General features: G+C 73.1%; 46 protein-coding genes, 1 rRNA gene and 2 pseudogenes (1 of these 49 running past the window's edge). 36 read left to right on the top strand and 13 right to left on the bottom strand.

Annotated features, from left to right (window positions below; translation table 11 throughout):
- Positions 1–6 precede the first annotated feature (6 nt).
- The 8 genes and pseudogenes from rrf to recN all read left to right on the top strand — a co-directional run bounded on the left by rrf (position 7) and on the right by recN (position 8623).
- Positions 7–123: ribosomal RNA gene (gene rrf, locus HAV39_RS34230) — 5S ribosomal RNA — on the top strand.
- A gap of 90 nt (positions 124–213) precedes the next feature.
- Complete coding sequence (locus tag HAV39_RS43740) at positions 214–3003, top strand: heme biosynthesis protein HemY (protein WP_191843315.1); 2790 nt, start codon at positions 214–216, stop codon at positions 3001–3003.
- Positions 3000–3800: pseudogene (locus tag HAV39_RS34220) on the top strand (HAD-IIA family hydrolase); the annotation flags it as partial. The gene HAV39_RS43740 and the pseudogene HAV39_RS34220, both read left to right, overlap by 4 nt.
- A gap of 82 nt (positions 3801–3882) precedes the next feature.
- On the top strand, positions 3883–4770 hold the full coding sequence (locus HAV39_RS34215; protein ID WP_191843313.1) for a phasin family protein: 888 nt from the start codon (positions 3883–3885) through the stop codon (positions 4768–4770).
- On the top strand, positions 4767–4991 hold the full coding sequence (locus HAV39_RS34210; protein ID WP_120320145.1) for a hypothetical protein: 225 nt from the start codon (positions 4767–4769) through the stop codon (positions 4989–4991). Before HAV39_RS34215 ends, HAV39_RS34210 begins: the two co-directional genes overlap by 4 nt.
- A 5-nt stretch (positions 4992–4996) precedes the next feature.
- A complete protein-coding gene (locus HAV39_RS34205) occupies positions 4997–5818 on the top strand; it encodes a TlyA family RNA methyltransferase (RefSeq protein ID WP_191843312.1) in 822 nt (273 codons plus the stop codon).
- A gap of 4 nt (positions 5819–5822) precedes the next feature.
- Positions 5823–6728, top strand: a complete 906-nt coding sequence (locus tag HAV39_RS34200; protein ID WP_191843311.1) for an NAD kinase — start codon at positions 5823–5825, stop codon at positions 6726–6728.
- 149 nt (positions 6729–6877) lie between these two features.
- Positions 6878–8623, top strand: a complete 1746-nt coding sequence (gene recN, locus HAV39_RS34195) for a DNA repair protein RecN (RefSeq protein ID WP_191843310.1) — start codon at positions 6878–6880, stop codon at positions 8621–8623.
- Between the two features lie 134 nt (positions 8624–8757).
- Here the strand turns inward: recN and HAV39_RS34190 are convergent, their stop codons facing one another.
- On the bottom strand, positions 8758–9081 hold the full coding sequence (locus HAV39_RS34190; protein WP_191843309.1) for a DMT family transporter: 324 nt from the start codon (positions 9079–9081) through the stop codon (positions 8758–8760).
- 161 nt (positions 9082–9242) lie between these two features.
- On the opposite strand from HAV39_RS34190, the gene steA reads away from it, so the two are divergent.
- The 14 genes and pseudogenes from steA (at position 9243) to HAV39_RS34120 (ending at position 26618) form a co-directional block, all read left to right on the top strand.
- The gene (steA, locus tag HAV39_RS34185; protein ID WP_120320149.1) at positions 9243–10421 is read left to right on the top strand and encodes a putative cytokinetic ring protein SteA; all 1179 of its coding nucleotides are present in this window, start codon (positions 9243–9245) and stop codon (positions 10419–10421) included.
- 27 nt (positions 10422–10448) lie between these two features.
- Positions 10449–11378 (top strand): copper transporter, encoded by a 930-nt coding sequence (locus HAV39_RS34180; RefSeq protein ID WP_191843308.1) that lies wholly within the window; start codon positions 10449–10451, stop codon positions 11376–11378.
- A 6-nt stretch (positions 11379–11384) separates the two neighbouring features.
- A pseudogene (locus tag HAV39_RS34175) lies at positions 11385–12212 on the top strand (hypothetical protein); the annotation flags it as partial.
- Positions 12213–12583: 371 nt separating this feature from the next.
- Positions 12584–14224, top strand: a complete 1641-nt coding sequence (murJ, locus tag HAV39_RS34170; protein ID WP_191843307.1) for a murein biosynthesis integral membrane protein MurJ — start codon at positions 12584–12586, stop codon at positions 14222–14224.
- 35 nt (positions 14225–14259) lie between these two features.
- On the top strand, positions 14260–15384 hold the full coding sequence (locus HAV39_RS34165; RefSeq protein WP_239120592.1) for a glycosyltransferase family 4 protein: 1125 nt from the start codon (positions 14260–14262) through the stop codon (positions 15382–15384).
- Positions 15384–17672 (top strand): hypothetical protein, encoded by a 2289-nt coding sequence (locus HAV39_RS34160; RefSeq protein ID WP_191843305.1) that lies wholly within the window; start codon positions 15384–15386, stop codon positions 17670–17672. Before HAV39_RS34165 ends, HAV39_RS34160 begins: the two co-directional genes overlap by 1 nt.
- A gap of 40 nt (positions 17673–17712) precedes the next feature.
- The gene (locus tag HAV39_RS34155; protein WP_191843304.1) at positions 17713–19416 is read left to right on the top strand and encodes a CTP synthase; all 1704 of its coding nucleotides are present in this window, start codon (positions 17713–17715) and stop codon (positions 19414–19416) included.
- A gap of 78 nt (positions 19417–19494) precedes the next feature.
- Positions 19495–20079: an NUDIX domain-containing protein gene (locus HAV39_RS34150; RefSeq protein ID WP_239120593.1), complete on the top strand. Its 585-nt coding sequence runs from the start codon at positions 19495–19497 to the stop codon at positions 20077–20079.
- Positions 20080–20324: 245 nt separating this feature from the next.
- Positions 20325–21437 carry an alanine dehydrogenase gene (gene ald / locus HAV39_RS34145; protein WP_191843303.1) on the top strand — a complete coding sequence of 371 codons (1113 nt, stop codon included), beginning with the start codon at positions 20325–20327 and terminating at the stop codon, positions 21435–21437.
- Positions 21438–21679: 242 nt separating this feature from the next.
- Complete coding sequence (locus tag HAV39_RS34140; RefSeq protein ID WP_120320156.1) at positions 21680–22609, top strand: ParA family protein; 930 nt, start codon at positions 21680–21682, stop codon at positions 22607–22609.
- A gap of 28 nt (positions 22610–22637) precedes the next feature.
- A complete protein-coding gene (locus HAV39_RS34135) occupies positions 22638–23708 on the top strand; it encodes a segregation and condensation protein A (protein WP_191843322.1) in 1071 nt (356 codons plus the stop codon).
- The gene (gene scpB, locus HAV39_RS34130; RefSeq protein ID WP_373311763.1) at positions 23701–24954 is read left to right on the top strand and encodes an SMC-Scp complex subunit ScpB; all 1254 of its coding nucleotides are present in this window, start codon (positions 23701–23703) and stop codon (positions 24952–24954) included. The genes HAV39_RS34135 and scpB overlap by 8 nt, the downstream gene beginning before the upstream one ends.
- The gene (locus HAV39_RS34125; RefSeq protein WP_191843302.1) at positions 24941–25747 is read left to right on the top strand and encodes a pseudouridine synthase; all 807 of its coding nucleotides are present in this window, start codon (positions 24941–24943) and stop codon (positions 25745–25747) included. Before scpB ends, HAV39_RS34125 begins: the two co-directional genes overlap by 14 nt.
- Positions 25748–25844: 97 nt before the next feature.
- Complete coding sequence (locus tag HAV39_RS34120) at positions 25845–26618, top strand: TIGR03089 family protein (protein WP_191843301.1); 774 nt, start codon at positions 25845–25847, stop codon at positions 26616–26618.
- Between the two features lie 4 nt (positions 26619–26622).
- On the opposite strand, the gene HAV39_RS34115 is transcribed toward HAV39_RS34120, so the two are convergent.
- The 3 genes from HAV39_RS34115 to HAV39_RS34105 all read right to left on the bottom strand — a co-directional run bounded on the left by HAV39_RS34115 (position 26623) and on the right by HAV39_RS34105 (position 34379).
- On the bottom strand, positions 26623–26988 hold the full coding sequence (locus tag HAV39_RS34115; RefSeq protein ID WP_191843300.1) for a nuclear transport factor 2 family protein: 366 nt from the start codon (positions 26986–26988) through the stop codon (positions 26623–26625).
- A 63-nt stretch (positions 26989–27051) separates the two neighbouring features.
- Complete coding sequence (locus HAV39_RS34110) at positions 27052–28155, bottom strand: PQQ-binding-like beta-propeller repeat protein (protein WP_191843299.1); 1104 nt, start codon at positions 28153–28155, stop codon at positions 27052–27054.
- Positions 28143–34379 (bottom strand): toxin glutamine deamidase domain-containing protein, encoded by a 6237-nt coding sequence (locus HAV39_RS34105; RefSeq protein ID WP_191843298.1) that lies wholly within the window; start codon positions 34377–34379, stop codon positions 28143–28145. Before HAV39_RS34105 ends, HAV39_RS34110 begins: the two co-directional genes overlap by 13 nt.
- Positions 34380–34529: 150 nt before the next feature.
- Here HAV39_RS34105 and HAV39_RS34100 point away from each other — a divergent pair, with 150 nt between their 5' ends.
- Complete coding sequence (locus tag HAV39_RS34100) at positions 34530–35753, top strand: SUKH-3 domain-containing protein (RefSeq protein ID WP_191843297.1); 1224 nt, start codon at positions 34530–34532, stop codon at positions 35751–35753.
- 18 nt (positions 35754–35771) lie between these two features.
- Here HAV39_RS34100 and HAV39_RS34095 read toward each other — a convergent pair whose 3' ends face one another.
- Positions 35772–36626 carry a hypothetical protein gene (locus tag HAV39_RS34095; RefSeq protein WP_191843296.1) on the bottom strand — a complete coding sequence of 285 codons (855 nt, stop codon included), beginning with the start codon at positions 36624–36626 and terminating at the stop codon, positions 35772–35774.
- Between the two features lie 183 nt (positions 36627–36809).
- Here HAV39_RS34095 and HAV39_RS34090 point away from each other — a divergent pair, with 183 nt between their 5' ends.
- From HAV39_RS34090 to mscL, 11 genes are all read left to right on the top strand, one after another.
- Positions 36810–37526, top strand: coding sequence for a hypothetical protein (locus tag HAV39_RS34090; protein ID WP_191843295.1), 717 nt, complete (start codon positions 36810–36812; stop codon positions 37524–37526).
- Between the two features lie 31 nt (positions 37527–37557).
- Positions 37558–38130 (top strand): NUDIX hydrolase, encoded by a 573-nt coding sequence (locus tag HAV39_RS34085; protein ID WP_191843294.1) that lies wholly within the window; start codon positions 37558–37560, stop codon positions 38128–38130.
- A gap of 18 nt (positions 38131–38148) precedes the next feature.
- On the top strand, positions 38149–38832 hold the full coding sequence (locus HAV39_RS34080; protein ID WP_191843293.1) for an endonuclease V: 684 nt from the start codon (positions 38149–38151) through the stop codon (positions 38830–38832).
- Positions 38819–39235 (top strand): YbaB/EbfC family nucleoid-associated protein, encoded by a 417-nt coding sequence (locus tag HAV39_RS34075; RefSeq protein WP_191843292.1) that lies wholly within the window; start codon positions 38819–38821, stop codon positions 39233–39235. Before HAV39_RS34080 ends, HAV39_RS34075 begins: the two co-directional genes overlap by 14 nt.
- The gene (locus HAV39_RS34070) at positions 39232–39558 is read left to right on the top strand and encodes a hypothetical protein (RefSeq protein ID WP_191843291.1); all 327 of its coding nucleotides are present in this window, start codon (positions 39232–39234) and stop codon (positions 39556–39558) included. Before HAV39_RS34075 ends, HAV39_RS34070 begins: the two co-directional genes overlap by 4 nt.
- Before the next feature lie 121 nt (positions 39559–39679).
- On the top strand, positions 39680–40348 hold the full coding sequence (gene cmk / locus HAV39_RS34065; protein WP_239120595.1) for a (d)CMP kinase: 669 nt from the start codon (positions 39680–39682) through the stop codon (positions 40346–40348).
- A complete protein-coding gene (gene der / locus HAV39_RS34060; RefSeq protein ID WP_191843290.1) occupies positions 40345–41769 on the top strand; it encodes a ribosome biogenesis GTPase Der in 1425 nt (474 codons plus the stop codon). Before cmk ends, der begins: the two co-directional genes overlap by 4 nt.
- Positions 41770–41925: 156 nt before the next feature.
- A complete protein-coding gene (locus tag HAV39_RS34055) occupies positions 41926–43008 on the top strand; it encodes a type III polyketide synthase (protein ID WP_203736255.1) in 1083 nt (360 codons plus the stop codon).
- A 2-nt stretch (positions 43009–43010) separates the two neighbouring features.
- Positions 43011–43523 (top strand): isoprenylcysteine carboxyl methyltransferase family protein, encoded by a 513-nt coding sequence (locus tag HAV39_RS34050; RefSeq protein ID WP_191843289.1) that lies wholly within the window; start codon positions 43011–43013, stop codon positions 43521–43523.
- Between the two features lie 82 nt (positions 43524–43605).
- Positions 43606–44637: an NAD(P)/FAD-dependent oxidoreductase gene (locus HAV39_RS34045; RefSeq protein WP_191843288.1), complete on the top strand. Its 1032-nt coding sequence runs from the start codon at positions 43606–43608 to the stop codon at positions 44635–44637.
- A gap of 61 nt (positions 44638–44698) precedes the next feature.
- A complete protein-coding gene (gene mscL, locus HAV39_RS34040; protein ID WP_191843287.1) occupies positions 44699–45130 on the top strand; it encodes a large conductance mechanosensitive channel protein MscL in 432 nt (143 codons plus the stop codon).
- Between the two features lie 51 nt (positions 45131–45181).
- On the opposite strand, the gene HAV39_RS34035 is transcribed toward mscL, so the two are convergent.
- On the bottom strand, positions 45182–47329 hold the full coding sequence (locus HAV39_RS34035) for a protein kinase domain-containing protein (RefSeq protein ID WP_191843286.1): 2148 nt from the start codon (positions 47327–47329) through the stop codon (positions 45182–45184).
- A gap of 222 nt (positions 47330–47551) precedes the next feature.
- Here HAV39_RS34035 and HAV39_RS34030 point away from each other — a divergent pair, with 222 nt between their 5' ends.
- Complete coding sequence (locus tag HAV39_RS34030; protein WP_191843285.1) at positions 47552–48184, top strand: alpha-ketoglutarate-dependent dioxygenase AlkB; 633 nt, start codon at positions 47552–47554, stop codon at positions 48182–48184.
- A gap of 12 nt (positions 48185–48196) precedes the next feature.
- On the opposite strand, the gene HAV39_RS34025 is transcribed toward HAV39_RS34030, so the two are convergent.
- The 5 genes from HAV39_RS34025 to HAV39_RS34005 form a co-directional block, all read right to left on the bottom strand.
- Positions 48197–48436 carry a hypothetical protein gene (locus tag HAV39_RS34025; RefSeq protein ID WP_191843284.1) on the bottom strand — a complete coding sequence of 80 codons (240 nt, stop codon included), beginning with the start codon at positions 48434–48436 and terminating at the stop codon, positions 48197–48199.
- Positions 48437–48545: 109 nt separating this feature from the next.
- Positions 48546–49424, bottom strand: a complete 879-nt coding sequence (locus HAV39_RS34020) for a carbohydrate ABC transporter permease (protein WP_191843283.1) — start codon at positions 49422–49424, stop codon at positions 48546–48548.
- 2 nt (positions 49425–49426) lie between these two features.
- On the bottom strand, positions 49427–50515 hold the full coding sequence (locus HAV39_RS34015; RefSeq protein WP_191843282.1) for a carbohydrate ABC transporter permease: 1089 nt from the start codon (positions 50513–50515) through the stop codon (positions 49427–49429).
- 71 nt (positions 50516–50586) lie between these two features.
- On the bottom strand, positions 50587–51831 hold the full coding sequence (locus HAV39_RS34010; RefSeq protein ID WP_191843281.1) for a sugar ABC transporter substrate-binding protein: 1245 nt from the start codon (positions 51829–51831) through the stop codon (positions 50587–50589).
- 54 nt (positions 51832–51885) lie between these two features.
- The gene (locus tag HAV39_RS34005; RefSeq protein WP_191843280.1) at positions 51886–52914 is read right to left on the bottom strand and encodes a LacI family DNA-binding transcriptional regulator; all 1029 of its coding nucleotides are present in this window, start codon (positions 52912–52914) and stop codon (positions 51886–51888) included.
- Positions 52915–53050: 136 nt separating this feature from the next.
- Between HAV39_RS34005 and HAV39_RS34000 the strand changes: the two genes are divergently transcribed.
- The gene (locus HAV39_RS34000; protein WP_191843279.1) at positions 53051–55126 is read left to right on the top strand and encodes an amylo-alpha-1,6-glucosidase; all 2076 of its coding nucleotides are present in this window, start codon (positions 53051–53053) and stop codon (positions 55124–55126) included.
- A gap of 106 nt (positions 55127–55232) precedes the next feature.
- Here HAV39_RS34000 and HAV39_RS33995 read toward each other — a convergent pair whose 3' ends face one another.
- Both HAV39_RS33995 and HAV39_RS33990 read right to left on the bottom strand, forming a co-directional pair.
- Positions 55233–55709 (bottom strand): hypothetical protein, encoded by a 477-nt coding sequence (locus HAV39_RS33995; protein WP_191843278.1) that lies wholly within the window; start codon positions 55707–55709, stop codon positions 55233–55235.
- Positions 55710–55757: 48 nt separating this feature from the next.
- Positions 55758–55918, bottom strand: the 3' portion of a protein-coding gene (locus HAV39_RS33990; protein ID WP_239120598.1) for an adenylosuccinate synthetase. Its footprint extends 1057 nt past the window's final position; the window shows 161 of its 1218 coding nt (coding positions 1058–1218); its start codon lies off the right edge, out of view; the stop codon is at positions 55758–55760.

Genomic DNA, 55918 nt, shown 5'->3' with positions numbered 1-55918 from the left:
TAGAGTTACGGCGGCCATGGCGGAGGGGAAACGCCCGGTAACATTCCGAACCCGGAAGCTAAGCCCTCCAGCGCCGATGGTACTGCAACGGGGACGTTGTGGGAGAGTAGGACGCCGCCGGACAAACGTTCCATACGAGGGCCTCCCCGCCAGGGGTAGGCCCTCGTATGCGTTGTGCCGCCGATTTCCGGCAGCATCAGGAAGGATGTACCCGTGAACTCGAGTTCCAACGACAAGCCCGGACAAGACCCGTCCGGCCAGGCCGGCCGCGGCGGCGGCGGGCCTCGCTCCGAGAGGGGCGGGTACGACCGTTCCCATGGCAAGCGTGAAGGTTTCCGGCGCGACGGCGACCGCGCCCGTGGTTTCGACGGCGGCTACGAGAAGCCGCGCGGCGCCGGTGAGCGCGGCGCGCCCCGTGGCGGCGGTGACGACCGCGGCGGTTTCCGCGCCGGCGGCGAGCGTCGTGAGGGCGGCTTCCGCAGTGCCGGTGACCGCACCGGCGGCGACCGCGGCGGCTTCCGTGGCGGTGACCGGGATCGTGCCGGTGGCGACCGTGGTGGGTTCTCCCGCGGTGGCGACCGTCCGAGCTACGGCGACCGTTCCGGTGGCAGCCGCGAGGGCGGCTTCCGTTCCGGCGGCGCCGACCGTGGTGGGTTCTCCCGCGGTGGCGACCGTCCGAGCTACGGCGACCGCTCCGGTGGCAGCCGTGAGGGTGGCTTCCGCAGTGCCGGCGACCGCACCGGCGGTGACCGTGGCGGCTTCCGCAGTGGCGGCGGTGCCGGTGGCAGCCGCGAGGGCGGCTTCCGTTCCGGTGGCGGTGACCGCGCCGGCGGCAGCCGTGAGGGTGGTTTCCGCAGCGGTGGCGACCGTCCGAGCTACGGCGACCGTTCCGGCGGCAGCCGCGAGGGCGGGTTCCGCAGTGGCGGCGGTGCCGGTGGCGACCGTGGCGGGTTCTCCCGCGGCGGCGATCGTCCGAGCTACGGCGACCGTTCCGGCGGCAGCCGCGAAGGCGGCTTCCGCAGCGGCGGCGACCGTGAGCGTTTCGGTGGCGGCGACCGCCGCGAGGGTGGCTTCCGCAGCGGCGGTGGCGACCGTCCGAGCTACGGCGACCGTTCCGGCGGCAGCCGCGAAGGCGGGTTCCGCAGTGGCGGCGACCGCCGGGAGGGTGGCTTCCGCAGCGACCGCCCCAGTGGCGGCGACCGTTCCGGCGGCAGCCGCGAGGGCGGGTTCCGCAGTGGCGGCGGTGCCGGTGGCGACCGTGGCGGGTTCTCCCGCGGTGGCGATCGTCCGAGCTACGGCGACCGTTCCGGCGGCAGCCGCGAGGGTGGCTTCCGTTCCGGTGGCGACCGTGAGCGTTTCGGTGGCGGCGACCGCCGCGAGGGTGGCTTCCGCAGCGGCGGTGGCGACCGTCCGAGCTATGGCGACCGTTCCGGTGGCAGCCGCGAGGGCGGCTTCCGCTCGGGTGGCGGTGCCGGCGGCGGCCGCGAGGGTGGCTTCCGTTCCGGTGGCGACCGTGCCGGTGGCAGCCGTGAAGGCGGCTTCCGCCGCCCGTCCGACGACCGCGGCGGTTACCGCAGCGGCGGGTTCGGTGACCGTACCGGTGGCAGCCGTGAGGGCGGCTTCCGTGGCGGTGACCGGGACCGTGCCGGTGGCGACCGTCGTGAGGGCGGCTTCCGCAGCGACCGTCCCAGTGGCGGCGACCGCGCCGGCGGCAGCCGCGAGGGTGGTTTCCGGTCCGGTGGCGGTGACCGTGCCGGGTTCTCCGGTGGCGGCGACCGTCCCGCGTACGGCGACCGCCGTGAGGGTGGTTTCCGCAGCGGTGCCGGTGCCGGTGGCGACCGTGGCGGCTTCCGCCGTGACGGCGACGACCGTGGCGCCCTCCGTGAGGGCGGCTTCCGTGGCGGTGACCGGGACCGTGCCGGTGCCGACCGCCGCGAGGGCGGCTTCCGCGGTGGCGACCGTGAGCGGTCCGCCGAGGGCCGTGAGGGCGACCAGGCCCGCGAATTCGAGGGTACGGGTCGCCCCGGCCCCGAGCTGCCGGAGAGCATCACGGCCGCGGACCTCGACAACGAGGTGCGCGCCGAGCTGCTGTCGCTGGCCAAGCCGGTCGCGGACACCGTCGCCCGGCACCTGGTCGCGACCGGTCAGCTGATCGACGACGACCCGGAGAAGGCGCTGGAGCACGCGCTGGCCGCCCGCCGGCTGGCGTCGCGCATCGCGGTGGTCCGGGAGGCGGTCGGTCTGGCCGCGTACCAGACGGGTGACTGGGCGAGCGCGATCGCGGAGATCCGCACGTACCACCGGATGACCGGGCGTCAGACGCACCTGGCCGTGCTGGCCGACTGCGAGCGCGCGCTGGGCCGTCCGGAGAAGGCGATCGACCTGTTCCGTGGCGTCGAGCGCGACAAGCTGAGCCAGGGCGAGGCGCTGGAGCTGCTGATCGTGGCCGCCGGTGCCCGCGGGGACATGGGCCAGCACGAGGCCGCCGCGGCGATGCTGCAGGTGCGCGAGCTGACCGTCGAGTCCAACGAGGACTGGTCGCCGCGGCTGCGGTACGCGTACGCCGACTCGCTGCTGGCGTCGGGGCGCACCGAGGAGGCGCGGGAGTGGTTCGCCAAGGCGGCCGCCGCCGACACCGACGCGGTGACCGACGCGGCTGAGCGGCTGCTGGAGCTGGACGGCGTCGAGATCGAGGACGAGGACGAGGGCGACGACGAGTCGGCCGACCGTGCCCGTCCGGCCTCGGCCGAGGCCGCCGGCTCGGACGAGTCGGACGACGACGAGGATGACGACGACCTCGACGGCGAGGACTACGACGACGAGGATGACGACGACGACCTCGACGATGACGAGGACGACGACCTCGACGACGAGGACGACGACGAAGACGAGGACCGCGACGGCGGCGCCGACGAGGACGACGACGACCTCGAGGACTTCGACGAGAAGCCCACGGCCGCTGCCGACGAGGCCCCTGCCACGAAGGCGGAAGCAGACAAGTGACATCGCTCGTCGAGAACTATGACCTGGTCATATTCGATCTCGACGGCGTGCTTTACCTCATCGACCGCCCCATTCCCGGGGCGGTCGATGCGTTGGCACGCCTGAGGGATCAGGGACGGCCCGTGCGGTTCGCCACGAACAACGCCTCGCGGCGGGCGGCCGAGGTCGCGGCGCTGCTGCGCGGCATGGGCATCGCGGCGCAGCCGCAGGAGGTGCTGACCTCCGCCGGTGCGGCCGCGGCGCTGCTGGCGCAGCGGCTGGAGCCGGGCGCGCCGGTGCTGGTGCTGGGCGCGCCCGCGCTGCGCAGCGAGGTGACCGACGTCGGGCTGCGGCCGGTGGACAGCGCCGACGACAACCCCCGCGCGGTCGTCCAGGGCTTCGGCCCGGACCTCGGCTGGAAGCAGCTGGCGGAGGCGTGCGTGGCGATCCGGGCCGGGGCCTGGTGGGTGGCGACGAACACCGACCGGACCCTGCCGACGCTGCGCGGGCCGTTGCCGGGCAACGGTTCCCTGGTCGCGCTGCTGGCTCACGCGCTGGAGCGGGAGCCTGACGTGGTGGTGGGCAAGCCCGAGCCGGGCCTGTTCGCGACCGCGGCGGCGCAGGCGTCCGCGCGCCGGGTGCTGGTCGTCGGCGACCGGCTGGACACCGACATCGCCGGCGCGCATCGGGCCGGAATGGACAGCCTGCTCGTGCTGACCGGGGTGTCCACGGCCGTCGAGGCGGCCGCGGCGAGCGGCGCGCTGCGTCCGACGTACGTGGCGGCGGATCTGGGGGGCCTCTTCACGGCACCCACGGTCCCGGCCCTGTAGCGTTGGTCCGCGGAACGGTACGGGACACCTGTGGTTGTCCCATACCGGGCATCAGACGGCAGGAGAGGTGGTGACCGCTGTGGCGAGCAAGTCGAGCGAACCGATGCAGGACGTGGTTAAGGCGTACCTCGAACTGGCCTTCGGGCTGACCGAGGCGTCGAAGAAGAAGGCGGAGAAGACCGTCAAGAAGGCGGCCAAGGAGCTGCTCGGCAAGAGCGGCGCGACGGCGGCTCAGCTGCAGACCATGGCGGAGGAACTGGTCACCACGGGGCTGCAGAACCGTGAGGCGATCACCCGCATCGTGCGCCTGGAGCTCGACCGCGCACTCGGCCGGGTCGGCCTGGCCACCGCCGAGGAGGTCGCCACGCTGACCGCCCGCATCGAGGACCTCGAAGCCGAGCTGCGCGAGGCGAAGGCCGAGCGGCCCGCGTCCACGACCAACGGCTCCTCCGCCGCGGCGAGCCCGGTGGTCGCGCCCGCGCCGGTGGCGAAGAAGGCCGTCGCCAAGAAGGCGGTCGCTCCCGCGAAGGCCACTGCTCCGGCGAAGGTCGCCGAGCCGGCGGCCGCGCCCGTGGAGCCGGTCACGACCACGCCCGCGGCGGTCGCCAAGCGGGTCAAGAAGGCCGCGCCCGTGGCGAAGGCCGCGCCCGCGAAGAAGGCGCCCGCGGCGAAGGCGGAGCCGTCCCAGGAGACCCCGATCAAGGGGGCCGCGGCGGCCCGCAAGCCGGCCGAGGCCGTGGCGAAGAAGACCGCGAAGGCAGTGGCCGGCAAGGCCGCCGCCGGGGTGGACGCCGCCACCGCGATCGAGGCCGTCGCCAAGGCGACCTCGGGCAGCCCGGAGCCGGTGGCCCCGGTCGCGTTCAGCTCGGCCGCCGACGTGCCGGTGGCCGCGAAGAAGGCTCCGGCGAAGAAGACCGCAGCCAAGAAGGCCCCCGCCCGTAAGGCGGCCACCGCGTGACCTCACCGCAGCTGCCGCTGTCGTTCTCGCCGTCGGTGCCGACGCCGCGTCCGATGCCGACACCGGCGACGCTCATGCCCGGACCGACCGGCCACCACGCGGTGGACGCCGCGGTCCGGGCGGTGGCCAACGCCGCCGACCTGCCGCTGGCCGAGCAGCTGGCGGCGTACGAGGCGGCGCACAAGACGTTGCGGGAAGTCCTGACCGCGATCGAGGCCTGACGCACATGGCACGTCGTACGCGCCTGGACGCGGAGCTGGTCCGTCGCGGGCTGGCCCGCTCCCGCGAGCAGGCCGGCGAGCTCATCGCCGCGGGCCGGGTCGAGGTCAAGGGCACCGTGGCGCACAAGGCCGCGGCCATGGTCGACCCGGCTGACGCGGTGCGCGTCGTCGGTGAGTCCACCGGTGACGAGTACGTCTCGCGGGGCGGCCACAAGCTGGCCGGCGCGCTGGCCGCGTTCACGCCGCACGGGCTGGTCGTGGCCGGCCGCCGCTGCCTGGACGCGGGCGCGTCGACCGGCGGGTTCACCGACGTGCTGCTGCGCAACGGCGCCGCCGAGGTCGTCGCCGTGGACGTGGGCTACGGCCAGCTGGCCTGGTCGCTGCGGACCGACGAGCGGGTGAAGGTGCACGAGCGCACCAACGTGCGCACGCTCGTCCCGGAGACGATCGGCGGCGTGGTCGAGCTGACCGTGGCCGACCTGTCGTTCATCTCGCTGCGCCTGGTGCTGCCCGCGCTGGCCGCGTGCACCGACGGCGACCTGGTGCTGATGGTGAAGCCGCAGTTCGAGGTCGGCAAGGAGCGCGTCGGCGCCGGCGGTGTGGTGCGCGATCCGGCGCTGCGCGCCGAGGCGGTGCTGGACGTCGCCACGGCCGCGGGCACGCTGGGCCTGGGCGTGGCGGGGGTGACGGCGAGCCCGCTGCCCGGCCCGTCGGGCAACGTGGAGTTCTTCGTGTGGTTCCGGCGCGACGCACCCGCCCCCGCGGTGGACGACATCCGCGCGGTGGTGGAGGCTGGGGTGCCGAACGTTTCCGACCCTGAGGACTGACTGCATGACGGAGCGCGTGGCGCTGCTGGTCACCCATACCGGCCGGAAGGACTCCACCGATCACGCCCGCACCGTGGCGCGGGACCTGATCGCGGCGGGGTTCAGCGTGCGGGTGGTGGCCGAGGAGGCCGAAGACCTGGACCTGTCCGGGGTGACGCCGATCTCGGGCGTGTGCGCCGCCCAGGGCGCGGAGATCGTGTTCGCGCTGGGCGGTGACGGCACCCTGCTGCGCGCGGCGGAGCTGGCCCGCCCGGAGGGGGCCCCGCTGCTGGGCATCAACCTGGGCAAGGTCGGCTTCCTGGCCGAGGCCGAGATCGCCGACCTGGACTCGGCCGTGCGCGACGTGGTCGCGCGTGAGTACAGCGTCGAGGAGCGGCTCACCATCGACGTCACCGCGGAGCTGGCCGGCGAGGTCATCGCCGAGTCCTGGGCGCTCAACGAGGTCAGCGTCGAGAAGGGTAGCCGCGAGCGCATGCTCGAACTGCTGGTCGATGTGGACGGTCGCCCGCTGTCGCGCTACGGCTGCGACGGTGTGGTGTGCGCCACCCCGACCGGCTCGACGGCGTACGCGTTCTCGGCGGGCGGGCCCGTGGTGTGGCCGCGGGTGGAGGCGCTGCTGCTGGTGCCGATCAGCGCGCACGCGCTGTTCAGCCGCCCGCTGGTCACCGCGCCGGACTCGACGATCCAGATCACCATCGACCCGTACACCGAGCACGCGCTGATGAGCTGCGACGGTCGCCGGGTGTTCGCGCTGCCGCCGGGCGCGCAGGTCACCATGCGTCGCGGTGCCCTGCCGGTGCGCGTGGCGCGGCTGCGGCCGCGGCCGTTCACCGACCGGCTGGTGGCCAAGTTCGGCCTGCCCGTCGAGGGCTGGCGCGCGCACGGCCAGCGGCACGCGACCGGCCACTGACGGGCGACCCGGCGTCGCCACCGGCCGGTGTGCGGGCGGCTGCGGCCGGGTCGTTCACCGGGTGGACGCGGCGTGTTACCGCAGTCGTCGGCACAGGCCACGGCGGCCCGGCGTGACACTGTCGGAGGGGCGGGCTACTGTCATCTGCTGTGCTGGAAGAGTTGCGTATCACCGGTCTCGGCGTGATCGAGGACACCACCCTCCCGCTGACCCGTGGCATGAATGTCATCACCGGTGAGACCGGTGCCGGCAAGACCATGGTCGTCACCGGGCTGGGGCTGCTGTTCGGCGGGCGTGCCGACGCCGGCCGTGTGCGGGCCGAGCCCGGCCGCGCCACCGTCGAGGGCCGGCTGCGGCTGACAGGCAACGCGGCCAGTGCCGTGGCCGCCCGGGTGGCCGAGGCCGGAGCCGAGGGCGACGACGACGGGACGCTGCTGATGAGCCGCACTGTCACCGTCGAGGGCCGGTCCAAGGCCCACGTGGGCGGGCGGACCGTGCCGGTCTCGCTGCTCAGCGACGTCGGCGAGCAGGTCGTCGCGGTGCACGGCCAGTCGGACCAGCTGCGCCTGTTGCGGCCGTCGGAGCAGCGCGGCTCGCTGGACCGGTTCGCCGGTCCGGACCACGAGAAGCTGCTGGTGGAGTTCAAGGAGCTGTTCGGCCGCTGGCGGGGCGTCGCCGACGATTTGGCCGACCGGCGCGCCAACGCGCGCACCCGGGCCCAGGAGGCCGACCTGCTGCGGCTCGGCCTCGACGAGATCACGCGGGTGGACCCGCAGGCCGGTGAGGACGAGGAGCTGCGTGCCGAGGCCCAGCGCCTGGAGCACGCCGAGGGCCTGCGCACCGCCGCGCACATCGCGCACCAGGCCATCGCGGGCGGCGGCGAGACCGACAGCGAGGACGCGACCAGCCTGGTCGGCACCGCCCGGCGCACCCTGGAGTCGCAGTCCACGGTGGACGCCAAGCTGGGGGAGTACGCGGCCCGCCTGGAGGAGGCCGCGTCGCTGCTCGGCGACGTCTCCGTGGAGCTGTCGACCTACCTGGCCAGCCTCGACGCCGACCCGGCCCGGCTGCAGCAGATCTACGAACGCCGTGCCGCGCTGCGCTCGCTGACCCGCAAGTACGCCGACGACGTCGACGGCGTCATCGCCTGGGCCGACAACGCCAAGGCCCGCCTGTCCGCGCTGGACACCTCCGACGAGCTGCTCGACGAGCTGGAGCGCGAGATGCACCGGCTGGCCGGCGAGGCCGCCGAGCTCGCCGCGAAGCTGCGCGCGGCGCGGCTGGAGGCCGCCGGGCGCTTCGCCGACAAGGTCACCGTGGAGCTGGCCGGCCTGGCCATGCCGCACGCCCGCATCTCGGTGCTGGTCGTGCCGCGCCCGGTGGGCGACATCAGCCTCGTGGTCGACGGGGTCGAGTCCGGGATCACCCCCGACGGCGCCGACGACATCGAGCTGCGCCTGCTGGCGCACCCCGGCGCGCCCGCGCTGCCGCTGCAGAAGGGCGCGTCCGGCGGTGAGCTGTCCCGGGTGATGCTCGCCATCGAGGTCGTCTTCGCCGGTGTCGGCGGGCCGCCGACGCTGGTCTTCGACGAGGTCGACTCGGGTGTCGGCGGCCGCGCCGCGGTGGAGATCGGGCGCCGGCTGGCCCGGCTGGCCCGCAACCACCAGGTGCTGGTCGTCACGCACCTGCCGCAGGTCGCCGCGTTCGCCGACCGCCACCTGGTGGTGGCCAAGGACACCGGCGGCGCGATCACCACCAGCGGCGTGCGCGTCGTCGAGGAGACCGAGCGGGCCCGTGAACTGGCCCGCATGCTGGCCGGCCTGCCCGACTCCGATCTGGGCATCGCCCACGCGGAGGAGCTGCTGGCCGTCGCGGCCCGCGAACGCGCCGCCTGATCCCGTACCACCGCCCTCGGCGCGTCCCCGGGGGGTGAGCACACCCGTTTTGCATAGACGTTGGCCTATTACATCGAGTTCGATCACAAAATAATCGATGTAATAGGCCAACGTCTATTAAAGGGGTACGCGGGTCAGTGTTGCTGGCCGAGTTCGAGGGCGACCACGCCGGCGGCGACCAGGGCCAGGCCGGCTACCTGGAGCCAGGAGAACCGGTCCTGGAAGAAGACCACCCCGGCCAGCGCGACCAGGGCCACGCCGATGCCCGCCCAGACGCCGTATGCCAGCCCCAGTGCCATGCCGCGCTTGAGGACCTGGCTCAGCAGCACGAACGCCGTGACGTAGCCCACGACCACCACCACGGACGGCAGCGCCTTGGTGAAGCCGGCAGAGGCCCGCAGGCACACCGTGGCGATGACTTCGGCGAGGATGGCTCCGGCGAGCATGAGGTAGATCACGCGGCTCACTGTAAAGGTCGATCATGAAGGTCGGCGCTCGCGGCGCAGTCCGGTTACCGTTGAGTTCGCGCGAGGTTTCAGACATCACAATTCGGCCCGTATGGGCCGATCAAGGGGTGTCGTACGCGCCAATACCGGACTGACATGCCAGGATGGCTGCGATGCGTCTTCCCACCTTGCGCCGGACCCGGCCCGCCGAACCGGGGATCCTGACCGGCACCGCACGGCTCGACCGCCGGACCAAACGTCTGGTCGGTCGACTGCGCCCTGGCGAGATCGCCGTGATCGATCACGTCGACATCGACCGGGTCGCCGCCGACTCCCTGGTGGCCGTGGGGGTGGCGGCGGTCCTCAACGCCAAGCCCTCCATCTCGGGCCGCTACCCCAACCTAGGTCCCCAGGTGCTGGTCGAGGCCGGCATCACCCTGCTCGACGATCTCGGCGAGGGGGTGTTCCAGCAGATCCGCGAGGGCGACTCGGTCCGGGTCGAGGGCAACACCGTCTTCGTGCGCGGTGAGCCGGTCGCGCACGGGGTGCGCCAGGACGCCGACTCCATCGCCAAGGCCATGCTCGACGCCCGCGAGGGCCTGTCGGTGCAGCTGGAGGCGTTCGCGGCGAACACCATGGAGTATCTCAAGCAGGAGCGGGAGCTGCTGCTCGACGGTGTCGGCGTGCCCGAGATCAAGACTCAGATCTCCGGCCGGCACTGCCTGATCGTGGTGCGCGGCTACGACTACAAGGCCGACCTGGACGTGCTGCGGCCGTACATCCGCGAGTTCAAGCCGGTGCTGATCGGCGTGGACGGCGGCGCGGACGCGCTGGTCGAGGCGGGCTACACACCCGACATGATCATCGGTGACATGGACTCGGTCACCGACGACGTGCTGCGCTGCGGCGCCGAGGTCGTCGTGCACGCCTATCCCGACGGTCGGGCCCCGGGTCTGGACCGGGTGCACCAGCTCGGTGTGTCCGGGATCACCTTCCCGGCGGCGGCGACCAGTGAGGACATCGCGATGCTGCTGGCCGACGAGAAGGGCGCGACCCTGATCGTGGCGGTCGGCACCCACGCGACGCTGGTCGAGTTTCTGGACAAGGGCCGCGGGGGTATGGCCTCGACGTTCCTCACCCGCCTGCGGGTGGGCGGCAAGCTGGTCGACGCCAAGGGTGTGAGCCGGCTCTACCGGCAGAGCATTTCAGGTTCCTCGTTGCTTTTGCTGGTATTGTCCGCCATTGCGGCGATGGCCGCGGCCGTCGCCGTGTCCACGGTCGGCAAGGCCTACCTGTCGCTGGCCGCGGAGTGGTGGGACGACGTGATGTTCCACCTGCAGCGGCTGTTCTAGGAACCCGGACGATCAAGAGGCTCTGACGTGATCAACTTTAGGTACCACGTGGTGTCCATGACGGCGGTGTTCCTGGCGCTGGCGATCGGGCTGGTGGTGGGCACCGCCGCGCTCAACGGCCCGGCGGCCGACGCCCTCGAGAAGAACGTCAACGCGCTGCGCGCGACCAACTCGCAGCTGCGCGACCAGGTCACCGGTCTGCGCGACCAGGCCAACCGCGAGGAGCAGTTCGTCACCGAGGCCGCGCCGATCATGCTGAACGGCAAGCTCAGCAACCGCCGCGTGCTGCTGCTGGTGCTGCCCTCGGGCCGGGACCAGGTCGATGGCGTCGAGAGCATCCTCAAGACCGCCGGTGCCAAGATCGCAGGCACGGTCGAGCTGACCGACAAGTTCTTCAACCCGGACAACAGCGTCGAGCTGCTCGACCTGGAGAACAAGGCCGAGCCGGCCAGCGTGCCGACCACCGCGATCCCGGCCAACAGCGACGGAGTCGAGTCGTCCAGCGCGCTGCTGGCCGCGGTGCTGCTCGACCGCAGCCCGGCCGTGCCCGCGCCGGACCGCGCCGCGGTGCTCGCCGCGTACAGCAAGCTCGGCTACCTGACCACCAGCGGCGCCGTGTCCGGCCCGGCCGAAGCGGTCGTGCTGGTCAGCGGCTCGCCGTACACCGACAGCCAGGCGGCGGGCAAGAACGCCTCCGTGGTCACCACCGCGGTGCAGTTCGACCACGCCGGTGTCGCGGTCGTCGGCGGTGTGCTCGGTGGCGAGGGCAACCTCATGATCGAGGTACGCGACGACGCCACGCTCGCCAAGACCATCTCGACCGTGGACAACGCGGAGACGGTGCAGGGGCAGGTCGCCGCCGCGCTGGCGCTGCACGAGCAGTTCTCCGACAGCAAGGCGGGCCACTACGGCGTCGGCCCCAACGCCAGCGCGCTGCTGCCGCAGCAGCAGAAGTGAGCTGACGTGGGCTTGCTCGCCAGAGCGGCACTGATCGGCCTGGGCGCTTACGGCGCCCGGGCCGCACTGCGTGTGGTGCGCGACCAGCCCCGGGCCAAGGAGCTGGAGCGGACGAACTTCCGCGGCCGCACGCTGACCCTGGCCGGCGGTCCCGCGCTGGCGGTCTCGGCGAGCGTCACCAGCGCGCTGGGCGCGGGCGACCCGCGCACCGCGGCCGCCGCGCTCGCCGCCGGCCTGTCCAGCGGCACGGTGGGCCTGTACGACGACATCGTGGGTGCGCGCCCCGACCAGAAGGCCGACAAGGGCTTCCGCGGCCACCTGCGGGCGCTGCGCGAGGGCCGGGTCACCAGCGGCCTGGTCAAGATCGCCGGGGTGGGCGCGGGTGCGCTCGTCGCCGCGGCCCTGCTGCCGAACCGCCGGAAGCGGGGCGGCTTCGGCCGGGCCGCCGAGGTGGCGCTGGGCGCGGGCGTGATCGCCGGCAGCGCGAACCTGTTCAACCTGCTCGACCTGCGTCCCGGACGGGCGCTCAAGGCCGGTGTGCTCGTCGGCGTGCCGCTGACCGCCACCCGCTCGGGCGGCCTGGCCGCCGGACCGGTCGGCGCGAGCGTCGGCCTGCTGCCCGCCGACCTCGGTGAGGAGATCATGCTCGGCGACTCCGGGGCGAACGCGCTCGGCGCGCTGCTCGGGGTCAGCGCGACCGCCCGCACCGGCCTGTTCGGCCGTGCGGCCATGCTCGCGGGCATCGCGGCGCTGACCGCGGCCAGCGAGAAGGTCAGCTTCACCAAGGTCATCGAACGCACCCCGGTGCTGCGCGAGATCGACGCCTGGGGCCGCATCCCGGCGGCCCGGCCGAGCGCTACCGCCACGCCCGCCGGCAGCGCCGTCGACGCGTCTGGCGGCAGTGCCGCGCCCGGCGAGGTCTCAGCGGGCGGTCCCGGTGGCAGTGCGGTGCCCGGCCGGGTCTCGGTGGACGGTCCCGGTGGCAGGGCCACCGCGAACGAGCCGGCGCCTGCTGAGGAGACCTCCGCCGACGAGGCCCCTGCCAAGGCGAGGACCGCGAAGAAGGCGGTGCGGCCCGTCGCGAGGCAGGCAACCCCGGCGGACGGGATGTCGGCGGAGCCGGCGGAGGCCGAGCACGCCACGGACGCGGCTCCCGCCGCGGACAAGCCGAGGCCACGAGCACGGGCGCCGCGCCGTACCGCTTCATGACCGTGACCGCTGACGACAAGGCCGCGGCCCGCTCGGGCACTGGCCCGGCAGCGGCCCGCATCGCGGGCGCCGCGACGCTGATCGCGCTGCTGACCGTGCTGAGCCGGCTGGCCGGCTTCGCTCGCACGCTGGTGTTCTCGCAGACCGTCGGCAGCGGCGGCCTCGGCGGCACCTACCTGGCCGTCAACACCATTCCCAACATCATCTTCGAGATCGTCGCCGGTGGGGCGCTGGCCGGCCTGGTCGTGCCGCTGCTGGCCGGGCCGCTGGCGGCGGGCGACCGCGAGCAGGTGCGCCGCACCGTCTCGGCGCTGCTCACCTGGGCGCTGGTGGCGCTGATCCCGCTGGCGGCCCTGCTGTGGCTGGCCGCCGACCCGGTGGTGACGCTGCTGCAGTCCACCGCGACGCCGGAGCTGCACGAGGCGGGCGTGTCGATGCTGCGGGTGTTCGCACCGCAGGTGCCGCTGTACGGCATCGGCATCGTGCTCACCGGCGTGCTGCACGCGCACCGCCGGTTCGCCTGGCCGGTGCTCGCTCCGCTGCTGTCGAGCCTCACCGTGATCGGCGCGTACCTGCTGTTCGCCGCGGAAGCCGGGGCCAGGCCGCTGCCGGGCACGGTCAGCGCGGGCGAGCTGGCGATCCTGTCCGTCGGCACCACCGTGGGCGTGGTCGTGCTGACGCTGTGCCTGGTCATCCCGGTCAGCCGGCTGGGCCTGGGGCTGCGGCCGGTGTTCGGCGTGGAGCCGGTGCAGCGGCGGCGGATGGGTTCGCTGGCGCTGGCGGGCGCCGCCACGGTGGTGGCCCAGCAGGTGGCGTTGCTGGTCGCGATCGTCCTGGCCGGGCGCGTCGTGCCGGTCGGTGACGAGGCGTCGGCCAACGCGCTCTACAACTTCGCGATGACGCTCTACCTGCTGCCGTGGGCGGTGCTGGCGGTGCCCGCCGCCACGGCCGCCTACCCGGCGATCGCGACCGCGTTCGCCACCGCCGACCATGCCGCACTGCGGCTCACCGTCGCCCGTACCGGCCGGGCGGTGCTGCTGCTCAGCGGGCTCGGCGCGGCCGGGCTGGCCGCGGTGGCCGCGCCCGCGTCCGCCTTCCTGGCCGAGGGTGCCGGCACCGCCGCGCTGACCTCGGCGGTGCTCGCGTTCGCCCCCGGCCTGCTCGGCTACGGGCTGGCCGCGCTGCACCAGCGCACCCTGTACGCGGTGGGCGCGAACCGGCTCGCGGCGCTCGGGGTCAGCGGCGGCTGGGCGGTCACGCTCGTCGCCGCGGTGATCCTGTCCTGGGCGCTGCCGGACGGGCAGCGGGCCGTGGCGCTGGGCGCGGCGAACTCGATCGGCATGCTGGTGATGGCGGCGCTGCTCGCCGTGGCGGTCCGTGCCCGGGTGGGCGGTGACGCCCTGATCGGCCTGTGGCGTGCCACGCTGGCCGCTTCCGCGGCCGCTCTGGCGGGCGGCGCCGCCGGGCTGGAGGCGGGCCGGGCGGTCGTCTCCGGGACCCCAGGCATCATGGGTCTGGCCGGACAGGGCATGCTGTCCGGTGGCGTGTCGCTTGTAGTCTTCCTGATCGTGTGTGCCCTGCTCGACCTGCCGGACCTGCGTCCGCTGCTCGAGCGGGTGAGCCGAAGGCGAGGATGACCGGGCGGGCGCGGCGGGCGAGGGCAGGAGGACCGTTGACCACGGGGACGGAATGGACCGGCAGCGTCGCGCTGCTGCTCGCCTCCAGCACGGGCGGCATCGGCCAGCACGTGGCCGGGCTGGCCGAGGGGCTGACCCGGGCCGGCTGCGAGGTGACCGTCTGCGGTCCCGCGACGACCGAGGAGCAGTTCCGCTTCACCGACCGCGGCGCGCGTTTCCACCCCGTCGAGATCCCCGCCGAGCTGCACCCCAGTGACATGCGGGCGGTGCGCACGCTGCGCCAGTTCCTGGTGACGTCGCGCCCCGACGTGGTGCACGCGCACGGGCTGCGGGCCGGCCTGGCCGCCGCGCTGTCCCGTCCGCCGTGCCCGCTCGTGACGACCTGGCACAACGCGCCGCTGCGCGCCGGCCTGCGCGGCCGGGTGCACACCCTGGTGGAGCGGATGGTGGCCCGCTCGTCCGCGGTCACCCTCGGCGCCTCCAGCGACCTGGTCGCGCGAGCCCACGCGGTCGGCGCGGCGGACGCGCGGATGGCCCCGGTCGCCGCCCCCCGGCTGCGGCGCACCCGGCGCAGCCGGGCCTCCGTGCGCGCCGGGCTCGGCCTGGCCGACGGGGTGCCGCTGGTGCTGTCCGTGGGCCGGCTGCACCCGCAGAAGGCGTACGACATGCTGGTCTCCGTCGCCGCGCGCTGGCGGGACATGTCCCCGGCGCCCCGCGTGCTGATCGCCGGCGAGGGCCCGGCCTACCTCGACCTCGCCGCCCAGATCTCGCAGCTGCGGGCCCCGGTCACCCTGCTCGGGCACCGCACCGACGTCGGCGACCTGATCGCCGCCGCCGACCTCGGCGTGGTCACCAGCGTGTGGGAGGCGCGCCAGCTGTTCGCCCAGGAGGCGCTGTCGGGCGGGCTGCCCCTGGTGGCCACCGCCGTCGGCGGCATCCCGGAACTGGTCGGCGACGGCGCTCACCTGATCGAGCCGAACGACCCGGACGGACTGGACAGCGCGGTCCGCAAGCTGCTCGGCGACGAGCAGGCCCGGGCACGGCTGGCCGAGCGCGGGCTGGCCCAGGCCGCCACCTGGCCCGACGAGCAGGCCAGCATCGACGGCGTGCGCGCCGTGTACGCGGAGCTGACCGCCCAGAACCGTACGGAGCAGGTTTGATGCTCCGCCGGCCGGCACCCGCGTCCACGGCCTCCCTGCTGGCCCTGCTGGCGCTGCTCGGCCTCGTCCTGTCGCTGGCCGGCACGCTGTTCGCGGCACCCGCGGCGGCCGCCGGGCCCACCACCGAGGACGACGAGGCCGACTACGTGATCGTCGCGGGCGCCGCCGGGCTGCGCTGGGACGACATCGACGCCGACCGGACCCCGAACCTGTGGAAGCTGGCCGAGCGCGGCTCGATCGGCTCGCTGTCGACGCGCTCCGCGCACTCGCCCACCTGCCCCGCCGACGGCTGGCTGACGCTGGGCGCGGGCAACTACGCCGAGCGCACCGGCGTCGGCGAGGAGCCCGCCGACGGTGTCACCGAGCCGGACCCCGACGCGCCGCAGCTGTGCCAGAAGCTGGACGTGGCGATCGAGCGCCCGGACGCGGTCGGGGCGTACCTGCCCGACCAGGCGGCGGTCGTGGAGCACCAGCGCGAGCTGCCGTTCGGCGCCGTGCCGGGGGCGCTGGCCCAGTCCGTGCGCTGCACCGCGGCAGTCGGCCCGGGGGCGGCGGTCGCGGCGGCCCGCTCGTACGGCCGCGTCGACCGGTATCACCCCACGCTGGCGGCCGTGCCGGACGCGAAGAAGGCGTTCAGCGAGTGCCTGCTCACCATCGTCGACCTGGGCGCGATCGACGGGCGCACCCCGGCGCAGCGGCTGCGCCAGGCGGCCGCCGTGGACAAGCAGCTCGGGCAGCTGCTCGCGGCGCGCCCGAAGAACTCCACGCTGCTGGTCGCCGGGGTCGCCGACACCGAGGCCAGCTCCCGGCTGCACGCGGTGATCGCCGACGGCAAGGGCTGGGAGGGCGGCTACCTGACCTCGGCCACCACCGGTCGCGCCGGCTACCTGCAGCTGGTCGACCTCGCGCCGACCGCGCTCCACCTGCTCGGCCGGGACGCGCCCAAGCGGATCATGGTCGGTCACCCGGCGGTGCTGGCCGACGGCCGTCCGGCGGACCTGGACCAGGCGACCGCCGCGGGCACCGACGCCGACCGGCGCGCGGCGGCCGCGCGCACCGTGTCGGTCTCGTTCTTCTGGCTGCTGGCGCTGGTGCAGATCGGCCTGTTCACGGCCGTGGTGCCGCTGCTGCGGCGCAGTTACCGCCATGCCGGGCCGACCGGACCCACCCCGCCCTCGCAGCGGCTGGTGAGCCTGCTGGAGGTGCTGCTGACCGGGGCCTCGCTGGCGCTGCCCGCCGCGCTGATCGCCGGTGTGGTGCCGTGGTGGCGGTTCGGCCGCCGCGGACTGATCTTCGGCCTGGTCACGGCTGGTATCACCTTGCTGCTCACCTTCGTCACGGTCCGGCTGCCGGTGTACCGCAAACGCACCCTCGGCCCCGTCGGGGTGGTGGCCGCGATCGCCGCGGCCGTGGTCGGCATCGACCTGATCACCGGGGCGCGGCTGCAGCTCAACGGCGTGGCCGGCTACTCGGCCCTGGAGGGCAACCGGTACGCGGGCATCGGCATCGTCGGCATGGGCGTGTTCTTCGCCGGCGTGCTGCTCACCGCGGGCACGCTGGCCCAGCTCGTGCCGCAGCGCAACCGGCCGCTGCTGGTCGGCGCGATCGGCGCGGCGGGCGTGCTGCTGGTGGGCATCCCGGCGCTGGGGGCCGACGCGGGCGGCGCGGTCGCGCTGACGGCCGGCGTGTGCCTGGCCGCGGCGCTGTGCCCCGGCGGCTGGCTCACCTTCAAGCGGCTCGCCCTGGCCATGCTCGCCGGCCTGGCGGCGACCGTGGTGTTCGCGCTGGTCGACGTCCGCCAGCCGGTGGACCAGCAGGGCAGCCTCGGCCGCTTCCTCACCCAGCTGTCGGACGGCACCTCCGGGCCGACCCTGAGCCGGCTCGGCGACGCCAACCGGATCGCCCTGGTGACCAGCCCGCTCACGGTGCTGGCGCTGGTCTCGGGGGTGTTCCTGTGGGTGGTGCTGATGCGCCCGTGGGGCGGCCTGAAGCGGCTGTACGGCATCTACCCGCCCATCCGCGCGGCGGTGGCCGGCATCGGCCTCGCCTCGATCGTGGGCGGGCTGCTGGGCGGCGCGGCACTCAACGTGGCGGGTGCCGCGGCGGCCACCGCGATACCGGTGCTGACGCTGGGGGCGATGCGGGTGCTCGGGCATGCCGCCGACCGCACCCGGATCGCGGAGGAGTCACCGGGCGCCGGGCCGATGAGCGAAACCATCCCGGCGGAGCAGCCACCGGCCCCCGCGGCGGTGAGCGACGACACCCCCGAAGCGGTTTCGGGGCCGTAGCCCGCGGATGAACGCCGGACCCGTGTTAGGGTGAAACCCCGTGGTAGCAGCGCGGACGACCAAGCATATTTTCGTTACCGGGGGCGTCGCCTCCTCACTGGGCAAGGGCCTGACGGCCTCCTCCCTCGGCACTCTTCTCACCGCTCGCGGTCTGCGGGTGGTCATGCAGAAGCTCGACCCCTATCTCAACGTCGATCCCGGCACGATGAACCCGTTCCAGCACGGCGAGGTGTTCGTCACCGAGGACGGCGCCGAGACGGATCTCGACGTGGGGCACTACGAGCGATTCCTCAACCGTGACCTGTCGGCCAAGGCCAACGTCACCACGGGCCAGATCTACTCGGCGGTGATCGCCAAGGAACGCCGCGGCGAGTATCTGGGCGACACCGTCCAGGTCATCCCGCACATCACCAACGAGATCAAGTCCCGGATCCGGGCCATGGCCGAGCCGGACGAGCACGGCCGCACCCCGGACGTGGTGATCACCGAGGTCGGCGGCACGGTCGGCGACATCGAGTCGCTGCCGTTCCTGGAGTCGATCCGGCAGATCCGCCACGACGTGGGCCGGGACAACTGCTTCTACCTGCACGTCTCGCTGGTGCCGTACCTGGCGCCGTCGGGCGAGCTGAAGACGAAGCCGACCCAGCACTCGGTGGCGGCCCTGCGCAACATCGGCATCCAGCCCGACGCGCTGGTCTGCCGCTCCGACCGGGAGATCCCGGCGGGCATGAAGAGCAAGCTGGCGCTGTACTGCGACGTCGACGCCGAGGCGGTGGTGTCCGCCCCGGACGCGCCGAGCATCTACGACATCCCGAAGGTGCTGCACCGCGAGGGCCTGGACGCGTACGTGGTGCGCCGGCTGGGCCTGTCGTTCCGCGACGTGGACTGGTCGACCTGGGACGACCTGCTGGAGCGGGTGCACCACCCGGTCCACGAGGTCACCATCGCGCTGGTCGGCAAGTACATCGACCTGCCGGACGCGTACCTGTCGGTCTCCGAGGCGATCCGGGCCGCCGGTTTCGGCCACCGGGCCAAGGTGAAGCTGAAGTGGGTGCCCAGCGACGACTGCCAGACCGCCGAGGGCGCGGCCAAGGCGCTCGCGCACGTGGACGGCGTGGTCATCCCGGGCGGCTTCGGCGTGCGCGGCATCGAGGGCAAGATCGGCGCGGTGCGCTACGCCCGCGAGAACCGCATCCCGACCCTGGGCCTGTGTCTCGGCCTGCAGTGCATGGCCATCGAGGTGGCCCGGCACGTGGCCGGGGTCACCAAGGCCAGCTCGCTGGAGTTCGACGAGCAGACCTCCGACCCGATCATCTCGACGATGGCCGACCAGGAGGACATCGTCGCGGGCAAGGGCGACCTGGGCGGCACCATGCGGCTCGGGGCGTACCCGGCGAAGCTGGCGCCCGGCTCGATCGTCGCCGAGGTGTACGGCGCGACCGAGGTCAGCGAGCGGCACCGGCACCGGTACGAGGTCAACAACGCCTACCGCCCCGCGCTGACCAAGGCCGGCCTGCACATCTCCGGCACCTCGCCGGACGGCAGGCTGGTCGAGTTCGTCGAGCTGGACCGCGAGCTGCACCCGTACTTCGTGGCCACCCAGGCGCACCCGGAGCTGAAGAGCCGCCCGACACACCCGCACCCGCTGTTCTCGGGTCTGGTGGGAGCGGCGATCGCCTATGCTCAGGCCGACCAGCTGCCCGGCGTGGCGGACGCGGCCGAGCCGGTGGCCGCCAAGCGCTGACCCGGCCGGACAACCGAACAACCACGCTGGTCGCAGGCAGTCGCCTGCGGCCAGCGTCGTTTCTGGACAGGAGACTTTGTGTACGAGGTCGTCGGCAGCACGGAGCGGTTCAAGGGACACATCTTCCGGGTGGTCACCGACCAGGTGACGATGCCCGGGGGAGGCGTCGCGGGCCGGGACGTGGTGCGCCACGTCGGCGCGGTCGGGGTCGTCGCCCTGGACGACGCGGGCCGCGTGGTGCTGGTCCGCCAGTACCGTCACCCGGTCGGCCGCTACCTGTGGGAGCTGCCCGCGGGCCTGATCGACGTGCAGGGCGAGGGCCTGGCCGCCGCGGCGCTGCGCGAGCTGGCCGAGGAGGCCGACCTGACCGCCGGCCGCGTCGACCTGCTGGTGGACATGTTCACCACGCCCGGCTGCTCCGACGAGATGATCCGCGTGTTCCTGGCGCGCGACCTGGTCGAGGCCCCCGAGCGCCACGTCCGCACCGATGAGGAAGCCGACATGCAGGTCGACCGCGTGCCGCTGGACGACGCGGTCGCCATGATCTTCGACGGCCGCATCACCAACGGCCCCGCCGTCGGCGGCCTGCTCGCCGCCGCCCGCGCCCGCGACACGGGCTTCAAGGACCTCCGCCCCGCCGACGCCCCCCTCCCGCCGCGCTGAGCGCCGGGTACGGACCGTCGGGCGGGCGGTAAGCGGTAATTATCCGATTCAGCACTATCCTTGAGTTGATCGCAGGGCGGCAGCGCGTCGCGTTGACACCATGTCAAGCCGACGAGTCATCAGCTTGCATCCTGTCAAGCGCTTTGGCCTGTTTCTCGGGCCTAGACTGCCGCCGCGGGGGGTAGACCTGCGGCAACGGTGCCGTCGGGCCCTCCCGCAAGCGCAGGATCGAGGAAGGTGCAGTCGTGAAGGTCGGTATCCCCCGCGAGGTCAAGAACCACGAGTACCGGGTGGCGATCACCCCGGCGGGCGTACACGAGTTCGTCCGCAACGGACACGACGTCGTCATCGAGACCGGCGCCGGTCTGGGCTCCTCCATCACCGACGAGGAGTACGTCGCGGCCGGCGCGACCATCCTGTCCACCGCGGACGAGGTGTGGGCCGACGCGGAGCTGATCCTCAAGGTCAAGGAGCCCATCGCCGAGGAGTACCACCGGATGCGCGAGGGGCAGGTGCTGTTCACCTACCTGCACCTGGCCGCGTCCAAGGAGTGCACCGACGCGCTGATGACGCAGAAGGTCACCGGCATCGCGTACGAGACGGTGGAGACCGCCGACCGCGCCCTGCCGCTGCTGGCCCCGATGAGCGAGGTGGCCGGCCGGCTCGCCCCGCAGGTCGGCGCGTACCACCTGATGCGCTTCGCGGGCGGCCGGGGCGTGCTGCCCGGCGGCGTGCCCGGCGTGCGCCCGGCCAAGGCCGTCGTCATAGGCGCGGGCGTGTCCGGCATGAACGCCGCGACCATCGCCCACGGCCTGGCCTTCGAGGTCACCGTGCTGGACAAGAACATCAAGAAGCTCCGCGAGGTCGACCAGCAGTTCCACGGCCAGGTCCGCACCGTCATGTCGAACGCGTTCGAGCTGGAGAAGGCGGTGCTGGAGGCCGACCTGGTCATCGGCGCCGTGCTGGTGCCGGGCGCGAAGGCCCCGACGCTGGTCAGCAACGAGCTGGTGAGCCGGATGAAGCCGGGCAGCGTGCTCGTCGACATCTCGATCGACCAGGGCGGCTGCTTCGAGGACTCGCACCCGACCACGCACGCCAACCCCGTGTACAAGGTGCACGAGTCGGTCTTCTACTGCGTGGCGAACATGCCCGGCGCGGTCCCGCACACCAGCACCTACGCGCTGACCAACGTGACCCTGCCGTACGCCGTCGAGCTGGCCAACCACGGCTGGCAGGAGGCGCTGCGCCGCGACCCCGCCCTGAAGCTGGGCCTGAACACCCACGCGGGCGAGATCACCTACGGCCCGGTGGCCGAGGCGCACGGCCTCACCGCCGTGGACGTCGACTCGCTGCTCTGAGCAGTGTTTTCCTGATGCCGGTGGCGCACACGCGCCACCGGCATCATGCTGTTCACGGCATGCATCCGCCAGGTCCGGCCGGTCTCGTGAAGACACGCCGAGCCGTGGCGGTACGCCGACGTGGTCGGTGACGTACAGTCGGACGACGACGACACGCATGCGGCCGGTCGGGGAGCTGATGGCCCACTCACGACGGTGCCTCATCCGGCCGGACGGATGTCGTCGGGAAGGGCGTAGCGGAGATGGCAGGCAACGGGCGCGCGGAGGCATGGACCTCGACGCTGCGGGCGGAACAGTCCCGCATGGACCTCGGTGCTGACCTGGGTCCGGCGGATCCGTCTGCCTACACCGCCCGCAAGGAGATCCCCGAACCGATGCCGACCGACCGGCACGGTCCCGCCCGGATCATCGCGATGGCGAACCAGAAGGGCGGCGTGGGCAAGACCACGACGACCATCAACCTGGGCGCGGCCCTGGCCGAGTACGGCCGCAAGGTGCTGCTCGTCGACTTCGACCCGCAGGGCGCGCTGTCGGTCGGCCTGGGCGTCAACCCGCACAACCTCGACCTGTCGGTCTACAACCTGCTCATGCAGGACGACGTGACCGCCGAGGACGTCATCATCAAGACCGACGTCGCCGGGCTGCACCTGCTGCCCGCCAACATCGACCTGTCGGCCGCCGAGATCCAGCTCGTCAACGAGGTCGCCCGCGAGATGGCGCTGGCCCGAGTGCTGAAGACGGTGCGCAAGGAGTACGACTACATCCTCATCGACTGCCAGCCGTCGCTGGGCCTGCTGGCCATCAACGCGCTGACCGTCGCGCACGGCGTGCTCATCCCGCTGGAGTGCGAGTTCTTCAGCCTCCGCGGCGTCGCGCTGCTGCTGGACACCATCGACAAGGTCCGCGAGCGGCTCAACTTCGACCTGGAGCTCGAAGGCATCCTCGCCACCATGTACGACAGCCGCACCACGCACTGCCGCCAGGTGCTGCAGCGCGTCGTCGAGGCGTTCGGCGACAAGGTGTACCAGACCGTGATCACCAAGACGGTCAAGTTCCCGGAGTCGACCGTCGCCGGCGCGCCGATCACGTCGCTGGATCCCGCCTCGTCGGGCGCCCGCAACTACCGGCAGCTCGCGCGCGAGGTCATCGCCGCCGAGGCCGCCCGCAAGTGAGCCGGGCCCACCGGCCTGCACCCGCGAACTGAGCTGCTGGGATACTTGCGACGTGAGCGATCCCGTGGTGACGGCCGACCCGGCCGGAGAGCAGTCGGCTGAACCGTCCGGTTCAGGCCGCTTCACCGTGCGGCTCACCAACTTCGAAGGCCCCTTCGACCTGCTGCTGCAGCTCATCGGCAAGCACAAACTCGACGTCACCGAGGTCGCGCTGCACCGGGTGACCGACGACTTCATCGCCCACATCCGGGCCATGGGCGCGGACTGGGATCTTGACGAGGCGAGCGAGTTCCTGGTCATCGCGGCCACGCTGCTCGACCTCAAGGCCGCCCGCCTGCTGCCCGCCGCCCAGGTCGAGAACGAGGAGGACCTGGCCCTGCTGGAGGCCCGGGACCTGCTCTTCGCCCGGCTCCTGCAGTACCGTGCGTTCAAGCAGGCCGCCGCGTTCATCGCCGACCTGGAGTCCACCGGCGGGCGCCGCTGGCCGCGCTCGGTCGCGCTGGAGGCGCAGTACGCCGAGGCGCTGCCCGACCTGATCCTGGGCATCGGGGTGGACCGGCTGGCCAAGCTGGCGCTCAAGGCGTTCACCCCCAAGGCGGCCCCGCCGCTGGTCTCCGTCGCGCACATCCACCAGGTCCGGGTCAGCGTGCGCGAGCACGCCGAGCTGCTGCGCAACCGCCTGTTCGAGCTCGGCACCGCCACGTTCAGCCAGCTCACCGCCGACTGCGAGAACACCCTGGAAGTGGTCGCCCGCTTCCTCGCCCTGCTGGAGCTGTACCGGGAGGGCCTGGTCGGCTTCGACCAGGAACTGGCGCTGGGCGAGCTGACGGTGCACTGGACCGGCGGCGAGACCGCCGCGGGCGAGCTCGCGGTCGACGACTACGACGGCGACGACGAGGCGAAACAGGCCCTGGCCGCCGAGCCCCCCGACAGCGCCGAGCCCGACGACGAACTAGACGACGAAATGGGCGACGACGAACTCGACGGCGACGAACCGGACGAGGACCCGGCCGAACCGGGTACGCAACAGACGGCCGACGAAGCCGACATCTCGGTGGGCCAGCCGGGCAACGGTGGGGGAGCAGAACACCATGACTGACAACGAGTCCCTCGAACAACAAGCCGCAGCCTGGGTCCCCCCGTGGGCCCGCACCCCCACCCCCGAGGAAAGCAAGGGCACCTTCTTAACGGATTCCGTGGAGGAAGGGCACCTTCTTAACGCAGAGCCGGAAGGTTTGCTGGTCGCAGGCCCGGCGGACGCGGTCGTGCTGCCCGACGACGCGCGGCTCGACCTCACCGCAGAGCCGCCGACCGGGTCGGACGAGCCGGTGACCGCCGATGAGCCGACCCGGCCGACCGCCGAGGTCGAGGACCACGACGCCGAACTCGACTGCGGACCTGACGACCTCGCCGGTCCACTGGACGAGCCCGAGGTTGAGGCCGGCGCGCCGGAGGCTGACGCGGCCGAGGCGGATGCGGCCGAGTCGCTTGCCGCGGTGGAGGACGTGCGTGGTGCCCAGGCCGAGCCGTCGGCCGGAGCCGAGTCCGAGGATGCGGCGGACGTGGCGGACGCCGTGGCCGAGCCGGTGGCAGAGGTGTCGGACACGCCGGTCGACGAGGACGAGGACGTCGACGAGGACGAGGACGTCGCCGAGATCGCCGTGGTCGAGGACCTCGCCGAGGCGCTCGGCCTGGACGGGCCGCCCGCCCCGGCCTTCGACCTGGACGGGCCGGACGCCAGCGGCGAGGCCGCCGTGGCGTACGCCGGATCGAAGCTCGCCACCCCGCCGCCCGGCCTCGCCGAGGGGGACCTCGTGCCGACCCTGGAGGCGATCCTGCTGGTCGTCGACGAGCCGGTCAGCGAGCTGACCCTCGCCGAGGTGCTGGAGGTGCCCGCCGAGCTGATCGCGGGCACGCTGATCGACCTGTCGGCGCAGTACACCCGCGAGAGCCGCGGCTTCGACCTGCGCCGGGCCGCGGGCGGCTGGCGGCTGTACACCCGCGCCGAGTACGCGCCCTACGTGGAGCGGTTCGTGCTGGACGGGCAGCAGCTGCGGCTCACCCAGGCATCCCTGGAGACCCTGGCCGTGGTCGCGTACAAGCAGCCGGTGACCCGCTCGCGGATCTCGGCGATCCGCGGCGTCAACTGCGACGGCGTCATCCGTACCCTGGTCACCCGGGGCATGATCGAGGAGTGCGGCACCGAGCCCGAGTCGGGCGCCTACCTCTACCGCACCACGAGCCTTTTCCTGGAGAAGCTGGGTCTCGACTCCGTCGACCAGCTTCCGCCACTGGCTCCCTTCCTACCTGACAACGTCGAGGAGATCGCTGATGAGCAGCGCTGAAGTACGCACTGACGGCGCTGAGAGGCTGCAGAAGATCCTGGCCCAGGCCGGTGTCGCCTCACGCAGGGCCAGCGAGGACCTGATCGCCGCGCGGCGGGTCACCGTCAACGGCAAGGTCGCCAAGCTCGGCGACAAGGCCGACCCGATCGCCGACATCATCCACGTCGACGGCCAGCGCATCGTCACCGACGCGAACCTGGTCTACCTGGCCATGAACAAGCCGCGCGGCGTCGTCTCGACGATGGCCGACGACAAGGGCCGCGAGGCGGTCGCCGACTACATCGGCAACATCACGACCCGGGTGTACCACGTGGGCCGGCTCGACGCCGACTCCGAGGGCCTGCTGCTGCTCACCAATGACGGCAACCTCGCCCACAAGCTGATGCACCCGTCATACGAGGTGCCCAAGACGTACCTGGTCGAGGTCGTCGGCCCGCTGCCGCGGGTGGTCGGCCGCGAGCTGATGGCCGGCGTGGAGCTGGAGGACGGGCCCGCCCGGCTCGACGACTACCGCCTCAAGCAGGCCATCGACAAGCAGGCGCTGATCGAGGTGGTGCTGCACGAGGGCCGCAACCGCATCGTGCGGCGCATGTTCGACCACGTGGGCTTCCCGGTGCAGCGGCTGGTGCGCACCGCGATCGGCCCGATCAAGCTCGGCGACCTGAAGGCGGGCCGCCACCGCCGCCTCAACGCGGGCGAGGTCGCCGCGCTGTTCAAGATCACGGACAAGAAGGGCCGGGGCGCGGCGCAGGAGGACACCATCCGCGAGGCCCCCGAGGTGTACGAGGACTGAGCCGGTCCGCCGCCACGGGCCCGGCCGAGGTGAGGCGGGCGTACCGGTGGGTATGGTGAGCGGGACCGCTGACCGTGAACCGCTGGGAGCCCGCCTGATGCAGCCGACGACCGTCACCGACCTGCCCGCCCTGCTCGGCGGGGACGCGCTGGCCGGTGCCGACCGGCCGCTGCTGACCTACTGCGACGACGCCACCGGCGAGCGCACCGAGCTCACCGCGGCCGAACTCGGCGGCCTGGCCGCCCGGACGGCCGGGCTGCTGCGCGAGGACTGCGGGCTCGACACCGGCTCCCGGGTCGCGGTGCTGCTGCCGCCGCACTGGCAGACCGCAGCGGTGCTGCTCGGCGCCTGGTCGATCGGGGCCGCCGTGTCGTTCCGCCCATGGGCGACCGCCGGTCTCGCGCCGGTCGGCGTCGGTGAGAACGACCCGCTGGACGTGCTGTTCGTCAGCCGCAAGCGGATGGACAGCTGGCTGGAGCAGGTCCCCGAGGCGAGGCACCGTTACGTGCTCGGCCTCGCCCCCGGCGGCGCGCCGCTCGACGAGGTGCCGGACGGCTACCGGGACTTCGTCGCCGAGGCCGGCCGGCATCCGGCGAGCCTGCCCGCGTACGGGTCGATCGGCAGCACGGACGCGGCGAGCCCCGACGGCACCACCTACCGGCAGTGGGGTGGGCTGGCCCAGGGCGTCGCCGACCAGCTCGGCCTGCGCCCGGGCGACAAGCTGCTGGTCGACGTGGCCAAGCACGAGCAGCCGGTGATGTGGCTGCTGACGCCGCTCGCGGCCGGCGCGTCGGTGGTGCTGTGCGCCAACCTCGACCGCGACAATCTGGACGCCCGGATCGCCGCCGAGGGCATCACCCGGGTCATCTGAGCGGTCAGGCATCCTGCCGCAGGTAGGTGGCGTGGCCTGAGCGGACGAGGTCGCCGTCGAACACGAGCACCTCGTTGACCAGGCCGCCCCGCTGGTTGCGGTAGTTGATCACGATGGCGTCGACGCCCGCGTACACGGCATCGACGGTGAAGCGCAGGTCGGGATGCTGCTTCAGGCCCTCGCCCCAGTAAGCCCGCAGCGACTCCTTGCCCCGCACGACGCCACCGGTCTCCGGGAACAGTCGCGCCGCCAGTGGCGAGGAGAAGACGACGTCGTCGTGGAAGTGCGCCAGCACCGCCTCCACGTCGAGCGCGTTCCACGCCGCCACCCAGCGCCCGCTGAACTCCGTCGCGTCCGGCATGCTCGCCATCGCCGACCTCCCGTTGCCAAGACCCGTGCCCGGACCGTCCGAACACGACCTTGAAGATAGCCGTCACGCGGGCAGGGCGTACAACCTCCCGGCCGCGCCGACGTAGACCGTGCCGTCCGCGCCGATGCTCGGATGCTGGGTGATCATGCCGGGGGCGTACCAGGTCCAGCGGGTCGTGCCGTCGGGGTTGAGGCAGCGCACGTAGGTCTCGTGCCACAGCGGCCTGAGCCAGTGGTAGGTGTCCCAGCGGCGCTGGTCCGGCGAAGCCGAAACGATCAGTGAGCCTTCCGCTCCGGCGCTGAGCGTGACGGGGGCGACGTTCATGTCATGGGTCCAGACGCCCCGGTCGCCCTCGATCAGCCAGATCGGGTAGGTGTAGATCATCTGCTCCTGCCGGCTGGGCCCGCACACGGCCAGGCGCGTGGGGCCGCCGTCGACACCGGGCAGCACCGCGAGCGGCTCGCTGACCTGGCGCGTCGTGATGAGGCTCCGCGAGTCGCCGAAAGCGTCCACGAGGAAGTAGCCGCCCCCGTCGTACCACTCGAAGCGGGCCAGCAGGTGGTCCGCGTCGTACTGCCGCAGGGCCCTGATGCGGTGATGCTCGTCCGCCGGCCGGTCGAGCCTGACCCCTGCCCAGGCCCAGGCGGCCCACTGCAGCTCGGCGTCGCGGTCGTAGGCGTACAGCAGCCTGTTGACGTCGAACACCACGAGGTCGCCGAAGGCGCGAAGACGGTAGCCGTCCATGCGATCGGGTAGCGGCACCGCCCAGTGGAGCTCGCCGTCCAGGCCGACCCGGCGCACCTCGCGCTGATCGTCCTCGATCAGGTGACGGAACACGAACCCACCCCACGGGTCGAACTCCAGCCGGTGAGCCCGCAGGCCTCCGTCGAACGAGGCCACGGGTTCACCGGTGGCGAGATCCCGGGTCACGATGTGATCATTCTCGATCCGGTGCATGAGCCCGTCCCGGACGAGCGGATACCAGTTGCCATGGCTGCCCAGCTCCTGGGACCAGCGGATCTGCCCGTCAGGGCTGATGAGCGTGGCCGCGGCCTCGGAGATGAGCAGACAGCCGTCGACGTCCTCGGTGCGAAGCGTCGCGTCGTCGGCCGGAATGTCGACCGACCACAGCGGCGATGTGTCCGACACGGCCCTTACGGATTCCACTTCAGCGCCTCCCTGAGCAGATGGAGCCGGGACTCGATGACGTCCGACAGGGAGTCGGCATGGTCGTGCGAGCCGTTTCTCATCCGGTACGGCACCTCCTTGAGCACGTGGATCGCGCCGCGTACCCCGAACAGTGCCATGAGGCGGGGGTCCGGATCCGGGCCGCCCGCGTCGCGGTACCCGTTGCGGAACGCCAGCCGCAGGTGAGCCAGCTCCTCAGGCTTGAGCCCGAGGGTCATCCCGAAGTCCGCCAGCTTGATCTCGAAGTACGCGAGATCGCGTTCCGGTGCGCCGATCGGGTTCCCGGTGCTGTCCATGGCGTGGTGCAGCGTCGGCAGGTCGATGACGGTCAGGCCGCGCTCGGGATGCCAGAAGAAGTTGCCGGGGTGGGCGTCGCCGTGCGCCAGCGCCGCCCAGCCGCGCACGTCGCGCGCCTCGGCGATGGTCTGCTCGACCCGTCTCGCCAGTTCGTCGAGGTGCCAGCCACGGTCCGGCAGCGTCCGCATCGTGTCCGTCACCTGGCCGGTCCACCTGCGCACCACCGCGATGTGGCGGTCCAGGAACTCCCGGGCCACCGGCGTGCCGGAGCCCTCGGCGGCGGTGTGCAGGTCGGCGAGCGCGGCCCCCACCCCGACGACGGACCATTCGAGCTGGACGAAGGCGGATGCCCACTCCGCACCCGTCGACCTGCCCACCTCCGTGATCAGGTCGTCGATCGCCCGGCCCGGGGCCAGCGCGGACACGACAACCCCGTGGCGTCGCGGCGTCGCCGCGATGCCCAGCGTCGCCGGGGTGCCGAACCAGGTGAACTCGCGGCTGCGCAGCCGCTGCAGGGCCGACAGCTCGCGGGCGAACTCCTCGGCGTCGGGGAACGCCTTCACGACCCCGATGTTGCGGCCGTCCTCGTCCTGCACCAGCATGACCGGCGCACCGGACAGGCCTTTCGCGCCGGTCGACCCGGTGATCTCGGCGAGGCGCACCGGTCGGCCGAGCACCGCCGCGGCGAAGTCGGCCACCGCCGGCTGCCCGTCCGTGCCGTTCGCCAGCACCTGCGCGCCGTCGATCAGGTCGGCCACCGCCTGCGGGATCACCGCGCCGCCGTCGGCGCGCACAGCCTTCGCGCGGTCGAGCACCGTCCGGGCCCGGCCGGGTGCACTGTCCGGATCGGGCGCCGTGTCCGCCTCCGGCCGGACCGGATCGTGCGGCAGCCCCTGGACCGGAGCGGTCTCGCCGCGCTCCGTCCGCCTGATCTCGGTGCGCGCGGTCACGGCCTGCTCGCTCGCGTTCCGCAGCGAGGCGATCTCCTGCTCGTCGAGCTGGAGCAGGCGGAGTTCCTCGGCCGCCTGCCGCCGGGGTTCCGTCTCGGCCAGCAGCCGCCGCACATGTTCGGTCACGGCGTGCGGCCGGGCGTCGGGCTCGGCAGCGTACGCGAGCGACAGCCGGGCCGCGGTGGCCGTGCCCGCGGGCGTATCGGTGTGCAGTCCGGCCTCCCGATAGGCGGCGGCCGTCGCCGGCCGCAGCACGCCCGCCAGGGCCCGCTGCACGGCGTTCCACTTGTGCGCCGCGGACTCGATGTCGCCCGGCACCGTACGCAGCCACCGATCGGCCTGGTCGGCGCAGTAGCGGCTGTCTGCCCACGCCGTCTCGTGCCACGGCGTCCAGGCGTCGGGCGGCGCCCAGTCCCGGCCCAGCCGCAGCGCCCAGCCGTCCAGTTCGCGACCGGCCAGCCGCGCGATCCGGTCCGACACCACCGACACGGTCGCCGGGTGGTGCACGGCGACCGGCGGGGTGAGCCGATCCTCGGGATCGGGCAGGTCGGGACCGAACTCGACCCGGTGGATGGTCGCCAGCGGCGCCCGCAACGGCCCGGTGTGCGCCTCGAACCGCGTCTTCGCCCGCCCGGACGGGAACAGCTGCGGCTGCCCGTCCTCGTCGAGCAGCGCGCGGCGGTCACCGTACTCCCAGGTGTCCCAGTAGAGCTGCCAGCGCACGCCCTTGTCGCCGACGTGCTCGCGGCCCTGGAAATACACCGTCGGCACGCCGAGCGTGACGGCGATCTCCAGGGCGCCGCTCTCCATCCCGATCTGCACGATGTCGCGGGTGCGGTCCAGGTGGTGCAGGAACAGCGCCTGCTCGCCCTGGCCGAGGGCCTGCCCGCCGTGGCGGTCGGCGGACCAGAAGTGGCGCAGCGTCTCGGTGTCGACGCCGTCGAGCGCCCCTTCGGCTTCGAACGCGGCCTTCAGCTCCGGCATTCCGTCGGACAGGTCGTCGCCGATCAGCAGGATGCGCCGGTCCGGGTCCATTTCGCGGAGCAGCGCGACGGTCTGGCGCAGCAGCTCGGGCTTGGTGTCCATGAACGCGCCCATCGGCACCCCGGACCTGCGCACCCACAGCAGTGCGTAACTGCGGGGCCGCCCGTCGGGCTCGTGCCGGGCGCACACCAGCTCGGCCAGCGCGCGAGCCCGGGTGTCCCGCCGTGCGCCCCGCGCGCCGTGCCCGCGCATCGCGGCGACCATCGTGGCCCGGGCCAGCTGCCCGCCGTGGCGCACCTGCGGCAGCGCCACCAGGTGCGCGCGGCGGAACCGGCTGGTCGCGTAGTGGACGTGCCGCGGCTGGTCGTCGTGGCACAGGCGGACCCGGGCCGGGTCGACACCGAACTCGGTGATCAGCCGTTCGCGCATGGCCAGCGCGCCGCGCAGTGGCCGCACCTGCATGTCGATCGCGTCGGCGGCGAGTTCGGCCGGGTCGACGCCGTCGGTGGACCGGCCGGACAGCGCCCGCCACAGCAGCGTCTTGTCCGCGAGGTCGCGGGTCATGCCGGCGGGCATCGGGCCGGCGTGGGACAGATACGGATCGCGGACGTCGTCGCAGTACTGGGTGAACAGCTGGTGGGGCTCGTACGCGATCTCGATGGTCGCCGTGTCGTCCAGCATCAACGCTGCCGCGTGCACGAACAGCTCGCCGCTCTGCCATTCGTAGACCCGCAGGTTCTTGGTGTCCAGGTCCCCGCCCACGGGTGCGGGTGGCGGCGCGACCTCGCGGAACAGCTCCTCGCGCAGATGCCGCAACTTCTGGTCGAGGCTCAGGTCGTCGCGTGCCTTCAGCTCGCCGACCAGCGTGTCGAGCCGACCGCCGGACAGCGCGTCCCAGGCCGTGACCTGTTCCGGAGTGGCGAACACGTCCGAGGGGCGCTGGTGTCCGGAGGCCTCGACGTGGCTGGTGCCGGGATCGGCGACGTCGGTGTCCGGTCTCGACCAGTGGCCCGGCGGCAGGCCGAGGTCGACCGGCAGGGCATCGGCGTCGAGCAGGAGCGCGTCCATGCGGACCGCGCCGCCGGGCCGGTGTGTCGACACGGGGTGCTCGTTGTCCTGGGCGTCGACGTACACGATCTGGCCGTGCTGGTTGTGCACGGTGACCGCGTGGGTGGCCCCGCTCGGGCGCTCCAGCAGCAGCACCGCGACCGCGCCGTGCCCCTGCCGGGACAGCGCCGACTCCAGGGCGCCGAACGCCTCCTCCCGAGGCTGCCACGCCTCGTCGTGGGAGCTGGCCCGGTGGTCGGCCATGAGCTGCTGGAAGCGGGCGCCGACGGCGTCCTCGATGCGGGCCGCGCCGCCGGGCTCGCCGCCCAGCGGCAGCAGGTCGGGGCTGAAGCGGTCGACGGTGCGCGGGGCCGCGACCCGCGGTCTGCCGTGCAGCCACGTGTCGATGACGGACAGCACCACATCGGGGCAGTTGATCGCGCGGGTGGGGTCTGCCTTGGGGCCGCCGTCGTTGGCGCGGTGGGGCCACTCGCCGAACAGGTCGCTGAACCGGCGCGGCCGCCCGTCGGCGTCGCGCTCCACGGCCAGCTCGACGTCCTGCTGGTGCAGGGCCAGCGGGCGGCGGTGGCCGCCGGGCAGTCCGTAGCGGCGGCTCGTCTCGACCGGCCGGGGATCGTCCAGGCCGGTCGCGCGGGAGCGGTCGTCCGGTTCGTTGACCGCGCCGTCGGCGACGCGGAACATCTGCCGCTCGTCCTCGCCGTAACGCAGGAACTGGAACTCGGCGAACGAGTCGGGGTCGGTCTCGGACGGCAGCGGCCCGTCGATCGGGCCGTTCTGCAGTGTCCGCAGGCGCGCCTCCAGCGGCGCCAGGCTCTGCTCGTATGCCGGCCGGTCGGGGTCGGCCGCGGGCGGTCCCGCCGCGTACCCGTCCTGGAGCCACTGGCGTATCCGGTTCAGCAGGGTGGGGCTGCGCGGGTCGAATCGCAGCCGCATCGCGTGGGTGCGGCCGAACGCGGTATGGCTCTCGTAGGCCTCCCGCTCGGCACGGCTCTCCGGGACCGCGGCCGTGAACGCCGGGCGGTCCCCGGTGCCCGGCACCGTGGCAGGAGGCCGCACCAGGCCGGTGCCCGGACCGCCGAGCGAGGCGACCGCGGCGGCGGCCACCACGGCGATGTCGGCGTCGTCGGCCGGCTCCGTCGCGATGACCGGTGACAGCCCGCCCGCCGGAGGAACGCCACCGGTGGGAGGAAAGCCACCAGCCGACGGGACGCCGCCCGGCCCCGGGATGCCGCCCGGCCGCGCCGAGCCGCTCACCGTGCCCGGGTGGCCGGACCAGGGCGAAGCCGGGATGGTCGGCGGGATGACGCCGTGCGGGACATCCCCGGTGACACCACCACCCGCGCCGGAGAAACCGGACCCGGCCGGCGGTGCGGCTGCGCCGTACGGCGGGCCCGGGACGGCCGGGCCGGGCGATGACGGGATCGTGCCGGACGCCGGGTCGAGCACAGCCGCCGCCGCGCCGGTGGCCAGGCCCGCGGCGGGGGTGCCTGGTTGCCCGTCCACGGGAGTAGCAGGGCGTCCGGTCGGCTCCGTGACCTCGGGCCCACGATCCTCCGGCGCACGATCCTCGGGTCCACGGTTCTCGGCCGACCACGCATCCCCGCCGGACAGGCCTGCCGGATCGGCCGGTGCTCCGGGCAGACGTGGACCGCCGCCGTCGGCGGCCGTGCCGGGGACCTCGACTCCGAACGCGACGCCTGGCCCGCCAGGGTGGCCGCCGGACAGGTCCACGGTCGCGACGGTCCGGTCGAGGCCGGTCATGGCGGAGACGGGCGCGGTCTCGCCCGCAGGTCCCGCGAACGGGGCGGTCGCTGCCGCGAGGCCGCGCTCGTCGAACGGGCCGGGCGGCGGGGCCGCGTCCGGCAGTCCGTGGGCGTCGAGCGCGGCGGGCAGGTTCAGCTCCGCCCCGTGCAGCCGCCCGTCGACGGCGACCCGGGTGTCCCCGACGGCCGAGCCGAACGTGGCGGAGCTCGCGGCCATGCCCAGCGTCTGCAAGCTCACGCCCTGGCCGGTGACCACGCCGACGGTGACCTCAGCGAGCATCGCGCCGCTCGCGCCGCGCAGGGCGTGCTCGCCGAACCGGCCGAGGGCGGTCGCGGCACGGACCCGGCCGAGCCCGGTGACGCCGCCGACGCCGCCGGCCAGGGTGCCGAGCCCGGTGTCGAGCGCCAGCTCACCCGCGTTCAGGCCGCCCCGGTTGCCCTCGCTCACCTGGTACGCCTGGACGCCGAGCGAGGTGAGCCCCTCCTGCAGGCCTTCTTCCAGGGCTTCCTCGCCGAGATGGCGCACCACCTTGGAGGTGATCCGGTCCTTGACCGCGTCGCCGAGGCGGTCCTTGAACCGGTCCTTGAGCCGGTCCTTGAGGCCCTGCTTCGCCGCGCGTTCCAGCAGCTCCTTGGCCGCGCGGCGGAGCAGCCGCCGGATCGCGAAACGGGTGGCGCACATGGCGGGCGCGGCGCCGGCCATCGACGCGCCGAAGGTGACGGTCGCGGCAGCGGCGAGCGCGACCAGCTCGATGAGCAGCAGGCCGAGCTCCACGTAGAACTCGATCTTCACGCCTTCGATCTGGTTGGCGCCGTCGTCGACCTGGCTGCCGAAGTCGTCCAGCAGGTCGACGACCATCGCCAGGGCGGCTTCCTCGCCGTCGGTGCCGTGCGCGCGGCCGAGCTGCGACCACAGCCGCAGGATGGCGCTCGCGACCTGGCCGTCCGGTCCCCCCGCGGCGGCGACCGCGGCGAGTGCGGCGTCGTCGGCCGCGTCGAGCAGCGGCCCCATCCGGGTCGAGGCGGCCCGCCAGCCGTCGGCGAGCTCGCGCATGGCGGCCTCGTCGCCCTCGGGCCAGTCGACGCCCACCACCCATTCGAGTGCGGTGCACAGCCAATCGGGCGCATCGAAGAAATTCAATGGATGCGGGATCGGTGAAGGTAGAAGTGGCATGGTGGCAGTCCCTCCCCAGGTGACTGGCGACACCCTAACCGGCACCGTCCACACGCACCAGACATCGGTCGCAACCGCTACCGTGGCGTGTCTGCACACCACCCTGGGGAGGGCATCGTGGCTACGATCGACGACGCGCTGCGGCTGGCGGAGCGGTTCGCGGTGGAGGCGACCCTGCGCGACGGCAAGCCCTATCGGGGGCTGGTCGACGAGTTCGCGCACGGCTGGTGCGTGTGGGTCGTGCCCACCCGGCCGCCGGCGGAGCCGCCGCCGATCGGTTCGGGCGTGACGGTCGTGCTCGACCGGCACACCGGCCTGCTGGCCTACTACCCTGCCTGGTGGACGGAGCAGGTGAAGGAGCGGTACCAGCCCGGTTCGGCGACGCACCTGGCCCGCCCGCCGAAGCCGAGCCGGGCCGAGGCGGCGCAGGCGTTACCCGGCCCGGCGCGCATCGCGATGGCGCTCACCAAGCAGAACGTCAGCGTCCTCGCCGGGTCCGCGCGGGGCGACGCCGCACCGGTGCACCACCCGGCGGTGGCGGGCTGGCTGGCCGCCCAGCCGGCCGGGCGGCTGGTGCGCGGCGCGGCCCGCCATGCCGACCTGATGCTGCTCTCGCGCCTGTGCGCCGACTGGGCGCAGACCGGGTCGACGGATCCGGCGGCCATGTGGTCGGCGCTGGCCGAGCCGTGGCCGACCAGCTATCCGACGATGTCGGACCGGCCGCTCGGGCTGGGGCCGGACCTGCCGTGCTGCGTCACGTGCCAGCTCGCCTGGCAGGAATTCGGCGGCGACCCGGCGGCGGTGGACTGGACCGAGCTGCGCGAGCCGGTGGCGGCCGGTGCGGCGCCCGACCCCGACCGGTTCCCGCCGGCGGTGGCGGCGGTGCTCGTCGAGGGCGGCTGGACCGGCGGCGGGCTGGACCCCGCGCAGGTGGACCGGTTGCTCGACGAGGCGCGCGAAGCGCACGGCGCGTGGCACGACCGGGCGGCCGCGTCCGCCGCGCGGGAGGTCTTCGTGCGTTACCCGCAGCTGTCCACGCGGGCCACCGTCGCGGGCGTGGACTGCCTGGCCCAGCAGTTCACACTGCGGATGCCGGACGAGTTCTGCCCCGTGCCGGAGCTGGCCGCGTTCGAGCGGCGGCTGGGCGTGCCGGTGTGCCCGATCGGGTCCGAGACGGCCTTCAACATCCTGGTCGTGGACGCGCGCAACCGCTTCTTCGTGCTGGACCAGGGCGGCGACTGGTTCCTCGGCGGGCACGTCGACGAGGCGCTGGCGAACCTGGCCACCGGGCGCGCGCCCGGCCGGCTGCGCGCCGACGGCGTGATCGCGGCGGCCCGGTGAGCCGCCGCGACCGGCGCGTCAGTTCAGCAGCGCGTTGACGATCAGGGTCGCGTTGTCCTCGTGCTTGGCGTACGCGTCGGGGAAGGCCGAGATCTGCACCGACTGGGCGGCCCGGGTCAGCGACATGTCCTGCCAGCCGTCGATCTCCACGAGCCGGGCGAAGAACGCGCCCGCCGCGTACTGCGGCTGCATGATCTCCTTGACGGAGCCCCAGCTGCCGCTGGCGCGCTGCTGGAACAGGCCGATCGAGTCGTGGTCCGAACCGGTGCCCTGGTGCGGGTAGTTCAGCGACTCGGGCACGACGTGGCTGGCCACGTTGTAGAGGCGGCTCTCCTGCATGGCGGTGGCCACGCCGACGATCATCGCCCACTTGGACAGGCCCATGGACTGGGCCTTCTTGACGATCGCGGCGGCGTTGTCCATCTGCTGGCGGTCCATGCCGGCGACCAGCTTCACGACCCGTACCACCGGCTTGGGCTTGGGCTTGGGTTTCGGTTTGGGCTTCGGCTTGACCGCCGGGGGGCTCGCCTTGGGCGCCCGCAGCTGCGGCATGCGGTGCAGCAGCGCGCCGCTGGTCACGTCGCTGGCCGCGAGGAACATCGGCGCAGCGGTGGCATTGCCGGGCAGCAGCCCGGCGGCCGTCGGCGTCTCGACGACGACCGGGCGGGCGTTGCCGGACAGCAGGGCCACGGCCCCGACACCGACGAGCGCGGCCGTCGTGAGCAGGGGCGCGAGCAGGCGCTGCGTCCCGGACCGCCCGCGCCGGTGGCGGCCCTGCCGGCCGTCGTCGCGGCGGTGCCGACCGGTGGCGGGGGAGCCGGTGGTGCGGGCGAAACGAGGTTCTTGCTGATCACGGGGGGTATGCGGGGGCATTGGCCGATATTAGGAAGGCATTAGCCCAGGTAAAAGGGGGTGCTATCAGATTTCTCCCAGGGTGGTGCTGATTTAGCCCGAATTGCTCAGACTTGTTCTCAAGATTGTTTCTGACCTGGGGTTTTGTGAGCCGCCCTCGCGCTTCGAGTGCGGCGCTGGGACCGGCTCGGTACAGTGCCGCGGGTGAGCGACACCCCCACGCCGCCGCTGCCCCCGCCTGCCGATCCGTGGGCGGGCCGGGACGGGCACACGCACACCCTCGGCATGGCGTCCATCCCGCAGCGCATCGCCCCGGCCACCCCGGCCGAGCCGCAGATCGTCTACGTGGAGCGGCCCCGCCGGCGGCGCTGGCCGTGGGTGCTCGGCACGCTGACCGTGCTGAGCCTGGGCTGCTGCGGGGTGCTCGCCGCGGTCACCGCGCCGATCCGGGCGCAGTACCCGGTGCGCGCTGAGCTGGGCGCCACGATCGCGGGCCTGCGCCGCGACGACAGCCCCGAGGTCCGTGACGCGGCCAACGAGCTGATCGCGCAGATCCACCGGGCGCAGGACGTGACCGGCGCGGAGGTCGCCAAACTCGACGAGCCCAAGCGCAAGGACATGCCGGTGGTGCTGGTCGTGGCCACCCGGTTCATCCTCGACCCGGCCGGCGAGCTGGACGGCGCGCTCGCCGGGGCGGGCAAGGACCGGCCCACGGGCGTGCGCAGCTTCCCCGCCGGAGCGCGCGGTGGGGAGCTGCGCTGCGGCGACGCCCGCGACAAGCAGAGCGACGCGCCCGTCGTGGTCTGCGCCTGGATCGACCACGGCAGCCTCGGCGTCGGCCTGTTCTACGGCGGCCGCACCATGGACGACAGCGCCCGGCTGCTCCGCGAGATCCGCGACGACGTGCTGGTCAAAGCGTGATCGCCGAAGTTGTCCACAGGCCTGCAAACGCATGCGCGTCCCGGGCACTAGCATCGGCCGGGTGACACAGACCCTGCATGCCGACGCCGTACGCCTGCTGACCGACTGGCGCCCGCCCACCGACGCCGAGGCCGACTGGACGCAGACGATCGCGCTGCTGGCGCAGGGCCCGCAGGTGATGGGCAAGCCGCACCTCGACGGGCACGTCACGGCCAGCGCGATCATCGTCTCGCACGACCGCTCCCGCATCCTGCTCTGCCTGCACGGCAGGCACGACATCTGGTGCCAGCTGGGCGGACACCTCGAACCCGAGGACGGCGACCTCGCCGCGGCCGCCCTGCGCGAGGCCACCGAGGAGAGCGGCATCGCGGGGCTGGTCGTCGACCCGGTGCCGGTCGACGTCGACGTGCACCACGTGAACTGCGCGGGCCGGCCCAACCGGCACTACGACGTCATCTTCCTGGTGCACGCGCCCGCGGACGCGGTGGCGCAGGTCAGCGAGGAGTCGCACGAGCTCGGCTGGTTCGCCCCCGACGCGCTGCCCAGCCCGCTCGGCACGGACACGGCGCGCGTGGTGCGCAACGCGATGGCCCGGCTCGGCTGAGCGACGGGCGGTCCGGCGATGAGGGTGCCGCACGATCCGTGGCCCGCCGATCAGGCCGAGGCACTGCGCCAGCAGCTCGCGCTGCGCGAGCGGGTCGAGCCGGGCGGGCCGCTCCCGGCCGTGCGGACCGCGGCCGGGCTGGACGTGTCGTACGACGGGGAGACCGGCCGGGCCGTGGCCGCCGCCGTCGTGCTGGACCTCGCCACGCTGACCGTCGTCGAGGCGGCCACCGCGACCGGCGAGGTGACCTTCCCGTACGTGCCGGGCCTGCTCGCGTTCCGGGAGCTGCCGGTGCTCGTCGACGCCCTGGAGCGGCTCACGGTCACGCCCGACGTGCTGGTGTGCGACGGCTACGGGGTCGCCCACCCGCGCCGGTTCGGGCTGGCCTGCCACGTCGGGGTGCTCACCGGGCTGCCCACGTTCGGGGTGGCCAAGACGCCGTTCACCGCCGCGCACGCCGAGCCGGGGCCGGGGCGGGGCGACTGGTCGCCGCTGACCGAGGGCGACGAGGTGCTCGGCCGGGTGCTGCGCACCCAGCCGAAGGTCAAGCCGGTGTTCGTCTCCGTCGGGCACCGCGTCGACCTGGCCACGGCCACCGCGCTGACACTGGCCCTGGCGCCGCGGTTCCGGCTGCCGGAGACGACCCGGCACGCCGACCAGCTCTCCCGCCGACTGCTCGGAGGACTGCATGCCGCCCGCTGACCCCGACGCCAACGCGGCGCTGCGGGCCCGCTTCGACGAGGTCCACGCGCAGTACACCCACCTGCGGGACAACGTGGGGGAGCTGCAGCGGGACCTGGCGGGGCTGGAGGTCTCCGTCGCCTCCGCCGACGGCATGGTCACCGTCGTGGTGGGCGCGCGCGGGCAGCTGCTGCGGCTGCGCCTGCACGAACGGGCGTACGCGGCGCACCGGCCGGACCGGCTCGCCGAGCTGATCACCAAGACCACCCGCCGGGCCGAGCAGGCCGCCGTGGAGGCGACCGCGGAGCTGGTGGCGCGGGTGGTGCCCGCCGAGACCGGGGTGCCCGAGCTGCTGCGCGGCGGCGACCTGGGCGCGCTGCTGCGCCGCCACGACGACACCATGGGCTTCGAGGAGCGGCGATGAGCGGACAGCGGATCGACCTCGACCCGGCCGCCGCGCTGACGGCGGCCCGGCGGCTGAACCTGGCCGGGCAGTCCCTGGCCCGCGAGCGGGACCTGTCCGGCGGCCGGATCGAGCAGGCCGGGCAGGAGCGCCCCTGGGGCGACGACGAGCTGGGTCGGGCCTTCGCGGCGCGGTACGCCGACAGCGCGGTCATGCTGCTCCTGCTGTGGCGTGACGCGGCTCACCGCACGGTGGAGCTGAGTGAGTCCATCGTCACCGCGGTGGCCGCCACCGAGCACGTCGATGCTGCTGGGCAGGCCAGGTTCCGGCAGCTCACGGTGTGACACGCGGGCCGGTTGTGGCCTGCGGGACGTGTTCTACGCCGCCTGGAGCCCCTCTGCCTGATCGGTGTCCGGACGGACCGGGCAGAATGGGAGCATCAAACCTAGAGGCGGAGGATGGGTCGTGGCTGAACTGCGCTGCGTGGTCGCGGTGGACGGGCCCTCGGGCTCGGGCAAGTCGACGGTGTCGCGCCGGCTGGCACGTCGCCTGGACGCACGCTACCTCGACACCGGCGCCATGTACCGGGCGCTGACCTGGGCCGTGCTGCAGGCCGGGGTGGACCTCACCGACCCCGACGGCATCGCCAAGGTCGCCGTCGACTGCGAGCTGATCATCACGACCGACCCCGAGCGGCCCTCGATCAGCGTCAACGGCGAGAACGTGGACGGCCCGATCCGCGGCGGCGAGGTCACCGCGGCCGTGTCGGCGGTCTCCGCCGTGCCGTTCGTCCGGCAGGTCCTCACGGCCCGCCAGCGCGCGATCATCGAGGAGTCCGCCCGGATCGTGGTCGAGGGCCGCGACATCGGCACCGTGGTCGCCCCCGACGCCGACCTCAAGGTCTTCCTGACCGCCTCTTCCGCCGAGCGGGCGCGCCGTCGCAGCGCCGAGACCGCCGGCGACCACGCTGCGACCGAGGCCGACCTGGCCCGTCGTGATCACCTGGACTCCACCCGCAAGGTCAACCCGTTGCAGCAGGCCGCCGACGCGGTGGTGCTCGACTCGACCGAGCTGGGCATCGATGAGGTTGTCAGCGAGCTGCACCGGCTGCTGACAACGAGGAAGGCAGCATGAGCAACACAGAATGGACCGAGCTGGAGGTCGTCGAGCAGCCGCTGCCGGAGGCTCCGCCGACGACGCCGGTCATCACGCCGCAGCCGGTCCTGGCGGTGGTGGGACGCCCCAACGTGGGCAAGTCCACCCTCGTCAACCGCATCATCGGCCGCCGCCAGGCGGTCGTCGAGGACATCCCCGGCGTGACCCGGGACCGGGTGGCTTACGACGCCAACTGGTCGGGCCGCAAGTTCACCGTCGTGGACACCGGCGGCTGGGAGCCCGACGCCAAGGACCGGGCCGCCGCCATCGCCGCGCAGGCCGAGGCCGCCATCGCCGCCGCCGACGTGGTGCTGTTCGTGGTCGACTCGTCCATCGGCGCGACCGACGAGGACGCGGCCGCGGTGAAGATGCTGCGCCGCAGCTCCAAGCCGGTGCTGCTGGTGGCGAACAAGGCCGACAACCAGAACATGGAGTACGAGGTCCACGACTTGTGGTCGCTCGGCCTGGGCCAGCCCTGGCCCGTGTCGGCGCTGCACGGCCGCGGCTCCGGCGACCTGCTGGACGCGGTGCTCGCCGCGTTCCCGAAGCAGGCGCCGCTGGAGGACCACGTGCCCGGCCCGCGCGGCCCGCGCCGCGTGGCGCTGGTCGGCCGCCCCAACGTCGGCAAGTCCAGCCTGCTCAACCGGCTCGCCCGGGAGGAGCGCTCGGTCGTCGACTCCGTCGCCGGCACCACCGTCGACCCGGTCGACTCGCTGGTCGTCATCGGCGGCGAGACGTGGCAGTTCGTCGACACCGCCGGCCTGCGCAAGCGCGTCGGCAAGGCCAGCGGCACGGAGTACTTCGCCTCGCTGCGCACCGCCGCCGCGATCGAGACCTCCGAGGTCACCGTCGTGCTGCTGGACTCCAGCGAGGTCATCAGCGAGCAGGACCAGCGCCTGCTGTCGATGGTGTCCGAGGCCGGCCGCGGCGTGGTGCTCGCCTTCAACAAGTGGGACCTGGTCGACGCCGACCGGCGGCACTACCTGGACAAGGAGATCGACCGGGAGCTCAAGCGCATCCCGTGGGCGCTGCGCGTCAACATCTCCGCGCTGACCGGGCGGGCCGTCGAGAAGCTCGCGCCGGCGCTGCGCCAGGCGCTGGCCAGCTGGGAGAAGCGCATCCCGACCGGCCAGCTCAACCAGTGGCTGACCGCACTGGTGCAGGCCACCCCGCACCCGGTGCGCGGCGGCCGGGCCCCGCGCATCCTGTTCGCGACCCAGCCCAGCATCTCCCCGCCGAAGTTCGTGCTGTTCACGACGCAGCCGCTGGACCCGGGCTACATCCGGTTCGTGGAGCGCAAGCTGCGCGAGGAGTTCGGCTTCGAGGGCAGCCCGATCGACATCTCGGTCAAGCCCCGCAAGGAGAAGGGCCCCGGCGGCCGCGGCAAGACCCACGGCTGACCGCTGATCCACTCACGAAGCTCCGCCACCCCACCCTGGGGTCGGCGGAGCTTCGTCGTCGACGCTCCGCCCGCGAGCGAACGCGCGGTCCTTTGTGCCCGCTCGGCCCACGCGGCGTTCGTGGGCAAGCTGACCTTCGGCCGGTACTGTCAGTACATGATTCACATCGATGAGTCGGCGCCGCAGGTGTCGGCGGTGCGGCTGGCCTTCCCGGCGCATCGCTACCGCCAGGAGGAGATCGTCGCCGAGTTCACCGCGATGTGCCTGCCCGGCGAGCATCCAGGGCGCGAGGTGTTCGCCCGGTTCGGGCGGACCACCGGCGTGCAGACCCGCCATCTGGCGCTGCCGCTGGACCAGTACGCCGGGCTGACCGGGTTCACCCAGGCCAACGACGCCTTCATCGAGGTCGCCCAGGAACTGGGCGAGGTCGCGCTGCGCGAGGCGCTGGACGCGGCCGGGGTGCGCCCCGACGAGGTCGATCTCATCGCGACCACCAGCGTCACCGGACTGGCCGTGCCGTCGCTCGACGCCCGGCTGGCGGCGCGGGTCGGCCTGCGGCCCGACGTGAAGCGGCTGCCGCTGTTCGGCCTGGGCTGCGTGGCCGGCGCGGCCGGGGTGGCCCGGCTGCACGACTACCTGCGGGCCTATCCGGACCAGATCGCGGTGCTGCTGGCGGTCGAGCTGTGCTCGCTGACCGTGCAGCAGCAGGACACCACGCACGCCAACCTGGTCGCCTCCAGCCTGTTCGGCGACGGCGCGGCCGCGGTGGTGATGGTCGGCGGGCGGCGGGCCGCCACGCAGCCGGGACGGCCGCGGGTGCTGGCCACCCGCAGCCGCCTCTACCCGGACACCGAGCAGGTGATGGGCTGGCGCATCGGGTCCAGCGGGTTCCGGATCGTGCTGTCCAACGAGGTCGCCCCGATCGCCGAGCGCTTCCTCGGCGGCGACGTGCGCGGCTTCCTGGCCGATCACGACGTCGACGAGACCGACGTCGCGACGTGGATCTGCCATCCCGGCGGCCCGAAGGTCATCGACACCATCGAGAAGATCCTCGACCTGCCCCCGGAGGCGCTGCTGCCGACCCGGCGCTCGCTGGCCGGGCGGGGCAACCTGTCGTCGGTGTCGGTGCTGGACGTGCTGCACGAGGCGATGAGCGGCACGCCGCGCGAAGACCAGCCCGGACTCATGATCGCCATGGGGCCGGGGTTCTGCTCCGAACTCGTCCTGCTGAGGTGGTGAGCGTGCTCGCGTACACCCTGCTGATCGTGGCGGTGGCCGCCGAACGCCTGGTGGAACTGGTGGTGTCGAAGCGCCACGCGGCGTGGGCCCTGGCCAACGGCGGCCGCGAGTACGGCCGGAGCCACTACCCGTACATGGTGGCCCTGCACACCGCGCTGCTGGCCGGGTGCCTGGCCGAGGTGTGGCTGCTGGACCGGCCGTTCCTGCCCGCGCTCGGCTGGACCATGCTGGCCCTGGTCGTCGCGAGCCAGGCGCTGCGCTGGTGGTGCGTGACGACCCTGGGCCGGCGGTGGAACACCCTGGTCATCGTGGTGCCGGGGCTGCCGCTGGTGGCCCGGGGGCCGTACCGCTGGCTCAAGCACCCCAACTACCTGGCCGTCGTGGTCGAGGGCTTCGCCCTGCCGCTGGTGCACACCGCCTGGCTCACCGCCCTGACCTTCACCCTGCTCAACCTCGCCCTCCTAACCGTCCGCATCCGGGTGGAGGACGCCGCCCTGGCCGAGGCCACCGCGTGAGCCTCGGGGTTGATCATGAACTTGTGGACGTGTTCACCGGCGTGTCCCTACCCTGCGGCCGTGATCGGGGAGGCGAGGAGTCGTGGGGTTCGACGCTGATCTGCTGATCGCGGGCGGTGGGCCGGCGGGGCTGGCCACGGCGCTGCTGGCGCGGCGGGCGGGGATGTCGGTAGTGGTGGCCGAGCCGCGCGCCGACCCGATCGACAAGGCCTGCGGCGAGGGGCTGATGCCCGGCGGGCTGGCCCGGCTGCTGGCCCTGGGCGTCGATCCGGCGGGGGTGCCGTTCCACGGCATCGCCTACCGGGCCGGGGTACGTGCGGCCCACGCCCGCTTCGCGGCCGGGCCGGGCCGCGGGGTCCGCCGCACCGCCCTGCAGGCGGCGCTGCGCGAGCGGGCGGCGCAGGCCGGGATCGGCTGGGTGGCCGGGCGCGTCGCCGGGTTGCGGCAGGACGCGCACGGCGTCGAAGCGGCGGGGGTACGCGCGCGCTGGCTGGTCGGCGCCGACGGCCTGCACTCGCGGGTACGCCGGGAGGCGGGCATCGCCTCGGCGGCCGGCACCCCGGCGCGTTTCGGGCAGCGCCGGCACTATCCGGTCGCGCCCTGGTCGGACCTGGTCGAGGTGTGGTGGTCGGCGCACGCCGAGGCCTACGTCACCCCGGTCGCGCCCGACCTGGTCGGGGTCGCCATCCTGCACCGCCGGTCCGGGCTGGGCTACGAGACGCTGCTCGACGGGTTCCCCGAGCTGAAGGCCCGGCTCGGCGGCGCGGCGCCGGACGGGCCGGTGCGCGGCGCGGGGCCGCTGCGCCGCACGGTCGCGGCGCGGGTCCAGGGTCGGGTGCTGCTGGTCGGCGACGCCGCCGGCTACGAGGACGCGCTCACCGGCGAGGGGGTGAGCCTGGCCCTGACCCAGGCCGAGGCGGCGGTGTCCGCGCTGAGCAGCGGCGACCTGGCCGGTTATGAGGCGCAGTGGCGGCGGCGCACCCGCACCTACCGCCTGCTCACCCGCGGACTGGTGCTGCTGACCGCGGCCCGGCCGGTGCGCGGCGCGGTGGTGCCGATCTGCGTCGCGGTCCCGCCGCTGTTCCGCGGCGCGGTCAACGTGCTGGCCGGATAGGGCGTTACATCACTGTGTCGGAGCCGTGGGTCGGGCGGGGCGCTCGGATACGGTGTGGGACATGTTGAGCGGCTTCAAGAATTTCATCATGCGTGGCAACGTCGTCGACCTGGCGGTCGGTGTGGTCATCGGCGCGGCGTTCACCGGTCTGGTCACCAGTTTCACCGCCTCGTTCCTGACCCCCGTGATCGACTTCATCGGGGCACCGGGTAAGGCCGACGGCCTCACGGTGAAGCTGGGTGAGGGCCGACTCGACTTCGGTGGCTTCCTGAGCGCGGTGATCACCTTCCTGATGACTGCCGCGGTGCTCTACTTCCTGGTCGTGCTGCCGATGAACAAGCTGGCCGAGCGGCGGAACAAGGGCAAGGAGCCCGAGCCCGCGCCGATCACCGAGGACATCCGGCTGCTCACCGAGATCCGTGACGCGCTGGTCGCCGGCCGGGTGCCCGCGCAGGCCGTCCGCCACGAGACCGACCACCCCGCCGACCGCTGAGCCCGCGCGGCGGGCGGCCGCACGCCGTCCGCCGCCACTGCTCGCCCGCGGCTAGCGCGGCCCGGAGACGAGCGAGATCGCGAGCACGTCGGGGGTGTCGCCGTCCTTGAACGGCGGCGGCCGCAGCAGGACGTACCCCGTCGGATGCCGCACCACCAGGCCGCTGACGTTCTCCTCCCGCGCGTCGGCGGGCAGTGGCTCGGACCAGAGGGCATTGCCGGTCGCGGGGTCGATCGCGGCGAAACGCTGCTGGGCGACGGCATAGCAGAGCCTGCCGTCCTGCGACGCGGCCACGCGTCCGCCGCGGGCGGGGATGTTCCACCGCTCCACGCCGGTGTCGGTGCGGAAGCCGTAGATGCGGTCGGCGGCCATCACCACCGTGTCGCCGATCAGGTCCACCCCGGCCACCGGCTTGTCCCAGGGCTTCTCCCACCTGACCAAGCCGTCGGACAGCCGGATGACCCGCAGCACGCCGCCCTCGCGCAGCAGCAGGTGGCTGGGGCCCAGCCGGGCCTCCACGGCCTCCCAGGCGTCCTCGGGCGGGCCGCCGCCGGGCCCGCCCAGACCGCCAGGCCCGCCGGGGCCACCCCGACCGGCGTCCGCTGGCGGGGGCAGGAGCTTGTACGTCACCTGCCACTTCTGGTCCCCGGTAGCGGCCTCGCGCAGCGTGATCCACACCGTGCTGTTGCGCTCCTGCCGGGTGACCAGCCAGGACATGTCGGCCACCAGCGGTGACTCCGTCACGTCCTTGCGCCACACCGGCGCGCCGACCCGGTTGAACGCACGCACGGACGCGGGCAGCCCCACGAAGGCCCGGTCGGTGGCGAGGGCGACCTCGCCGACCGTCCCGCCCGCGTCGATGGCGGTGAAGTCCAGGTCGCCGGTCTCGTTCTCCACCCGCCACAGCCGGCTGTCCGTGCTGACCAGCACGGCCGGCCCCCAGTCGCGCACGGTGACCGGCTCGGCGTTGATCAGCACGCTCCAGGCCTGGTTCTGGCCCGGGCCGAGCGGGTCGGTGGCGAACACCCGCGGCCCGTCGGTGCCGATCAACCGCCCGCCCTCGGCCACCACCAGGTGGAACGGGCCCGGAACGGTCCGCGAGTTGGTCTGCCAGCGCAGGGTCCCCGGCCGCAGCGGCCCGGTCGGCTGCGGCGAGCCGCTCGGCCCGCCGCTGGCCGGGGTCGACCCGTCCGGTGCGCCGGCGTCCGCGCCGCCACGGGTGACCGCCCATGCGCCGCCCGCGGCCAGCCCGAGCGCGCCCAGCACGGCGCCCACCAGGACCGGCCGCCGCTGCCACAGCTTCGGGGTGCCCCAGGTCGGCGCGGTCGGCACCTCCACCTGCGGCTCGCCGCCGGGCAGCGCGATCAGCGGCTGGAACCAGCCGGGCGCGGGGGTCGACACACCCGTGCCGATGAGGATCCGGGACAGCTCCTTGGCGGTCGGGCGGTCCTGCGGGCGCAGGCTGATGCAGCGCACCACGAACGGCCGCAGCTGGATCGGCAGCGCGGCCAGGTCGAACCGGCCCTGGGTCACCTGGTTGATCTGCTCGAACATGCTGCCGCCGTTGATCAGGGTGCGGCCGGTGGCGGCGAAGTACAGGGTGGCGCCCAGGGAGAAGATGTCGCCGGGCGATCCGGCGTCCTCGCCCTGGATGCGCTCGGGAGCCATGTATGACGGGGTGCCGACGTTGACGCCGGTGGTCATGCGCTCGGCGTCGGAGGACAGCGCGATGCCGAAGTCGATGATGTGCGGGCCGGTGTCGTCGAGCAGGATGTTGGCCGGCTTGAGGTCGCGGTGCACCAGCCCGGCCCGGTGGATGGAGGCCAGCGCCTCGGCCAGACCGGTGGCGAGGGTGAGCACGGCGGTGATCGACAGCGGGCCGCTGGAGCGCACCCGCTGCTCCACGCTGGGGCCCTCGATGTAGGTGGTGGCCAGCCACGGCGATTCGGCGTCGGTGTCGGCGTCCACGACCGCGGCGGTGAACAGCGGGTTCACCAGGCGCGCCGCGGCCACCTCGCGGCTGAACCGGCGGCGGAACATCGGGTCGGCGGCGAGCTCCGGGCGGATCACCTTGATCGCGACGTATCTTCCGGCCGGCGACTGTCCCAGGTAGACGCGCCCCATGCCGCCACCGCCGAGAACGCCGACCAGCCGGTACGTTGCTACGGAGTGCGGGTCGGTGGTTCCCAGCGGCCTCATACGACACCCTCAGTCGGCTTTCAGTTGCGCTCCCGCGCCGCATACTATCCCCGTCGATCCCCGGCGGCCGGTTCGACACCACATACAACAGTCGTGATTGGATGTGCCGTCTGGGAGCGCTTCGGCAGTCATCATGCACTGCCGTCCGGTTGGCCGCTTAATCAGGGTAGCGAGTCCCATGGATTGGTACCCCTGTTCGAACCGGGTGTAGAATCCCTGCTCATGGCACACGCGCACCAGCCGTCGATGTTCGATCTTGACGAGCGGGCCACCCTGGGACCGCTGGCCGGGGTGGTGAACAGGCATCCGCTCACCCGCGGAGCCTGGGTCGACCACGTGCCCGGCTGGGTGCACGGCTCCGAGCAGATCCTGGACGTGCTCCTGGAGCAGGTCGACTGGCGGGCCGAGCGCCGGGAGATGTACGAGCGCGAGGTCGACGTGCCCCGCCTGCTGCGCTGGTACGGCCCCGACGAGGCGCTGCCGCACCCGGTGCTCGACCAGGCCCGCACCGCGCTGTCGGATTTCTACGCCGCGGAGCTGGGCGAGCCGTTCGTGTCCGCGGGCATGTGCCTGTACCGCGACGGCCGCGACAGCGTGGCCTGGCACGGCGACACCATCGGCCGCGGCAGGCACACCGACACCATGGTCGCCATCGTGTCGTTCGGCGAGCCCCGGCCGCTGCTGCTGCGCCCGCGCGGCGGTGGCGAGCCGAGCGTCCGGTTCCCGCTCGGCCACGGCGACCTGGTCGTGATGGGCGGCTCCTGCCAGCGCACCTGGGAGCACTGCATCCCGAAGACGTCCCGCCACGTCGGGCCGCGGGTGAGCGTCCAGTTCCGGCCGGTCAACGTGGCCTGAGCCGCTCGGCGGTCAGCCCTGCGTGCCCAGGCCGAGGCGTTCGCGGAGTTTGCCGCGGCGGTCCTCCAGCACGGCGACCAGCGCCTCCTGCTCCTCGGCGCTGCTGATCAGCAGGGTGGTGTCGCCGGGGTCGCCGGGCCCGTCCTCGCGGTTGCCGACCTCCTGCCGGATCTGCTCGGCCTGGCCGCGCAACTCGGCGATCATCGCGTCGACCTGCTCCAGCTCACGCTGCATCGCATGTTCGTCCGTCATGGGTACATTGTCGGCTTCGCGACGGTCGGCCGGTAGGCGTTCCGCCGACCGGGGTGGCGAAGGCCGGCGGCGGGGGAAGAGGGGTGGGGTTCCCGCCGCCGCCGGCGGTCTACTCCTTGCTGGCGCCCTCGGCCGCGCCGCGGACGAAGTGGCGCTGGAACAGCAGGAAGATGACGGCGACCGGGATGGTCGCGAGCAGGGCGGCGCCGAGCTTGAGCGGGTACTGGCTGCCCGCGCCCAGCGATCCGCTGACCAGGTCGGCGACGCCGCGCGGCAGCGTGAACAGCTCGGGGCTCTGCACCGCGACCAGGGTGTGCGGGAACTCGTTCCACGAGCCCTGGAACGACAGGATGGTCAGCGTGATCAACGCCGGGCGGGCCATCGGCAGCACCACCGACCAGAAGGTGCGGAACACGCCTGCCCCGTCGATGCGGGCCGCCTCCTCGACGCTGACCGGGACCGAGACGAAGAACTGCCGCATGATGAACACGCCCGCCGCGTCCACGATCACCGGCAGGATCAGCGCGGTGTAGCTGTTGTAGATGCCGAGCTGGTTGAGCACCAGGAACTTCGGGATCAGCAGCACGACGCCGGGCACCGCCATGACCGCGATGACCGCGCCGGTGACCGCGGCGCGGCCGCGGAAGTGCAGCCGGGCCAGGGCGTAGCCGGCCAGCGAGTCCAGGAACACCCGGCCGGCGGTGACGACGGTGGTGACGACCAGCGAGTTCGCCACCCAGCGGGGGAAGCCGGTGCCCTCGAAGATCCGCGTGAACGCGGCGGTCGTCACCGGGTCCGGCAGCGGGGCCAGCGGGCTGGCCGCCGCGTCCGGCTCGGACTTGAACGCGTTGGCCAGCTGGATCACGAACGGGTAGAGGAACACCAGCGCGAAGAAGACCAGCACCGCGTACCCGACGAAGTGGCTGGCCAGCGTGCGGCCGCCGTCGCGGCGGGCGGGGGAGCGGGGTCGGTCGGCCGCCACGGACATGATCAGGACCTCCGTGTCCGGGTCGGGAGCAGGCGCGCGCGGGTGCGCGGCACGCGGTCGCGGTCGCGCATGACCCAGCGCTGCACCAGCGTCAGCACCACGATGAGCAGGAACAGCACGAACGAGATCGCCGCGCCGCTGCCGTACTCGAAGTCCTTGAACGCGGTGCGGTAGGACAGGTACGCGGGGGTCAGCGTGGTCTTGGCGGGGTTGCCCTGGCTCATCACGTAGATCTGGTCGAACACCTGCCAGGTGCTGATGAGGCCGAGCGTGATGACGAGGAACAACGTCGGCTTGAGCAGCGGCAGGGTCACGTAGCGCAGCCGCTGCCAGGGTCCGGCCCCGTCGATCAGGCTGGCCTCCTCCAGCTGCACCGGCACGTCCTGCAGCGCGGCGAGGAACATCAGCATGAAGGTGCCGCTGGTCGTCCAGACCACGAGGATGATGATGGTGCTCATGGCCACGCTGGGCCCGGCCAGCCATTCCCACCAGGACAGGCCCAGCGGCCCGCCGTCGGTCAGCGCCGCGGGCGGGTGGGCGAGGTCGACCAGGCCGAGTCCGGACAGGCTCAGGTGCAGCAGCCCGCGCGGGTCGGAGAACCACTGCGGGCCGTCGAGGCCGAACACGCTCAGCAGCGAGTTGACCGCGCCGGTGTTGGCGAACAGGAACAGGAACATGACGCTGATCGCCACGGAGCTCGTCACCGACGGGAAGTAGAACGCGGTGCGGAAGAACGACTTGCCGCGCAGCACCCGCCGGTTGACGACCAGCGCCAGGCCCAGCGCGAGGACCGTCTGCGCGGGCACGACCAGCAGCACGTAGTACGCGTTGTTGCGGATGCTGGTCATGAAGTTCTCGCGGGCCAGCCCGTCCTGCGTGAACAGGCGGGTGTAGTTGTCCGCGCCCACGAACGGCACGTCGGCGCGGAAGGGGCTGCCCTGGCCGTTCCAGCCGCTGAGGCTGACCCACAGCGCCATCAGGATGGGCAGCAGCAGGAACAAGCCGAGGATCACCACCACCGGGGCGACGAACAGCCAGCCCGCCACCGCCTCGTTGCCGCGGATGCCGCCGCGGCGCCTGCTGCCGAACACGAGTCACCTGCCTTCTGCGAAGTCGGGGTGCGCGGCCGCGGTCGCGGCCGCGCACCCTCCACCGGTCGGGATCAGCTGCCGAGCGCGGCGGCGACGTTCTTCTGCACCCGCTCCAGGACCGCCTTTGGGTCACCGGTGGCGAGCTTCTGCAGTTGGGTGTCGAAATCGGACAGGACGCTGTCCATCTTCGGGGCGTTCACCGGGCCGTGGGCGTAGTCGGCGCCGGTCACGAACGGGCCGTCGGCCGGGAACTGCTGGGCGTAGCCGTCCTTGGCGGTCTTCAGCGACGGCATGACCCCGAACGCCTTGGCGTACGCGAGCTGCTGGTCGACGCTGGTCATCGCCTCGACGAACTTGATCGCCTGGTCCTTGAACTTGCTCTTGGCCGAGATGCCCCAGCAGTTGGTGAACGACAGGGTGCCCTTGCCCTTGGGGCCGGCGGGCAGCTCGTGCACCGTGTACTTGACGTTCGGGAAGTCGTTGGCCATGGCGCCCTTGATCCAGTTGCCCTCGATCGTCATGACGGCCTTGCCCTTGCCGAAGGCCTCGCCGCCCCAGCCCGCGTCGACCTGCTTGGGGAAGACGGCCAGGCCCTTCTTCTGCAGACCCTGGAAGTACGTCAGCGCCTGCAGGTTCTCCGGGCTGTCCGCGGTGGCCTGCTTGCCGTCGGTGCTGATCAGCCAGCCGCCGGCCTGCACCAGGAAGGCGCCGATCCGGTCGCGGGTGTCGCCGACGACCAGCGGGGTGAGGCCCTTGGCCTTGATCTTCTCGGCGGTGGCCTGCAGCTGCTCCCAGGTGGTGGGCAGGTCCGCGTCGGTCAGCCCGGCCTTGCTCCACAGGTCGGTGTTGACCTGCAGGGCGAGCGTCGAGAAGTCCTTCGGCGCGCAGTAGAACTTGCCGTCGAAGGTGAAGGTCTGCTTGAGGCTGTCGTAGAAGTCGCCCTTGTTGGCGAGCTTGTCGCCGTACGGCTCCAGCGCGCCGACGCTGGCGTAGTCGGCGAAGCGGGAGGCGTCGACGTAGAACACGTCGGGCGGGGAGTCGCCGGCGAAGGCCTGGCCGAGCTGCTGGCTCAGGTCCTGGGCGGGGGTGACGGTCGCCGTGTTGCCGGTGGCGGTGGCCCACGTGGCGGCGGCGTCGTTGACGGCCTTGGTCTCGGCGTCGCCGGAGGAGCCGATGAGCACCTGCAGGGCAGCCGGGCCGCTGCTCTGCTGGGTGGTGGCGCCGTCGTCGAAGCCGCTGCCGCAGGCGGAGGTGACCGCCAGCGCACCGGCCGCCGCGACCGCGATCGCGGTCCTGCGGATTCTGCTGTGGAACATCTTCTGTTATCTCCTGTTCAATCGGGGTGGGGACGGACAGGGTGCGGGGTGTGGTCAGGCGGTGCGGCGGGGCACCAGGGCCGGGGCGAGCAGGATCTGCCCGTCTCCCGGTGGGCGGCTGCCGGGCGCGTCGAGCTGCGCGGCCAGCAGGCGTAGGCAGTGTGTGGCCGCCTCGCCGAGCGGCTGGGCGATGCTGGTCAGGCCGACGGCCTGCGCGACGGGGGTGTCGTCGAAGCCGATGACGGCGACCCGGCCGGGGGCGGGCGTGCCGGGCGCGGCCGGGTCGGCGCCGCCGGTGGCGTGCAGCGCGCCGAGGGCGAGGGAGTCGCTGCAGCACACCATCGCGGTGACCGGTTCGTCGCGGCTGAGCAGGTCACGTGCGGCGGCCACGCCCTCGGCGACCCCGTCGGGGGTGACGGCGTCGAGGCCGTGCGGGTCGACGCCCGCCTCGGCCAGGGCGGCGGCCCAGCCGGAGCGGCGGTCGTCGCCGACGCCGGAGCCGGCCGGCCAGCCGATGAAACCGATCCGGCGGTGCCCGGCGCGCAGCAGGTGCCTGGTCGCCTCGGCGGTGCCGGCGGCGCCGTCCACGTCGACCCAGGGGTGGCTGCCCGGGGCGTCCCAGGGGCGGCCGAACGTCACGAACGGCACGCCGCGCTCGGTGAGCCAGCTGGTGCGGGTGTCGGCATGGTGCGTGCTGGTCAGCACGAACGCATCGATGTCGTACGCGCTGAGCATGTCCTCGTAGGTGGCGATCTCCGCGTTGTCGTCGGCCGCGGTGTAGAGCAGCACGCGGTAGCGGGCGGGGGCGGCGGCGTCGGCGAGTCCGTGCAGGAAGCGGTCCAGGATCGAGCCGTTGATGCCGTCCTGCGCGGGCTCGATGCGGGCCGCGATCAGCCGGGAGCGGCCGGTGCGCATCTGCCGGGCGGCCTGGTTGGCGCGGTAGCCCAGGGCGTCGATGGCGTCCTGCACGCGCTGCCGCGTCGCCGGCCGCACCATGTGCGGTGAATTGAGCACATTGGACACGGTCTGCACGGATACCTGGGCATGACGAGCAACTGTGGTAATTGTCACCCTGTCCGCCATTATCTCCGCCTTTGCCCTCTTGATCGTTCCAAAAAGGATGCCGCATAATTTGAACGTTCAACTGCCGGAAGCATGATCACTTTGCATCCCAGCGACCCGCCTGTCAAGAGACGGTTCGGCATCAAGGAGTTACCCCTTGCTCAACCAGCCCAACCCTTCCGCAGCCCGTCCCCTGCAACCCCTGCTGCACGACCTGGTCAGCACCGTTTTCGCCCCGGCCAGCGCGTTGAGCGGCGCCGACGGGCAGATCCGGGAGGCCGGGGTGCAGGGCCTGTTCTACGCCGACAGCCGGGTGCTGTCCCGGGCGCACCTGTTCGTCGACGGGCGCGAGCCGGAACCGGTCGCGTTCGCGCCCGCCGGGCCGGGCGCGACGCGGTTCACCGCGCTCGTGCGGTGGCTGGGCGATCCCGGCCCCGACCCGACCGTGCGCATCGATCGCCTGCGGACCGCCGGACCATCCGAGATGGAGGAATGCCTCACCGTCACCTCGACCGCCGCGGTCCCCGTGACGTTCACCCTCACCATCGGGCTTAGCTGCGACTTCGCGCCGATCGAGGAGGTGAAGTCCGGCGGCGGACGCCCCGACCACACCGCGAGCGGGCACGACGGCGCGCTGCGGTGGCGCGACGGCGAGACCGAGGTCCGCGTCACCGCTCCCGGCGCCGAGCTGATCGACGGCACCGCCGCGGGCCTGCGCTGGCAGGTCGCCCTCGGCCCGCGCGAGCAGGTCACCCACCGCTGGCAGGCCGAGGTCCGCGACCCGCGCTCGATCGTGACCACGCCCCGCCACGCCACGGACTGGGCCCGCCCGCAGGTCACCGCCGCCGACCACCGGATCACCCGGCTGCTCGACCAGTCACTGGACGACCTGCAGACCCTGCGCCTGGCCGAGACCGGGCAGCCGGACGACACGTTCCTGGCGGCAGGGGTGCCGTGGTTCCTCACCCTGTTCGGGCGGGACAGCATCTGGGCGGCCCGGATGATGCTGCCGCTGGGCACCGGACTGGCCGCCGGCACGCTGCGCGCGCTGGCCCGCCGCCAGGGCCGCGCGCTGGACCCCGCCACCTGCGAGGAACCCGGCAAGATCATGCACGAGCTGCGCCGCCGCCCGTTCCACTTCAGCGGCGCCGTCGGCGAGCTGGACCTGCCCGACGTCTACTTCGGCACCGTCGACGCGACCCTGCTGTGGATCAGCCTGCTGCACGACGCGTGGCGCTGGGGCATGCCCGACGACCAGGTCGCCGAGCTGCTGCCGCACCTGGAAGCCGCGCTCGGCTGGCTGGACAAGCACGCCGACCCCGACGGCGACGGTTTCGTCGAGTACGTCGACACCCACGGCCACGGGCTGGCCAACCAGGGCTGGAAGGACTCCGGCGACGCGGTGCGCTTCCGGGACGGCCGCCAGGCCGACGCGCCGATCGCGCTGGTCGAGGTGCAGGGCTACGCCTACCAGGCGGCCGTGCACGGCGCGGCCCTGCTCGACGCGTACGGCCTGGCCGGCGCCGAGCGCTGGCGCGACCACGCGGGCCGGCTGGCCGAGCGGTTCCGGGCGGCGTACTGGGTCGACGGGCCGCACGGCGCGTTTCCCGCCCTCGCGCTCGACCGGTACAAGCGGCCCGTCGACTCGCTGACCAGCAACATCGGTCACCTGCTGGGCACCGGCATCCTGTCCGAAGCGGAGTCCGCGGCGGTGGCCGCGCTGCTGGCCGCGCCGGGCAACGCCGACGCGTTCGGGCTGCGCACCATGTCCGCCGACGAGCACGGGTACAGCCCGCTGTCCTACCACTGCGGCACGGTGTGGGCGCACGACACGGCCATCGCGATCAGCGGCCTGGCCGCCGACGGCCACGCCGAGGTCGCGGCGCAACTGGCCGAGGGCCTGCTGGCCGCCGCCGAGGCGTTCGACTATCGGCTGCCGGAACTGCACTCCGGCGACGCCCGCAGCACGTCGCGCCGGCCCGTGCCGTACCCGGCCGCCTGCCGGCCGCAGGCGTGGTCGGCGACCGCGGTGGTCGCGGTGCTGCACGCGATGCTCGGCGTACGCCCGGACGTGCCGGCCGGCCGGGTCAGCGTACGGCCGCTGGCGGGCGCGCCCCTGGGCGCCGTCACCGCCCGCGGCCTGCGGATCGGCGGCAAGCCGGTCACCGTGGTGGTCGACGGCACGGGCCGGCCGACCGTCACCGGACTGCCGACCGGCCTGACCCTGGACTGAACGGGGTTTCGCACGGTGCCGGCATGAGGAACCGGGCGGCGTCGTCGAGCTCTGCCGGGTGCCACCGGCAGCAGCCGCACGACGCCGCCCGGCGGCCGCGGTCACGTCAGCTCGGCTCGGGCTTCCGGCTCGGGTTGTTCAACCAGTCGGTCGCCACCATGACGCGGGCGGGATCCCCCGGGTGGACCCGCACGGGCACCACCAGGCCAGGCCGGATGCGGTCCCAGCGCGTGCGGTGGTACGGCTGCCGCGCGGTCGCCGTGTACGGTGCGCGGCCCGGCACCTCGATCGTCATGGTCATGCGGAAGTGGCGCACGTCGTTGCTCTCCCACTGGGCCGTGGGCTTAACCTCGGTGACCAGGCCGCGACCGTCCACCCCGTGTTCGAGGATCGCGTTGCGCCGGTCCCGCCACCGGTTGACGAGAAAGAACACGACCAGGAGGAGCGTGCCGACGGCGGCGAAGATGGGACCCGCCCACCACGGCGCTTCGTCGCGATCGAACACGACCGCCACGACGAGCCCGATGCCGATGAACATCAGGCAGAACAGGTACTGGCCGAGCCGGCGAAGCATCCGCAGCATGCATTCACTGTGACGAGTGTCGCCCGGTCAGGCCATCGGCCTCCCGTCTCATGTGCGGACTCGACTCTTGTCCCGCCAGGTCGGGCCGTGCGAGGTGACCGCGATCGGCGCGGTGAGCACCTCGCCGACGTCGGCGGGTCCGGTGTAGACCGGGGTGGCGGCGGTCAGCGTCTGGGTGAGCTTCTCCTGGTACGCCAGATCCCCGCGCT

It is taken from the genome of Catellatospora chokoriensis, assembly GCF_011297315.1.
Classification (GTDB): Bacteria; Actinomycetota; Actinomycetes; order Mycobacteriales; family Micromonosporaceae; genus Catellatospora; species Catellatospora citrea.
The sequence above is the reverse complement of the archived record's forward strand: the minus strand, read 5'-3'. Positions and strand labels throughout refer to the sequence as shown.

What these genes read in the sequence shown, in the direction of transcription:
- HAV39_RS34205 (WP_191843312.1), top strand. Translation starts at nt 4,997, where the DNA reads ATGGCACGTCGTACGCGCCTGGACGCGGAGCTGGTCCGTCGCGGGCTG.
- HAV39_RS34200 (WP_191843311.1), top strand. Translation starts at nt 5,823, where the DNA reads ATGACGGAGCGCGTGGCGCTGCTGGTCACCCATACCGGCCGGAAGGAC.
- steA (WP_120320149.1), top strand. Translation starts at nt 9,243, where the DNA reads ATGCGTCTTCCCACCTTGCGCCGGACCCGGCCCGCCGAACCGGGGATC.
- murJ (WP_191843307.1), top strand. Translation starts at nt 12,584, where the DNA reads ATGACCGTGACCGCTGACGACAAGGCCGCGGCCCGCTCGGGCACTGGC.
- HAV39_RS34160 (WP_191843305.1), top strand. Translation starts at nt 15,384, where the DNA reads ATGCTCCGCCGGCCGGCACCCGCGTCCACGGCCTCCCTGCTGGCCCTG.
- HAV39_RS34140 (WP_120320156.1), top strand. Translation starts at nt 21,680, where the DNA reads ATGGCAGGCAACGGGCGCGCGGAGGCATGGACCTCGACGCTGCGGGCG.
- scpB (WP_373311763.1), top strand. Translation starts at nt 23,701, where the DNA reads ATGACTGACAACGAGTCCCTCGAACAACAAGCCGCAGCCTGGGTCCCC.
- HAV39_RS34125 (WP_191843302.1), top strand. Translation starts at nt 24,941, where the DNA reads ATGAGCAGCGCTGAAGTACGCACTGACGGCGCTGAGAGGCTGCAGAAG.
- HAV39_RS34120 (WP_191843301.1), top strand. Translation starts at nt 25,845, where the DNA reads ATGCAGCCGACGACCGTCACCGACCTGCCCGCCCTGCTCGGCGGGGAC.
- HAV39_RS34115 (WP_191843300.1), bottom strand. Translation starts at nt 26,988, where the DNA reads ATGGCGAGCATGCCGGACGCGACGGAGTTCAGCGGGCGCTGGGTGGCG.
- HAV39_RS34095 (WP_191843296.1), bottom strand. Translation starts at nt 36,626, where the DNA reads ATGCCCCCGCATACCCCCCGTGATCAGCAAGAACCTCGTTTCGCCCGC.
- HAV39_RS34085 (WP_191843294.1), top strand. Translation starts at nt 37,558, where the DNA reads ATGCGCGTCCCGGGCACTAGCATCGGCCGGGTGACACAGACCCTGCAT.
- HAV39_RS34080 (WP_191843293.1), top strand. Translation starts at nt 38,149, where the DNA reads ATGAGGGTGCCGCACGATCCGTGGCCCGCCGATCAGGCCGAGGCACTG.
- HAV39_RS34075 (WP_191843292.1), top strand. Translation starts at nt 38,819, where the DNA reads ATGCCGCCCGCTGACCCCGACGCCAACGCGGCGCTGCGGGCCCGCTTC.
- HAV39_RS34070 (WP_191843291.1), top strand. Translation starts at nt 39,232, where the DNA reads ATGAGCGGACAGCGGATCGACCTCGACCCGGCCGCCGCGCTGACGGCG.
- der (WP_191843290.1), top strand. Translation starts at nt 40,345, where the DNA reads ATGAGCAACACAGAATGGACCGAGCTGGAGGTCGTCGAGCAGCCGCTG.
- HAV39_RS34055 (WP_203736255.1), top strand. Translation starts at nt 41,926, where the DNA reads ATGATTCACATCGATGAGTCGGCGCCGCAGGTGTCGGCGGTGCGGCTG.
- mscL (WP_191843287.1), top strand. Translation starts at nt 44,699, where the DNA reads ATGTTGAGCGGCTTCAAGAATTTCATCATGCGTGGCAACGTCGTCGAC.
- HAV39_RS34035 (WP_191843286.1), bottom strand. Translation starts at nt 47,329, where the DNA reads ATGAGGCCGCTGGGAACCACCGACCCGCACTCCGTAGCAACGTACCGG.
- HAV39_RS34030 (WP_191843285.1), top strand. Translation starts at nt 47,552, where the DNA reads ATGGCACACGCGCACCAGCCGTCGATGTTCGATCTTGACGAGCGGGCC.
- HAV39_RS34025 (WP_191843284.1), bottom strand. Translation starts at nt 48,436, where the DNA reads ATGACGGACGAACATGCGATGCAGCGTGAGCTGGAGCAGGTCGACGCG.
- HAV39_RS34020 (WP_191843283.1), bottom strand. Translation starts at nt 49,424, where the DNA reads ATGTCCGTGGCGGCCGACCGACCCCGCTCCCCCGCCCGCCGCGACGGC.
- HAV39_RS34010 (WP_191843281.1), bottom strand. Translation starts at nt 51,831, where the DNA reads ATGTTCCACAGCAGAATCCGCAGGACCGCGATCGCGGTCGCGGCGGCC.
- HAV39_RS34005 (WP_191843280.1), bottom strand. Translation starts at nt 52,914, where the DNA reads ATGGCGGACAGGGTGACAATTACCACAGTTGCTCGTCATGCCCAGGTA.
- HAV39_RS33995 (WP_191843278.1), bottom strand. Translation starts at nt 55,709, where the DNA reads ATGCTGCGGATGCTTCGCCGGCTCGGCCAGTACCTGTTCTGCCTGATG.